This window comes from Micromonospora zingiberis (assembly GCF_004331455.1).
Classification (GTDB): Bacteria; Actinomycetota; Actinomycetes; order Mycobacteriales; family Micromonosporaceae; genus Micromonospora; species Micromonospora zingiberis.
In genome coordinates this window covers 1-56,382 of record NZ_SJJR01000009.1, presented here as the reverse complement: position 1 = coordinate 56,382, position 56,382 = coordinate 1, and the positions used below count along the sequence as shown (strand labels likewise).

Here is a 56,382-nt window from a genome sequence, read left to right as displayed (position 1 = left end):
GTGCACCGGCAGCTCTGGGTGACCGGCCTGCTCGGCCTCTTCGGCGCTCCCGAGCCGTACTACGCCGGTGCCGCCGCGACACCCGAGGTCCTTCCGGGGGCCTGAACCCGTCAACCGACGAACGACGCCGGGTGGGCCACCTGTAGGGCGGCCCACCCGGCGTGTCGTTCGGGGGCGATCGGTCAGTACACCGACAGGTGGACGTGGTTGGTGTGGTCGCTGGACGGGTCGCCGCGCCCGCCGCTGTACGCCCGCCAACCGCTGCTGGGCAGCCAGATCTGCTTGTACCAGATCACGTACAGCACGGCGAGCCGGTCGGCGTTGTTCACGTAGTACGCCGCCAGGTTGTTGCCGTACGTCCGGTCGCCGCCCGTGGCGACCCCGCCGAAGCCGTTCTTCTGGGCCGCGAAGTCGCAGGCCCGACCCTTGGGGTGCTCGCCGGAGCCGCCGGAGCGGTAGCAGGAGACATACCGGGTGAAGCCGGCCGACTTGGCCTGGTTGAGCGCGTGCAGCGTGCGCGGGGTGATGCAGCCGTTGGCCGGGGTCGGGTCGTTGACGCTGCACGACTCCGCCGGCCACGAGCCGTCCGAGTTGCGCGGTGCGGGCTTGGCCGTCGGGCTGGAACCGCCGCTGCGGACCGGGGCGCGGTTGGCGCGCTCGGCCGCCTGGGCGCGCTCGGCCGCCTCCGCCCGTTCGTTCGCCACGGTCAGCGCCCGCTCGGCCTGGTCCTTGCGCTTGGCCATCACGGCCACCTGCTTGCGCTGCTCCTGGACCTCCACATCCAGCGCCTGCTTGGTCTTGCTGACCTCGTCGCGGGTGGCCCGCAGCTCGCCCAGGGCGCGCTCCTCGTTGGCGGCCACCGCGTCCAGCGCCGCCGCCCGGTCCATGAAGCCGGCCGGGGAGCCGCTGTTCAGCAGCGCCGACGCGGCGCCGAGCCGGCCCGAGCGGTACGCCGTGGCGGCGATCTCGGCGACCTTGGCGCCGCGTTCGGTGAGTTGGCCCTCGGTGGCGGTGAGCTGTTCGGCGAGCTGCTTCTGGCGCTTGACCGAACGGTCCAGCGCGGCCTTGGCGTCGAGGTAACCCTTGCTGGCCGCCTCCAACTGGGCCCGCAGCGCCGGGGTGCCGCCCTCGTCGCCGACGTCGCTGGGGGCTGCCGCCCGCAACCCGGCAGGTGCGGCCGCGGCGGGGCCGGGAACGAGCGCGACACCCACGGCGAGGGCGAGCGCCGCGCAGATCAGGGCCGCCGTCCGGGCGGCCGGTTTCTCGGTTGCCACTGCTGGCATGCACATGTCCTTCCGTCAGCCGCCGACCGGGTTAGCTGACGGGTTCGGGACGGAAGATCCCTACCGCGCGTACGCGCGGATGCACCCCAGGAACGTGGTTCCCCGGTTCGCCCTGACGGGCGATTAGGCGGCGGCCGCCGCCGGCACCGTTGAGTGCCGCCTGGCGGAGGCCGGGTCCGAGCCTACCGGTGCTGCTGTGGCCCACGCAGCCAGTGTGACTCCTGGTGTTCGCCTGGTGACCAGTAAATCAGACATAAGTCATCAACTCTGCGTTTAGTTGAGCTTTGTCTCATTACCACTCGACGGCCCCGCAGGCCCCAGGAGCCGCCCCCGGCTCGACCTGCAGGGTGGCGTGCTCGATGTGGAACTCCTCCCGCAGGGCGGCGCGGGCTGCCGCCAGGATCCCGCCGACATCGGCGCCAGGGGTCACCGTCAGGTGGGCCGAGGCGACGTCCATGCCGGAGGTGAGCGTCCACACGTGCAGGTCATGGACGCCGGCCACGCCGGGCACCGTGGCCAGGCGGTCGTAGACCGCGGTCACCTGGAGGTGTTCCGGGGCGGCCTGCACCAGGATGCGCAGCGCGGCCCGGCCCAGGCGCCAGGTCCGGGGCAGGATGAACAGGCCGATCGCGACCGCGACCAGCGGATCGGCCCACCACCAGTCGGTCAGTGCGATCAGCGCCGCCGCGCCGATCACGCCCAGCGAGCCGAGCAGGTCTCCCAGCACCTCGAGGTACGCCCCACGCAGGTTGATGCTCTCCTGTGCCCCGGGGCGCAGCAGCACGAACGCGACGATGTTGGCGATCAGGCCGAGCACCGCCACGACCAGCACCGGGCCGGCCAGCACCTCGGGCGGGTCGCCGAACCGCCGTACCGCCTCGACCAGCACGTACACCGCGACCCCGGAGAGCAGTACGGCGTTCGCCAGCGCGGCCAGCACCTCCAGGCGGTAGAGCCCGAAGGTGCGCTGCGGATCGGTGCGGGCCCGGCGGGTCGCGGCGACGGCCGCGAGGGCCATCCCGATGCCCAGGACGTCGGTGAACATGTGCCCGGCGTCGGAGAGCAGGGCCAGTGAACCGGTGCGCAGCGCGGTCGCCGCCTCGACCACCATCAGGATGCTGAGCAGCGCGAACGCCGCCCACAGTCGGCCAAAGTGGCGGTGCGCGGCGTTCGACGCCGCGGCCTGGTGGTCATGGCCCGGACCCACGCAGACACCTTGCGTCGTCGGCCGTCCCGACGGCGGAACTATGCCAACATCGCTATGTGTGCAACCGTCGGCCGGTCCGCCGTCTCACTCGGCCACGTCGACCGTGGTCAGCCGTTGGGTGGCCCGGGACAGCGCGACGTAGAGCGTACGCACGCCCGAGTCGGGCACCGCCCGGATCTCGCCCGGCGCGACCAGCACCACCCCGTCGTACTCCATGCCCTTGGCCTCCAGGCTCGTCACCACCTGGAGACGTTCCCCGCCGAGCCCACCCAGCCAGGCCGCCACCTCGTCCCGGCGGGGCACCGGAGTGATCACCCCGACGGTGCCCTCGACCTCGTCGAGCAGGGCGCTCGCGGCGGTCACCACGCTCGTCGCCAACTCGGCGGGCGGCACCACCAGTCGAATCGGGTCGACCCCGGTGGAACGGACGGCGGTGGGCAGCGGGAGATCCGGGTACACCCGGCGGATCTCCTCGGCTGCCACCGCGAAGATCTCCGCCGAGTTGCGGTAGTTGGTGGTGAGCGTGAAGCGGTGCCGCCGTCGCCGGCCCAGTGCCTGGTCCCGGGCCCGGGTCAGCTCCTGCGGATCGCCCGTCCACGCGGTCTGCGCCGGGTCACCCACCACGGTCCAGGAGGCCAGTCGGGCCCGTCGGCCGATCATCCGCCACTGCATCGGCGAGACGTCCTGCGACTCGTCGACCACCACGTGGGCGTAGTCGCGGTAGTCCTCCGGGCGTTCCCGGGCGGCCTGCCGGGCGGCCCGCTGCCGATCGGCGAAGGTGCTCAGCTCGCGGACCCCGCCGGCCAACTGGTACGGGTCCCGCTTGGGGCGGGCCCGGCGCATCGGCTTGCCCAGCAGCGCGTCCAGTTCGTCGAGCAACGCGGCGTCGGCGACGGTCGGCCCGTCGGCGGCCAGCCCCCGGTACGCCTGGCTCAGCAACCGGATCTCGGAACCGGAGAGGATGCCGGTGCCGTACCGCCGCAGCCGCTCCGGGTCGGCCAGCCAACCGAGCACGTGCCGGGGATGCAGTCGGGGCCACCACGCCTTCAGGAAGTCCCGGAAGTCGGTGCGCTCGATCAACTCGTCCTCGAAGGCGCGCTGCTCGGGTAGCCCGGCGATGCCCAGCCGGCGGGCCTGCGCCCAGAGCGCGGCGAGCACGCCGTCGAAGCCGGCCCGGCGTACCTCGTTGCGGCGGGCGCCCCGCGCCAGGGCCCGGTTCCAGACCGCGTCCAGCTCGGTCCGGTCCAGCCGCAACAGCTGTCCCCGGTACAGCAGGCGCAGCTCGGTCGGGGCGCCCGGCGCGATGTCCCGGGCGGCGCGCTCCAGGACCCGACGCATCCGCAGCGACCCCTTGATCGTGGCCACCTGGGGCGGGTCGGTACGGGTGGCGGCCAGGCCGGGGAAGAGGCTGCCCAGCGAGTGCAGGGTGGCGGTGTCCTCGCCCAGCGACGGCAGCACCGAGGCGATGTAGGAGACGAAGACCGAGGACGGGCCGACGACCAGGATCCCGCCCCCGGCGTACCGGCTGCGGTCGGCGTAGAGCAGGTACGCGGCGCGGTGCAGTGCCACCGCCGTCTTGCCGGTGCCCGGACCGCCGGAGACGAGCGTGACCCCGGAACCGGGGGAGCGGATCGCCTCGTCCTGCTCCCGCTGGATGGTCGCGACGATGTCGCGCATGCCCCGACCGGTGGTACGGGAGAGGGTGGCCAGCAGCGCGCCGTCACCGACCACCGACATCTCCGGCGGTGCGGCGTCCGGGTCGAGCAGGTCGTCCTCGATCCGGGTGACCCGTTCGCCGCTGGACTGGATCGTCCGGCGCCGCACCACCCCGAGCGGCTCGGCGGGAGTCGCCTGGTAGAACGCGGCGGCGGCCGGGGCCCGCCAGTCGACCACCAGCGTGCTGGCGTCCTCGTCGCGGATGCCGAGCCGCCCGACGTAGAGCACCTGCCCGTCACGCAGGTCGAGCCGCCCGAAGACCAGCCCCTCGTACTCGGCGTCGAGCAGGTGACGTCGCTGCGCGGCGTGGAAGACCATCGCGTCGCGTTCGACAAGTGCGCCGAAGTTGCCGACCCGGGCCAGCCGGTAGCCGTCGCGTTCGGCGCGGACCGCCGCGCGCCGCAGCTCGGCCAGTCGTGCGTACACCCGGTCGAGATGCCGTTGCTCGACGGCGATCTCCTGATCCAGGGTGCTCTGATCCACCGCTCGCTTCCCCTCGTGACGCCGGCCGGCCAACCGCACGAGATTACGCCCCGCCGCTTAGGTGCAAGGAAGGGCACCTTGTTAACGCCTCAGGTAGAGCAGGGGGCCCTTGTTAACAGCGGTGGGCGGGGCTGGCGTCGAGCACCCGGCGCAGCACGCCGGACAGCGCGGCGTTGACCTCCTCGGGGCGTTCCATCATCAGCATGTGGCCGGCCCCGGGACACACGGTCAGCTCGGTGGCCGGCAGCGCCGCGGCGATCGACTCCGCACACGGTGGTGGGGTGAGCCGGTCCCGGTCGCCGACCAGCGCGGCGGCCGGCAGGTGCGCCAGCGCGGCGAGCGTCGCCAGCCGGTGTTGGGTGCCGATCGACGCCCGGAACCCGCCGATCGAACGCAGCGAGGCGTGCGCCACCGCCGAGGTGACCAGGCGGATGTCGACCGGATCGCAGCGCTCACCGAAGAGCATCCAGCGGATGCTGGGCCGCAGCGCCCGCAGCAGGGCCTGGGGCGGGCGCCACGAGCCGCAGCGGGCCAACACCCCGGCCCCGGTGGTCTCGGCCAGCCGGATGATCCGGGCGATCCGTGGCGACAGGCCGTAGACGGTGTGCGTGTGCCCCTCGGCCGTGGTGGAGACGAAGACCAGACCGGCCGTGCGGCGCGCGAAGTGGTCCGGGTGGCGGTGGGCGTACTCCATGATCGTCATGCCGCCCATCGAGTGGCCGACCAGCACCACCCGGCCGGCGGGGGCGACCGCGTCCAGCACCGCCGCCAGGTCGTCGCCGAGCTGGGCCAGCGTGGCCGTGGGCAGGGTCATGCAACTGGAGCGCCCGTGCCCGCGTGCGTCGTAGCTGACCACCCGCACCGTGGGGTACGTCTCGCGCAGGGCCGCCAACTGGCGGTGCCAGCTGCGCCCGTCCAACGTCCAGCCGTGCAGCAGCACCGCGGTGACCTCGGCGTCCGCCGGACCGCTGGTCTCCACGTGCAGGCGTACGTCGTCGGGTAGCCGTACCTCGATCCGCTCTGGCATCGCCACCTCCCCACGACCGCGCGGATGCGTAACACCGGGGATACCCGGTGGTAACAGCGGCTACCCGTCATGACACCACGCGAACCGGGACGTTGAGAAGATTCCCAACCGGCCCCGGGGTGCGCGGCGACGGGGTCAAGCTGGATGGCATGGCAGTGTCGCGGGCAGCGCCCAGCGGGTCCGTGCCGCCCGGCCGGGCGCCCGGCGGAAGCCCGCGTACCGCCCTGGCCGAGCTGCTCACCGGCAACCGCCGCTTCGTCAGCGGCCAACCGGTGCACGGGCACGACGTGACCGCGGCGGCCGCGAGCGCCTCGGGTGATCAGCAGCCGTACGCCGTCCTGCTCGGCTGCATCGACTCGCGAGTGCCGCTGGAGGCGATCTTCGACCAGACCTTCGGTTCGATCTGCGTGATCCGTACCGGCGGGCACGTGCTGGACCGGGCCGTGCTCGGCTCGATCGAGTACGTGGTCGACGTGCTGGGCGTACCGCTGGTGATGGTGCTGGGGCACGAGCGCTGCGGCGCGGTCGACGCCACGGTGGCGGCGTTGCGCGCCGGTCGACGCCCCCCGGGCGCGCTGGCCCACCTGGTCGACCGGATCGCCCCCGCGGTGACCGAGGTGGGGCTGGACGATCCGCAGATCCAGCCGTTGGCGGTCCGCCGGCACGTCCACCGTACGGTGGCCACGCTGCGCGCCGATCCGCTGCTGGTCGCGCCCATCGGCGCGGGACGGGTCGCGGTGGCCGGCGCGGTCTACGACCTCGCCACCGGCGAGGTGGCCCTGCTCGACCCGCCCTGACCGCCGCCGACGACGAACGCCCGCCGGGTGGGAACCCGACGGGCGTTCGTGGTGGTACGTGCGGCTCAGCCCTCGAAGACGCCGGCCTCGACCAGGCGCTTCTCGGTGGCGTCCCAGCCGTCGCCCGGGTGGGTGGCGTTCAGGTTGTTGATCTCCGCCCGGATCTTGGCGGCGTGGCCGGCGGCGGCCAGCACCCGGATCTCCTCGACGAAGGCCTCGGAGTCGGTACGCAGGTGCGCGGTCTTGCCGTTGGTCAGGTTCCGCACGTAGGCGTGCTTGCCGCCGTTGAGCGGGATCAGGTACTTGAACTCGCCCAGCACGCTGAGGGCGCCACCCTGGCCAGCCTGGCCGGCCCGGACTGACGCGCGCGCGGTCTTAGAGGTGTTGCTCGCCACGGAGGTACTCCTTGCAAGACGTACGGAGGACGAAACGTCCGGGGGCTGTTGCGGGTGTCACCCGATGGGTGACCCGCGAGAGGCTTACGCGGCACAGGCCGCCGATGGAACTGTACACGACCCACGATCCCGGCTGGTCATCGCGGCGTCACGAGGTGGAACGGCGGTCACCTGTCCGGGTATTCCGGCCGGCGGATTTTCCGATTCCCTGGCGTACCATCCGTCACAGCAGTCATCATGTGTTCCAGCAACGCACCCGGGGTCGGGCGAGGTCGTAGGGGAAGACGCACCTCGCTCTCCGGGAGGTCACCGTGCCAACGCGTGGCGTCGTATACGTCCATTCGACCCCGCTCGCCGTGTGCTCACACGTCGAGTGGGCGATCGCGCGCGTCCTCGCCGCGCCGGTCAACCTGCAATGGACTGCTCAGCCCGTCGATCCCGGCGCCCGCCGGGCCGAATGCGGCTGGTCCGGTCGTCCGGGAACGGGCGCCGAGTTGGCTGCTGCCCTCCGGCAGTGGCCCATGATCCGTTTCGAGGTCACCGAGGAACCCAGTCCGGGCGCCGACGGTGAACGTTTCATGTACGTACCGGGCCGTGGGCTGTTCCGGGCCACCGTGGGTGCCGCTGGCGACATCCAACTCGGCGAGGACCGGTTGCGCACCCTCATGGCCGCCGCACGCGGACCCGAGGCGCTGGCGCACGCCCTGGACAAGGCGCTCGGCACCGCCTGGGACGCCGAGCTGGAGCCGTACCGCTACGCCGGAGACGGAGCCCCGGTGACGCTGCTCACCCGGGTCGGCTGAGGGGCGGCCCGGCCACCCGGACGCCTGCGTACGGCGCTGGCGGCCCGCCGGGCGCAGTCCGGCCGAGTTGCCCCGATACGCGGTGAGCTGGTGGGATGGGCGGCGTGTCGACTACCCCTCGGCGTGTCGTCGCCGTGCTCGTCGCCGTGACCATGCTGCTCGCCTCCGGTTGCTCGGACGCCGGGCAGCGCCCCGGATCGGCCCCGCCGTCCGGCTCGGCCGAGCCGGCGCCGCCGTCGAGCGCGCCGCCGGACGATCCGGCCACCCGGGCCGCCGCCCTGGTCGCCGAACTCGCCGACGAGGATCTGGTCGGCCAGGTGCTCATGCCGTACGCGTACGGTGACCGCGCGACGGAGGTGTCGGCCGGCTCGGCGGCCGGCAATCGGGCCCTCGCCGGGGTGGACACCCCGGCCGAGATGATCGAGAAGTACCGACTCGGTGGGCTGATCCTGGTCGGTTTCAGCGCGGACGATCCCACCCAGGGCAACCAGCCGACCACCAACGTCGACAACCCGAAGCAGGTTCGGGAGCTGACCACCGGGCTGCGTGCGGCCGCCGGGAAGCTGCCCGCCGGCGCGGCGCCCCTGCTCATCGGCACCGACCAGGAGTACGGCGTGGTCACCCGGGTCACCGAGGGGGTGACCATGCTGCCCAGCGCCCTCGCCGCCGGGGCCGCCGGTGACCCCGCCCTGACCGAGGCGGCCTGGCGGGCCGCCGGCACCGAGCTGGCCGCGATGGGCATCAACGTCGACTTCGCACCGGTCGCCGACGTGCTGGTCACCCGCAGCGCGGTGATCGGGTCCCGGTCGTTCGGCGCGAATCCGCAGCGCGCCGCGGAGCAGGTCGGCGGCGCGGTACGCGGACTGCAGGCCGCTGGCGTGGCCGCCACCGTGAAGCACTTCCCGGGGCACGGGCACAGCGCCGACGACTCCCACCAGGACCTGCCCGTACTCGGCCAGTCCCGCAAGAAGCTGGCGGCCGAGGCGTGGCCGCCGTTCACCGCCGGCATCGAGGCCGGCGCGCTGGCCGTGATGTCCGCCCACCTCGACGTCCGCTCGGTCGACCCCGGGGTGCCGGCGACCTTCTCGTACAAGCTGCTCACCGAGGTACTGCGGGGCGAACTCGGCTTTCAGGGCGTAGTGATCACCGACGGCATGAACATGCCACCCGCGCGCCGTTGGGGGCCGGGGGAGGCCGCCGTACGCGCCCTGAAGGCCGGCAACGACCTGATCCTCATGCCGCCGAACGTCAGCCAGGCGTACGACGGGCTGCTGGCGGCCCTGCGCGACGGCACGCTGCCCCGGGCACGGCTGGTGGAGGCGGTCACCCGGGTGCTGACCATGAAGTTCACCCTGGCCGGCGAGGCGGCGCCGGAGCTGTCCACGCTGGCTGCCCCGGCGCACCGCGCGGCGGCCCGGGCGCTGGCCGCCGCCGCGGTGACCGTCCTGCGCGGCCGGTGCGACTCGGTCGCGATTTCCGGGCCGGTCACCGTCACCTCCTCGGGTGGCCGGGCGCACACCCGGGCCATGCTGACCGAGGCGCTGACCGAGGCCGGGGTGCGGGTGGTGCCCAGCGGCGGCAAGATCGTCCACCTGGTCGGGTACGGCGACCGTGCCAAGGACCTGCGCGCCGACGCCACGGTGACGGTCGCCATGGACACCCCGTACGTGCTGGCCGGGGCGACCTCGCCGACGCTGCTGGCCACGTACTCGTCGAGCCGGGCCGCGATGGAGGCACTGGCCGAGGTGCTCGCCGGCACGGCCCGACCGCAGGGCCGCTCCCCGGTCAAGGTGCCCGGACTGCCCGCCACGACCTGCGGCTAGGTGCTGTCTCGCGGATCTTGGTACGAAATGGCCCTCATGGGGTCATTTCGTACCAAGATCCGCGACACACGGGCCCCCGCTGACGCGTGGTGGCGTCGGCGGGGGCCCGATGGCCGCGAAACTCAGACGCGGGTGAAGACGAGGGCCACGTTGTGACCGCCGAAGCCGAACGAGTTGTTCAGCGCCGCGGAAATGGACAACTCGCGGGCCTTGTTGGCGACCACGTCGAGGTCGAGTCCATCGTCCGGGTCGTCCAGGTTGATCGTCGGCGGCACCACGCTGTCGCGGATCGCCAGGATCGTCGCGATCGACTCCAGTGCGCCGGCGGCGCCGAGCAGGTGCCCGGACATGGACTTGGTGGCGGTCAGCACCGGGTGGTCGCCCAGCGCCTGGTGCAGCGCCTTGATCTCGGCCAGGTCGCCCACCGGCGTCGAGGTGGCGTGCGCGTTGACGTGCGCGATGTCGGCCTTCGCGACATCCGCGTCGGCGATCGCCTTCGCGATGGCCCGGATCGCCCCGGCACCCTCCGGGTGCGGCTGGACGATGTCGTAGCCGTCGGAGGTGATACCGGCCCCGGCCAGCCGCGCGTACACCCGGGCGCCCCGGGCGGCGGCGTGCTCGGCGCGCTCCAGCACCACGATGCCGGCACCCTCGCCGAGGACGAACCCGTCCCGGCCCTTGTCCCACGGCCGGGAAGCCCGCTCCGGGTCGTCGTTGCGGGTCGACATGGCCCGCATCGACGCGAAACCGGCGATCGGCAGCGGGTGGATGACCGCCTCGGTGCCGCCGGCCACCACCACGTCGGCGCGGCCGGCCCGGATCATGTCCAGACCCAGCGCGATCGCCTCCGCGCCGGTGGCGCAGGCGCTGGCCACCGAGTGCACGCCGGCCCGGGCGCCGAGTTCCAGGCCCACCCAGGCCGCCGGGCCGTTGGGCATCAGCATGGGCACGGTGTGCGGGGAGACCCGACGCGGGCCGGAGGCCTCCAGGATGTCGTCCTGGGCGAGCAGGGTGACGGCACCACCGATGCCGGAGCCGACGCTGACCCCCAGCCGCTCCGGGTCCAGCCCGGCGTCGGCCAGGCCGGAGTCCGCCCAGGCCTGGTGGGCGGCGATCAGGGCGATCGCCTCGGAACGGTCCAGCCGGCGCAGCTTCACCCGGTCCAGCACGGTGGCCGGATCGACCGCGAGCTGGGCGGCGATCCGGACGGGCAACTGCTCGGCCCACTCCTGGGTGAGTGCACTCACCCCGGAGCGGCCGTTGAGCATGGCGTCCCAGGTCGACGCGACGTCCCCGCCCAGCGGGGTGGTCGCGCCGAGCCCGGTGACGACGACGTCGGAGCGACTCATGATCAGGACTGCGCCTCGATGTAGCTGACGGCGTCGCCGACCGTCTTGAGGTTCTGCACCTCGTTGTCCGGAATCTTGACGCCGAACTTCTCCTCGGCCGCCACCACGACCTCCACCATGGAGAGCGAGTCGACGTCCAGGTCGTCGGTGAAGGACTTCCCCTCGGCCACGTCGTCCGGGTTCACCCCGGCAACCTCTTCGAGGATCTCGGCGAGGCCGGCGGTGATCTCGTCACGGGTCATTGCGGTGGGTTCCTCTCATCGGGTTCTCTCGGCGGCGGCGACGCCGGCGCCTTGCTCCTCGGCGACGACGCGCCGAAGGGGTATCAGGGGCAGCGGACGACCTGACCGGCGTAGGTCAGGCCACCGCCGAAGCCGAACAGCAGCACCGGCGCGCCCGAGGGCACCTCGCGGCGCTCGACCAGCTTGGACAGGGCCAGCGGGATGCTGGCCGCCGAGGTGTTGCCGGACTCGACGATGTCCTTGGCGACGATCGCCTGCGGGATGTTCAACCGCTTGGCGATTCCGTCGATGATCCGGCTGTTGGCCTGGTGCGGCACGAACGCGGCCAGCTCCGACGGGTCGACCCCGGCCCGCTCGCACGCCTGCAACGCCAGGGGCGCCAGCGCCGTGGTCGCCCACCGGAACACCGTCTGGCCCTCCTGGGCGACGTACGGACGCCAGCCCTCGATGCGTACCGCGTCGCCGCGCTCGGGCACCGAGCCCCAGACCACCGGGCCGATCCCGGCCGGCTCGTCCTCGGCGGCGGCGGTGACCACCGCGGCGCCCGCGCCGTCGGCGAAGATGATGCAGGTGGAGCGGTCGGTCCAGTCGGTGAACTCGGAGAGCTTCTCGGCACCGATCACGATGGCGTTGCGGCTGGCCCCGGCGCGGATCGCGTGGTCGACGGTGCCGAGCGCGTACGCGAAGCCGGAGCAGGCGGTGTTGAGGTCGTACGCCCCGGGCGCGTTGATGCCCAGCTTGGCGGCGACCCGGCAGGCCACGTTCGGGCTGCGGTCGACCGAGGTGCAGGTGGCGACCACGACCAGATCGATGTCGGCGGCGGTCAGGCCGGAGTTCGCCAGCGCCTTGTCGGCCGCGGCGGCGGCCATGTCGGCGACCGTCTCGTCACCGGCGATCCGCCGGCTGACGATGCCGACCCGGTCGCGGATCCACTCGTCGTTGGTCTCCACCAGCTGAGCGATCTCGTCGTTGGTCACCACCCGGGACGGCTGGTAGTGCCCCAGTGAGACGATCCTGCTGCCGCTCATGCCGAGCCCTCTCTGCGGTCGGTCTCGTCACGAGACTCGTTCGAACTGAACCGGGCGTTCGGCTCCTGGCCGGCGGCCGTGCCGTGCCGGGCGATCAGGTCGCGGGCGGCGGGCAGGTCGTCCGGGGTGTTCAGGGTGACGATCTCCGGGGCACCGGTGCCCTTGAGTTCCCGCTTCACCAGGCCGGCGAGCGTGCCGGCCGGCGGCAGCTCGATCACCCCGGTCACCCCGAGTGCGGCGAGGGTCGCCATGCAGAGGTCCCAGCGGACCGGGGCGGTGACCTGACGGACCAGCCGTTGCAGGACCTCCCGGCCGTCGTCGACCGGCCCGCCGTCGAGGTTCGACAGCAGGATCCTGGCCGGGTCGCTCGGGTCGATCTCGGCGGCGGCCGTGGCCAGCGCGGCCTCCGCCGGAGCCATGTACGGGGTGTGGAAGGCGCCGGCCACCTGGAGGCGGATGATCCGGGCCCGGGCCGGCGGTTCGGCGGCGAGCTTCTCCAACCCGGCGACCGCGCCGGCGGCCACGATCTGACCACTGCCGTTGCGGTTCGCGGCGTGCAGCCCGTGTCCGTTGATCGCGGCGACCACCTCGTCCGGGTCGCCGCCGAGGACGGCGGCCATGCCGGTCGGCTCCAGCGCGCAGGCGGCGGCCATCTCCCGGCCACGGACGCCGGCCAGGGCGATCGCCGACTCGGTCGGCAGGGTGCCGGCCAGCGCCGCCGCACCGAGTTCGCCGACGCTGTGGCCGGCGGTCAGGGTCACCTCGGCCATCGGCAGTTGCTCGGCGGCGAGCAGGGCCGCCGCCACCAACAGCGGCTGGGTGCGGGCGGTGTCCCGGATCTCGTCGGCGTCGGCCTCGGTGCCCAACCGCACCAGATCGACGCCGGCCAGCTCGGACCACCCACGCAGTCGGGCTTCGGCGCCGGTCAGGTCGAGCCAGGGGGTCAGGAAGCCGGGTTTCTGAGAACCCTGGCCGGGGCAGAGTACGGCGAGCACGTCTATGACTCTCCCCGATACCTCCGGGTTGCGCTGTGCCGACTGACACCAAACCGCACTAGAAGCTTTGGAGGGATCCTACAAAGATTGGCGATGATCGTCACTGTTCTGTGATCTTTTACCAGCCGGTGGGGTCAATGTCTGGGTCGGCACCACCGGATCAAGCCGGCCGACCGTGAGCGCGACCCGCAGGGCGAAGGCGTCCCGGGGGGTCAGCGGGCTGAACCCGGTGACGTCGGAGATCCGCCGCAGCCGGTAGCGCACGGTGTTCGGGTGCACGTACAGCGCCCGGGCCGCGCTCTCCAACGTACCGCCGGCGGCGAAGAAGGCGTCCAGCGTCTCCAGCAGCTCACCGCCGGCCCGCGCCAGCGTGGCGTACACGTCGTGCCGCAGCCGCCGGCGCGCGTCCGCGTCGCCGGCCAGGGCCCGCTCCGGCAACAGGTCGCCGGCATGGACCGGTCGGGGCGCGGCCGGCCAGGCCGGGGCCGCGCGGTAACCGGCCAGGGCCGCCCGCGCCGACTCGGTGGCCTCGTCCAGGCTGGGCACCGCCGGACCGACCACCACCGGTCCCGGCCCGAACGCGGTCAAGAGCTGACCGGCGGCCGCGACCGGTTCGGCCGCCCCACCGAGCACGATCACCAGCCGATCGCCGTGTACGCCACCGATCACCTCGACACCGATGCGCCGGGCCTGGCGGTAGACGGTGTGCAGTACGGCGGCGACCTCGCCGCCGGGCGAGGTGCCCACCGCCACCGCCACCGGCGGCGCGTCCGTCCAGCCGAGGGCGGCGGCGCGACTGGCCAGCACGTCCGGGGAGTCACCGCGCAGCAGCGCGTCCACCAGCAGGGCCTGTAGCCGGGCGTCCCACGAGCCACGGGACTCGGCGGCCCGGGCGTAGACCCGGGCGGCGGCGAAGGCGATCTCCCGGGAGAAGCGCAGCACCGCCTCGCGTAGCTGCGGCTCCTCGCCCGGGGCCGCGAGCTCGCCCACCTGCTCCTCGACCACGTCGATGGTGACCTTGATCAGTGCCACCGTCTGCTGGAGGGTGATGGAGCGGGCCAACGCCTGGGGCGCCGTGGCGAACACCTCGTCGGAGACCTCCTGGGTTCCCTCGCCGGCACCACCGCCGGAGCGCAGCCACTGCACCAGGGAACGGGCGCCGGCCTGAGCCACCAGCATCACCCACGAGCGTTGGTCGGCCGGCAACTCCCGGAACCAGGGCAGTGTCTCGTCCATCCGGGCCACGCTGGCGGTGGCCAGGGCGCCGGCCGCGCGTTCGATCCGGCGCAGCGTGGCCGACAGCTCCGTCCCGCCCGATTCGCTCACCCGCCTAGCCTGACATGCCCTGAACTGGACCTTCGCGGCAGCGTCGGCGGTCCGGCCGAACACCGATGCGGGTACGCGGTGCGTGGCGAGTCCGGGCCGGCCAGTACGGTGTCAGGGCACGTCGGGTGGGCACCGACGGGTGAGGGCGCGAGCGTGAGGAGAGGCCGATGGCGCAGGGGGAGGCCGAACACGGCTGCGCCCAGGAGGAGCCGAGTCGACCGGGCACTCACGAGCAGCCGGCCACGGCCAAGCACCACCGCCGGCCCGGTCTGACCCCGTCCGTCGAGGCGTCCGCCGGCTGGGCGCCCGAGCGCGGCGACGAGGAGCCGACTCTCGGACTGCCCCGCGCCGCCGAGCCGTTGGTGCCCCGCCAGCGCGCCGTCGACCCGCCGGCCACCTCGCCCGAGCCGGCCGAGGCCGGCTGCCGCAGCGAGTTGCCGGGCTGGGCCGGCGCACACCGGCACGGACCGGTCCGCCCGGCGCACCGCAACGTCCGGCGGGAGCGTCCACCACGGCGTTGGTGCTGATCGCGCTCCGGCCCGGCCATTGCGGTACGCACGGCCCCTGACCTCCCGCTCTGCCGTCCGAGCCTGAGCCGCCGGTCAGCGGTCCGGCGGATCGGGCGGCGTGAGCTGCCCCGGCACTACTGCCCAGTCGTCAGCGGGTCCGGCGGCGGATCAGCAACGCGATTCCGGCGAGCCCGAGGGTGATCACGAGTACCACCGCGACGTTGAGCAGCAGGAGGCGTCGTAGTTCACCGAACGCCTCGTTGATGTCCTGGGCCGGGTTGAGCGCTTCCTCCGGAATGATCCGCTCGCCTCCGCCGATGCCGCCGCTGACCGCCTCGTACGTGCGCTCCAGCGGCACCCCGGCGGTGCGCAGCGTCTCGGACATGCTGACCCGCCCGAGGAACCAGGCGGCGCTGGTCTTGCGCGAGTCCGGCTGCTTGGCCGGTCGGTAGACCCGGGGCCCACCCACCGCCTTCGGGTAGAGGTCGTACGTCTGCTTGGGAGTGTCACCGGCCAGCACCACGACCGTGTACTTCGGACCGAGGTCGGCCTTCTTCGGGCCGCCCGACTGGCGTACCAGCACCCGGGCGCTGACCTGGTCGACGATGGCCCTGACGTGCTCGGAGTGCCGGTCGGCGCGTAGCTGCAACGGCTCAGCCAGCCCGTGCCCGGAGATGTCCACCCCGGCCGGCGGCGACTTCGGGGCCGCCTTCGCCGGCTCGGCGACAGCGAGTGACAGCAGCACGGCGGCCAGCCCGCCCACCGTCAACACGGCCAGTCGCCTCATCCGTCGGACCATGCCGCCTCCTCGCCCCGTTCGATGGGTGGCTCTGCTGCACGAGCCACGCGCCGGAAGCTGACGGCGGTGACCGTGCCCACAGGACAGGTACCCACCTGAAAGACTCCGCTGAACGTCGATCGGTTGCAGCCGGTGGAACACTAATTGGAACTATCTGCGATCTCGACTCGACAAGGTAGCGGCCGTGGACCAGTGGGCGGATTTTACCTGTGCCGCTGCCGGTGATGGGGGCAGAATAGCGTGCCCCGGCAACCGGGGCAGCGTCGTCGGGCGTGTCCGGCGACTGCCGACGGCATCGCCGGCCGGGCACAGTGCGCTGCCCGCGGGCTCGGCGCCGGCCGGGTTATGACCCGAGGCTGGCGACGGCCCCGGTGAGCCCGACCCGGCTGCGACGAAGATCACAACCGGGTCGGCACGGGTGGGGTCCTAGAAGAGCCGCAGTCGGGCGGCGCGCAGCCGGGTCAGGGTGCGCTCGGGGCCGAGCACCTCCAACGACTCGAACAACGGCAGGCCGACGGTGCGGCCGGTCACCGCGACCCGTACCGGCGCCTGGGCCTTGCCGAGCTTGAGGCCACGCTCGGCGCCGACCGCCTCCAGGGTGGCCTTGAGGGTCTCCGCGTCCCAGGAGGCAACCGACTCGAAGGCGGCGACGGTGGCGTCCAGCAGTTCCGCCGAACCCTCCTTCATGGCCTTCGTCCAGGCCGCCTCGTCGATCAGCGGCGTCGCCACGAACAGGAAGTCGACGTTCGGCACGATCTCGCTGAGCACCGCGATCCGGGTCTGGGCCAGCGGTGCCACCGCGGCGAAGGCCGCCGGGTCGAACTCCTCCGGCTGCCACGGCGGCGGCGCGATGGTGCCGGTGCCGGCCAACCACGGCTGGCAGGCCGCGACGAACTCCTCGACCGGCAGCGCCCGGATGTACTCGCCGTTGAACGCGCGCAGCTTCTTCTCGTCGAAGAACGCCGGTGACGGGTTCACCTCGTCCAGCCGGAACTCGTTCTCGATCACCGACCAGGGCACGATCTCGCGGTCGCCGGAGGGCGCCCAGCCGAGCAGCATCAGGTAGTTGCGCATCGCGTCGGCGAGGTAACCCTCGTCCCGGTACGCCTCCAGGGCCACCTTGTCGCGGCGCTTGGACAGCTTCTGCCGCTTCTCGTTCACCACCACCGGCACGTGCGCCCAGACCGGCGGCTTCACCCCGAGCGCGTCCCAGAGCAGCTGCTGCTTCGGGGTGTTGGGCAGGTGCTCCTCGGCCCGGATCACGTGGGTGATCCCCATGGTCAGGTCGTCCACGACGTTGGCCAGCAGGAACACCGGTGAGCCGTCGCCCCGGGCGATGACGAAGTCCTCGATGAGCTTGTTCTCGAAGGTCGGCTCGCCCCGGATCAGGTCGACGACCACCGTCGAGCCCTCGTCCGGGGTACGGAAGCGCAGCGCCCGACCCTCGCCGGGCGGCAGGCCCCGGTCCCGGCAGTATCCGTCGTAGCCGGTGTACTGGTTGCCGGTGCGGGCCTGCACCGCCTCGCGGGTGCAGTCGCAGTAGTACGCCCGACCCGACTCGTACAGCCGGCGGGCGGCGGCACGGTGCTCGTCGGCGTACGAGGACTGGAAGTAGGGGCCCTCGTAGCTGTCCCGGGAGATGCCGATCCAGTCCAGCGCCGACAGGATGCCCTCGGTCCACTCCGGGGAGTTGCGCGCCGCGTCGGTGTCCTCGATACGCAGCACGAACACCCCGCCCTGCTGCTTGGCGTAGATCCAGTTCTGCAGTGCCGAGCGGGCACCGCCGACGTGGAACATACCGGTCGGAGATGGGGCGAAGCGCACACGTACCGTCACGACCCCCACCCTACAGATGCAAGGAAGGGCCCCTTGTTATCGCCTGGCGTTGTACAAGGGGCCCTTCCTAACATCACGGACGGTCAGGGCACGGAACGGATCTTCAACACCAGCAGGCTGCCGAGGACGGTCACGGCGGCCGTGGTCGCGTACAGCGCCGGATAGCCGCCCAGGTACACCACGATCGGGGCGGAGATGGCCGGGCCGAGCACCTGCGGTGCGGAGTTGGCGATGTTGATGACGCCGAGGTCCTTGGCCCGGTCGGTGGCCCTCGGCAGCACCTGGGTGATCAGGGCCGCGTCCACCGACAGGTACACCCCGTAGCCGGCGCCGAGCAGCAGCGCGGCGGCGATCGCCATCGGCCAGGTCGGCGCGATGGCCAGCAGCAGCGCGGCCACCGCGATCACCATCCCGGCGGCGATCACGAAGACCTTGCGCTTGCCGGACCGGTCGGACAGTCGGCCGGCGATCACGGTGGTGGCCATCAGCCCGGCGGTGTAGAGCAGGATCAGCACCAGCAGCCCGCCCTCGGGGTCGGCGACCCGTACCTCGTCGGTGAGGAAGTAGAGCAGGTAGAGGGTGCCGAGCGCGTTGCCGAGCTGGACCAGGAAGCGGGTGATCCAGGCCCAGCAGAAGTCCGGGTACCGCCGCGGCGACACCCACATTCCCGCGAGCAGGCCACGCACCGGCGGCCGGTGCGTACGGGGCAGCGGGTCGTCCGTCGTACGCAGGGCGAACGGCACCGCGAGCAGCAGCACGGCCGCGGCGATCGCCAGGTATCCGGCGGCGTTTCCGGTGACCACGGCGGTGACCAGCACGACGCCGAGCACCAGTCCGAGCGCCTGCGGGATGCCGACCCAGCCGGAGACGCCGCCGCGCTGCGCGACCGGGACCCGGTCCGGTACGGCGGCGGTCAGACTGGCCAGCATCGCGTTGAAGCAGGTCTGCGCGGCGATCCAGCCGACGACCACCCCGAGCACGGTCTCTGCCTGGGCGAGCAACGCCAGGGAGAGCGCGCCGAGCACCGCGCCGCCCAGGGTCCAGATGTGCCGCCGGCCGAACTCGCGCCCGCCGATGCGCAGGCAGGTCCGGTCCGACAACGCACCGACGAGCGGGTTGACGATCACCGCGGCCAGCGCGCCGAGCCCGGTGACCACCGCCAGCATGGCCTCCTTGTTCGTCGGGGCAATCTGCCCGAGCTGCTGCGGCAGCAACACCTGGATCGGGGTGAAGAAGGCCATCCAGACGCCGAGGTTCGCGGCGAACAGCAGCGCGATCCAACCCCGCCGTACCGGCACCGTCGGCTCGGCGAGCGCCGCCGGCAGCGAGGCCGGCGTCGGGTCGACCGTGGTCACCGGGCTGTTTCCCGCCGGGCCGTGGTGATGACCTCGCGCAGCCAGGCGTACGACGACTTCGGGGTCCGCCGGCCGGTGGCGAAGTCGACGTGCACCAGGCCGAAGCGCTTGGTGAAGCCCTCAGCCCACTCCCAGTTGTCCAGCAGGGACCAGACGAAGTAACCGGTGACGTCGACGCCGTCGTCCATCGCCGCGCGTACCGCCCGCAGGTGACCGTCCAGGTAGGCGATCCGGTCCGGGTCGTGCACCCGGCCGTCGGCGTCGGGTACGTCGTCGTAGGCGCAGCCGCTCTCGGTGATCTGGATGGGCGGCAGGTCGGCGCCGTACCGGCGGTCCAGCCAGCCGAGCAGCTCACGTAGCCCGTCCGGGGCCACCGGCCAGTCGAAGGCGGTACGCGGGTAGCCGTCGAGCGGCACCAGCTCGAAGGGCAGCGGGGAGCCCTCCTCGGGTGCCCGTACGCCGGTCGGGTTGTAGTAGTTCACGCCCAGCACGTCGATCGGCGCGGCGATCACGTCGAGGTCGCCGTCGCGTACCACCGTGTCGTCGAAACCCAGCTCGGGGTAGCCGCGACCGAGCAGCGGGTCGGTGAACAGCTGGTTGTGCAGTGCCTCGTACGCCATCGCGGCGCCGTGGTCGGCGGGGCTGTCACCGACGGCGCGCACCGGCGAGTAGTTGTTGGCGATGGCGACCGGGCTGGCGGAGCGGGCGCGTAGCGCGGCGACCGCCAGGCCGTGGCCGAGCAGTTGGTGGTGGGCGACCGGGAAGGCGTCGAAGAGCAGCATCCGGCCCGGCGCGTGTTCGCCGATGCCGTGGCCGAGGCTCATGTGGATGAACGGTTCGTTCAGGGTGATCCAGAGCTTGACCCGGTCGCCAAGGCGGCTGGCCAGCACGTCGGCGTACTCGGCGAAGCGGTGTGCGGTGTCCCGGTTGAGCCATCCGCCGGCGTCCTCCAGCGGCTGGGGCAGGTCCCAGTGGTACAGCGTGGCGACCGGGTCGATGCCATGGTCGAGCAGCCCGTCGACCAGCCGTTCGTAGAAGTCCAGCCCGCTCGGGTTGACCGCGCCGGTGCCGGTCGGCAGCACCCGGGGCCAGGCCACCGAGAACCGGTACGCGGTCACGCCCAGCTCGGCCATCAGGGCGATGTCTTCGGCGTAGCGGTGGTAGTGGTCGCAGGCCACGTCGCCGCTGCTGCCGTCGACGATCCGGCCGGGGGAGTGGGCGAAGGTGTCCCAGATGGACGGTCCGCGCCCGCCGATGTCGGCCGCGCCCTCGATCTGGTACGCCGAGGTGGAGACGCCCCAACGGAATCCGGTGGGGAAGTTGGGCATAGCTGCGGTCGACATGTGCCCTCCCGGGAAACGCGAAACGTGTTCGGAACTCTAGGGCGCGCCGAGGCTCGGGTCCATAGGGCGATCTGCCGCCGGAAGCAACACCTTTCGGCGTGTCTTTTACGAACACGTCCGTATACGTCCGTTTTTGCGCATACAGTGCCGATATCGTGGGATGTCCTCACTGGAGGAAGACGGAAAAATGATCCTCGTGGAACGCAGCGCGCACGTGGCGGCGCCGGTGGAAGCGGTCTGGGATGTGGTACAGCGGGCCGAGCAGTTGCCCGCCTGGCTGGCCGGGGTCCGTGCGGCCGAGGTCCTCTCCGGAGAGGGCTTCGGGCGGCGACAGTTGGTCCAGGCTGGCCGCGGCGCCGCACATGAGGCTGAAGTGATCGCCTATCAGGAGCCGACGCTGATCGGCTGGCGCGAACGCGCCAAGGGCGCCGGTGCCCGAGCGGAGGCGCGCACCGAGATATACGTCCAGCTCACTCCCGACGAGGAGGAGGGCGGCACGATCGTGCGGCTGATCGTCGTACGCTGGCCGGCCGGTCCGGTCAAGGCCGCCCTGCTCCGCCTCGGCCTGCGTCGGGTCGGCGCCGATCTGGAGGATTCGCTGGCCCGGCTGACCGATCTGGCCGCGGTCGGCTGAGCGGCCGCGTCCTGGCGTCACCCGCGACGGTGGCGGCCCCGGTGTCCCTCCCAGGTGCACCCGGGCCGCCACCGCTTTCGGCCTCGACACCTCGCGTCCGCGCCTCGACCGCGTCCGCGCCTTCGGCCCCCTCGGGTTAAGAGGGGGCCCCTTTACCACGCGAGGCGTTAATAAGGTGCCCTTCCTTACACACCGGGCCCGGCGTGGTGTTCGCCGGGCCCGATGTGCGGTGCGGTTGCTAGCTGTCGCCGCCGGTCTCGCCGACCGGGGCGGCGTTCACGTCCTCGATGGCGTACTTCTTGGCCGCCTCGGCCGGTACGTGCGCCGGTACCGCCCCGCGCAGCGCGAGCTGCCGCAGCGTGGCGACCGCGATCGACTCGGCGTCGACGTGGAAGTGCCGGCGCAGGGCGTGCCGGGTGTCGGACAGGCCGAACCCGTCGGTGCCCAGGGAGGTCCAGTCACCGGGCACCCAGCGGGAGATCAGGTCCGGCACCGCGCGCATCCAGTCGCTGACCGCGACCTTCGGCCCGTCGGCGTCGGCCAGCTTTCGCTGGATGTACGGCACCCGCTGCTCCGCGCCCGGGTGCAGGAGGTTGTACGACTCGCACTCCACCGCGTCGCGGCGCAGCTCGGTCCAGGAGGTCACCGACCAGACGTCGGCGGCCACCCCCCAGTCCTGGGCGAGCAACTGCTGCGCCTTGAGCGCCCACTGCATGCCGGTGCCGGAGGCGAGCACGTTCGCCCGGGGGGCGTCGCCCTCGATCGAGGGGGCCGGGGCGTAGCGGTGGATGCCCTTGACGATGCCCTCGACGTCCACCCCCTCCGGCTCCGCCGGCTGGTGGATCGGCTCGTTGTAGATGGTGAGGTAGTAGAAGATGTTCTCCTGCTCCTCGCCGTACATCCGGTGCAGGCCGTTCTCCATGATGTGCGCGATCTCGAACGCGAACGCCGGGTCGTACGCGACGACCGCCGGGTTGGTGGCCGCGAGCAGCAGCGAGTGGCCGTCCTCGTGCTGGAGGCCCTCACCGTTGAGCGTGGTGCGTCCGGCGGTGGCGCCGAGCACGAAACCCCGCGCCATCTGGTCCGCCGCCGCCCAGAAGCCGTCACCGGTGCGCTGGAACCCGAACATCGAGTAGAAGATGTACATCGGGATCATCGGCTCGTCGTGGGTGGCGTACGACGTGCCGGCGGCGGTGAACGAGGCGACCGAGCCGGCCTCGTTGATCCCCTCGTGCAGGATCTGACCGGTGGTCGACTCCTTGTACGACAGGAACAGCTCCCGGTCGACCGAGGTGTACCGCTGGCCGTGCGGCGAGTAGATCTTGGCGGTCGGGAAGATCGAGTCCAGACCGAAGGTACGCGCCTCGTCCGGGATGATCGGCACCCAGCGCTTGCCGAACTGCTTGTCCTTCATCAGGTCCTTGAGCAGCCGGACGAAGGCCATCGTGGTGGCCACCTTCTGCTTGCCCGAGCCCCGCTTGACGTCGGCGAAGCGCTCGCTGCCCGGAATGGCCAGCGACTTGGCGGTGGTGCGCCGGGTCGGCAGGTAACCGCCGAGCTGCTCGCGCCGCTCGTGCAGGTACCGCATCTCGTCGGACTTCTCGTCCGGCCGGTAGTACGGCGGCAGGTACGGGTTCTCCTCCAGCGCCGAGTCCGGGATGTCCAGGTAGAGCCGGTCGCGGAAGGTCTTCAGGTCCTCCAGCGTCAGCTTCTTCATCTGGTGCGTGGCGTTGCGGCCCTCGAAGTGCGAGCCCAGCGTCCAACCCTTGATGGTCTTGGCCAGGATCACCGTCGGCTGCCCGGTGTGCTCGGTCGCCGCCTTGTAGGCCGCGTAGAGCTTGCGGTAGTCGTGCCCGCCCCGCTTGAGGTTCCAGATCTCGTCGTCGGAGAGCCCATCGACCATCTTGCGGGTCCGCGCGTCGCGGCCGAAGAAGTGCTCCCGCACGTACGCCCCGGACTCCGCCTTGTAGGTCTGGTAGTCGCCGTCGGGCGTGGTGTTCATCAGGTTGACCAGCGCGCCATCGGTGTCGGCGGCGAGCAGCGGGTCCCACTCCCGGCCCCAGACCACCTTGATGACGTTCCAGCCGGCGCCCCGGAAGAACGCCTCCAGCTCCTGCATCACCTTGCCGTTGCCCCGCACCGGCCCGTCCAGCCGCTGGAGGTTGCAGTTGATCACGAAGGTGAGGTTGTCCAGCTCCTCGCGGGCGGCCACCCCGATCGCGCCGAGGGTCTCCGGCTCGTCCATCTCGCCGTCGCCGAGGAACGCCCAGACGTGCTGGTCGGAGGTGTCCTTGATGCCCCGGTGGTGCAGGTACCGGTTGAACCGGGCCTGGTAGATGGCGTTCAGCCCACCCAGACCCATGGAGACCGTCGGGAACTCCCAGAAGTCCGGCATCAGCCGCGGGTGCGGGTACGACGGCAGGCCGCCGCCGGGGTGCGACAGCTCCTGCCGGAAGCCGTCGAGCTGGTCCTCGCTGAGCCGGCCTTCCATGAACGCCCGGGCGTACATGCCGGGGGAGGCGTGGCCCTGGTAGAAGATGTGGTCGCCGCCACCGGGGTGGTTCTTGCCCCGGAAGAAGTGGTTGAAGCCGACCTCGTACAGCGACGCGGAGCTGGCGAAGGTGGAGATGTGACCGCCGACACCGATCTCCGGACGCTGCGCGCGATGCACCAGCATCGCCGCGTTCCACCGCACGTACGCCCGGATCCGGCGCTCGACGTGCTCGTCACCGGGGAACCACGGTTCGCGCTCCGGCGGGATGGTGTTGATGTAGTCGGTGGTGGTCAGCGACGGCACCCCGACCTGGCGCTCACGGGCGCGCTCCAGCAGACGTAGCATCACGTAGCGGGCCCGCTTGGTGCCACGCTCGTCGATGACACCGTCGAGCGACTCGACCCATTCGCTGGTTTCTTCGGGGTCGATGTCCGGAAGCTGGCTCGGCAGGCCGGCCGTGATCACCGGGCGCTTGCGTTCCGTAGCCACAGGCGTTCCCTCGGTTGTGTGTGGGATAGGTCTCTAGCGCCATCCTGCCCCGTCGTGGCACTTGTCGTCACGTCCACCCGTGCGAAGGGCGACGCTCGACACACGTACTCACCAGTAACTTTACCCCTTTCCGGGGCCACTGACCGGGCATCATGGGAGCGCGCCCGCCCTCAGCCGACCGGCTGCGGCAGAATGCGACGTATGCGCAGTGAGGTGATCACCGTCCGGACCGGTTCCCGGCCGACCGTGCAGGACATCACCGCCGAGGCGGAGCAGTTCGTCTCCGGTCAGGGCGACGGGCTGCTGCACGTGTTCGTGCCGCACGCCACCGCCGGGCTGGCCATCATCGAGACCGGCGCCGGCTCGGACGACGACCTGCTCACCGCGCTGGACGCCGTGCTGCCGACCGACAACCGCTGGCGGCACCGCCACGGCTCGCCCGGCCACGGGCGCGATCACGTCCTGCCCGCCTTCGTCGCCCCGTACGCGACGCTGCCGGTGCTCGGCGGCCGGCTGGCCCTCGGCACCTGGCAGTCGATCTGCCTGGTCGACACCAACGGAGACAACACCACCCGCCAGGTCCGGTTCTCCTTCCTGCCCGGCTGACCGCCCTGGTGGCCCGATGCCGCCGCGCGGTGGAGCTGCCGGGGCACCCGCCACACGTAGCATCGAGTCATGCAGCCGCCCACCGTCACCCGGTCCGACCTGGGCCCGGCGGACCGGGCTGCCCTCGCCGGCGCGGCGGTACGGCGGATCATGCATGTCGCCGCCGCCCTGCGGCATCACCAGGATCTCGGCATCATCGCCCTCGGCCTGACCCCGGCGGTCGGCCGAGCGCTGTGCCAGCTCGACCCGGATCGTCCACTGCCCGCCCGGGATCTGGCCTCGCAACTGCGCTGCGACCGCTCCAACGTCACCGCACTGGTCGACAAGCTGGAACGGGCCGGGCTGGTCCAGCGGCGGGTCGACCCCGCCGACCGGCGGCAGAAGACGCTGGTGGTGACCGACGCCGGCCGGCGGATGCGGCAGCGGGTGCACCAGGTGCTGTCCGAGTCGCGGCTGCTCGACGAACTGACCGCCGACGACCTGGCCGCCCTGCACGATCTGGTGTGGAAGGTCTCCGACGGCGACTACCCGCAGCACTGCGAGCCGTCCTGACGCTGCCGACGGAGGATTCCGGCGACGTGAGCCGGGTTTCGAGTGGGCGAGGTGTGCTCCGGTCGGTAATGCTGTCGGACGTGACCACCCCGCAGGATCTCGACGACCGATTTCGGGAGTCTCTGGCCGCGCTGGCCACGCCGCGGCACCGTACCGACCCGGCGCAGCCGGTCGCCGAGGGCGCGGCGCTGACCGGCGCCCAACTCTTGGAACTATTCGACGCCCAGGTCACCAGCCGGCAGCTCGACCTCGCCGGGCGCTGGCTGCGGAGCTTCGGCGAGGGCTACTACACGATCGGCTCGGCCGGCCACGAGGGCAACGCGGCGGTAGCGGCTGCGCTGCGTCCCACCGACCCGGCGCTGCTGCACTACCGCTCGGGCGCGTTCTACTGCGTCCGCGCCGCCCAGACCGCCGAGGCACAGGCCGGCGGTTCGCCCCCGGAGGACGACGACCCGGCAGCGATGCCGGCCGATGCGATGCCGGCGGACCCGGCGCAGCCCGATGCGGCGCCGGCCGGTGTGGGGCAGTCCGCTGCGGCAGCGGCCGGTGTGGCGCCGTCGGATGCGGCGCCGGCTGGCGCGGCAGCTGCTGAAGTGGTGCAGTCCGGCGGAACTCCGGCCGGCCCGAGCGACTCGGCCGATCGGGAGGTCGACGGCGATCCGGCCGATGCCGTACCGCCGGCAGCGCCCGACCACCCGGGCTCGCCCACGCCGACCGGGACGTCCGACGGCGTGACCGGCCCGCCGGGTGGCGAGGCCGGGGCGGCCGGCGAGGCCGGCACGCCGGGTGGCGAAATCGGCGCGTCGGGCGGCGAGGTCGGGGAGCCCGGCGGTGAGGACGCCGGTGGCGTGCGGATGGCGGCGGTGCGGCGGCCGGTGGCACCGGCGTACACCGAGGCGGCGCGGGACGTGCTGCGCGGGATGGTGGCCTCCAGCCAGGAGCCGCTCGCCGGTGGTCGGCACAAGGTCTTCGGCCGGGCCGACCTGGCCGTGGTGCCCACCACCTCCACCATCGCCTCACACCTGCCCCGGGCGGTCGGCATGGGGCTCGCGGTGGAGCGGCTGCGCCGGCAGGATGCCCGTCGGGCCCCGGCGCACGCCGACCCCGCGTCGCCCTGGGCGCCGGACGCGATCGTGGTCTGCTCGTTCGGAGATGCCTCGATCAACCACGCCAGCGCCACCGCGGCGTTCAACACCGCCGGCTGGTACGACCACACCGGCCTGCGCATTCCGGTGCTCTTCGTCTGCGAGGACAACGGGCTGGGCATCAGCGTCCGGTCGCCGCAGGGCTGGGTGGCGACGGCGCTGCGCGCCAAGCCGGGCATCCGGTACTTCGCCGCCGACGGTGCTGACCTGGTGGGGGCGTACGAGGCGGCGCGCGAGGCGGCGGCCTGGGTACGCCGGCACCGCCGTCCGGCCGTGCTGCACCTGAGCACGATCCGGCTGCTCGGCCACGCGGGCGCGGACGTCGAGAGCGGGTACCGCAGCGCCGAGGAGTTGACCGCTGACCTCGCCGCCGATCCGGTGGTCGCCACCGCGCGCCGGCTGGTTGACGCGGGCCTGGCCAACGGCGCCGAACTGCTGGACCGGTACGACGAGATCGGCTGGCAGATCCGTCGGCTCGCCGAGCAGGTGCTGGACGAGCCGAAACTGGGCAGCCCGGCCGAGGTGATCGCACCGTTGGCCCCGCGCCGCCCGGTCCGGGTCGCCCAGGCGGTGACCGACGCGGGGGCCCGCGCCACCGGGCCGGGTGCGGGCGCGCGGGTGGAGGCGTTCGGCGGGAAGCCGCCGGAACTGTCCGGCCCGCTCACCCTCGCGCAGAGCATCAACGCCGCGCTCACCGATGGGCTGCTGGCGTACCCGCAGATGGCCGTCTTCGGCGAGGACGTCGCCGCCAAGGGCGGGGTGTACGGGGTGACCAAGGGGCTGCGGGACCGCTTCGGTGCCGCCCGGGTGTTCGACACGTTGCTGGACGAGACCTCGGTGCTGGGCCTGGGCCTCGGCGCCGGGCTGGCCGGGATGCTGCCGGTGCCGGAGATCCAGTACCTGGCGTACCTGCACAGCGCCGAGGACCAGTTGCGCGGCGAGGCAGCGACGATGCGGTTCTTCTCCCAGGGTGCGCTTCGCAACCCGATGGTGGTGCGGGTGGCGGGCCTGGCGTACCAGGAGGGTTTCGGCGGGCACTTCCACAACGACAACTCGGTGGCCGTACTGCGGGACGTGCCCGGCCTGGTGATCGCCGTGCCGGCCCGGCCGGACGACGCGGCGGCGATGCTGCGTACCTGCCTGGCGAGTGCGGCGGTGGACGGCAGCGTCTGCGTGTTCGTGGAGCCGATCGCGCTTTACCACACCCGCGATCTCTACTCGGATGGTGACGGTGAGTGGTTGGCCGGCTATGCCGAGCCGGGCGCCTGGGCGAGCGGGCACGTGCCGGTCGGCCGGGCCCGGGTGTACGGCGTCGGCTCGGCCGAGGACGTCACGATCGTCACCTTCGGTAACGGCGTACGGATGTCCCTGCGGGCCGCTTCGGCGCTGGCCGACGAGGGCATCGGTTGCCGGGTGGTGGACCTGCGCTGGCTCGCGCCGCTGCCGGTGGCCGACCTCATCCGCGAGGCCGCCGCGACCGGCCGGGTGCTGGTCGTGGACGAGACGCGGCGCTCCGGCGGGGTCGGCGAGGGGGTGCTCGCGGCCCTGGTCGACGCCGGATATGTCGGTGCTGCCCGCCGAGTGGCTGCTATTGACTGCTTTGTGCCCTTAGGTCCGGCTGCCCGTCAGGTCCTGGTGTCCGAGGAAGCCATCACCCAGGGTGCCCGTACGCTGCTGGCACGGTAAATTTCGTTCCACCCGGTGCGCCACTTGCGCGCGACGGCACAACTGTGTGGACTTTGCCTGTCGGCGCCAGTCGGGCGCCGCGAGCTCGGAAGAGATGAGGAGGCACGCGACAGTGAGCGCGACCGCTGGTCAGGCTGCCGACGGGGTACGCAGCCTGGCGGACCGGTTCGGTATCGAGCCGGGGATGGTCGTCATGGAGATGGGCTACGACGACGACGTCGACTCCGATCTCCGGGACGCCCTGACCGACCGTTGTGGAGAGCTGGTCGACGAAGACACCGATGAGGTGGTCGACGCCGTGCTGGTGTGGTACCGCGACGGCGACGGTGATCTCTTCGAACTCCTCGTCGACGCCCTCGGCCCGCTGGCCGACAACGGCGTCGTGTGGCTGCTGACCCCCAAGGCCGGCCGCGACGGCCACGTCGAGCCGAGCGAGATCGCCGAGTCCGCTCCCACCGCCGGCCTTCAGCAGACCTCGACGATCAACGCCGGCAAGGACTGGAGCGGCGCCCGTCTCGTGCTGCGTCGCGGCGCAAAGGGCAGGAAGTAACCCCGCCGCCCGATGTGACAGGCTGATGCATCTCGACTCGACCCAAGGAGTTCGCATGCCGATCGAGGTTGGCGCCGAGGCGCCCGACTTCGTACTCAAGGACCAGAACAACCAGGAGGTACGGCTCTCCGACTTCCGTGGCCGGCGTACCGTCCTGCTGGTCTTCTACCCGCTGGCCTTCACCGGCGTGTGCCAGGGCGAGCTGTGCGAGGTGCGGGACAACCTCAACGAGTACGTCAACGACGACGTCCAGGTGCTGACCGTGAGCGTCGACTCGGTCTACGCCCACAAGATCTGGGCGGACCGGGAGGGCTACCAGTTCCCGCTGCTGGCCGACTTCTGGCCGCACGGCGCCGTCGCCCAGGCGTACGGGGTCTTCAACGACGTCGCGGGCATCGCCAACCGGGGCACCTTCGTCATCGACAAGGCCGGCGTCGTGCGCTTCGCCGAGATGAACATGCCGGGCGAGCCGCGCGACCAACAGGGCTGGCGCAAGGCACTGGCGGAAGCCACCGCCTGACCCGATCCCAACGGGTGCGACCGTCCGGCCGGGCCGGCGAGCGGCAGGGTAAGCTGCCAACCGCCGGTTCGCCGTACGGCGTTTCCGGGCGCGTAGCTCAGTGGGAGAGCACCCGCCTTACAAGCGGGGGGTCGCAGGTTCGAAACCTGCCGCGCCCACCCCGTACCACCAGCACCGACGACGGCCCGGAGATCATTTCGGGCCGTGCCGACGTGGACTGCCGGGTCAGTCGGTGACGATGCAGGATCGGCCGTCCGGTCCGGCGCCGATCTTGCGGGGCTCGGCGCCGGTGTTGTTGCCTTCGAAGAGGTCACAGAGGTCGGCACGGCCGCCGCCGATGAAGGTCACGCCCTCGATGACGGCCCGGTCCCCGAGGTTGGCGTTGACCCCGACCAACACGTCACCGGTGCCGGTGACGGTGATGTTCCGCAGGGTGACGGTGCGTGCCGCCTGGGTGCGGCAGTTGCCGCAGGAGCGGTAGAGCTTGCCGAAGTCGTCGTCGACCTGGAAGTCGGTGATGGTGACGGAGCCGCCGGCGCCCCGGTTGTCCTGGAAGATCTTGTCTGCGGCCTTCGCCGCGCTGCCGCCCTCGATCAGTACGACCGCGTTGGTGCCGCGGAAGGTGGCGGCGTCCTCGCCGACGTCCTCCCAGTGCACGTTGCGCAGCGTGCAACTGCCCGCGCAGTGCACCCCGTCGGCGGCCGGCGCACCGAGGATCACGTTCTCCAGCACCGCCCCGTCGGCCAGCCGGAACAGCGGATCCTGGCTCTCGTCCTGACCGCCGTCGCCCAGGTCACCACCGCCCACGAAACGCCGGTTCCCCCCGTCGAAGGTGCCGCTGACCCGGGTCGTCTCGGTGACCGCCTGCTGCCCGGTGGCCGGTGGCGGTCCGGCCAGTGGGCGCGGCGCGGTGTCGGCCGGCGACGCGGCCGGCGGTGTCTCGGCGGCGGCGAGGCTGGTGACTGCCACGGTCGCGGCCAGCCCGGCCGCGAGCACGCCGGCCGCCAGCCACCTTCGGTGGGAACCTCTGCGCATCGGTACGCCCCTTCTGTGTCTCGCGCCGGGTGGCGCGCTGCCGACACCGGGAGGTACGTGCCGAGGCCACCGCGCGGACGGGACCTGGCGGATTCCTGGCCAGAACACGACGCTACGGGCTCGACGGATCACCCGCCGTGTCGGCGGGTTCGGGTGGCGCGGGCGGCGGTCTACGGCAACCTGGGCCCGGGCCGGACGGTTGGCGCGTACCGTCGGCGGGTCGGTGGTGGCGCGGCGGACGGGGGACCGGTGGGCTACGCGGAGGTCAACGGCGTTCGGTTCTGGTACGAGGCGCACGGTTCGGGTCGGCCGCTGGTGCTGCTGCACGGCGGCTTCGGCGCGGTGGAGACGTTCGCCGCGATCCGGCCGGCGCTCGCCCGGCGGCGCCGGGTGATCAGCGTCGACCTGCCGGGCCACGGCCGTACCGCCGACGTCGACCGGCCGCTGCGGTACGAGTCGATGGCCGACGACGTCGCCGCGCTGATCGTCCACCTCGGGATCTCCCCGGCCGACGTGCTGGGCTTCTCGCTCGGCGGCGGGGTGGCCCTGCGGTTGGCGATCCAGCATCGGGACGTGGTGCGTCGACTGGTGGTGGTCTCCGCGCCCTGCCGGCGCCAGGGTTGGTTTCCGGAGGTGCTGGCCGGGATGCCCGAACCCGACGAGGCGGCCGGCGAGCGGATGCGGGGCATCCCGCCGCAGCAGCTCTACCAGGCCGTCGCGCCCCGCCCGCAGGACTGGCCCCGGCTCTGGGCCAAGACCGGTGAGCTGCTGCGCCGCGAGTACGACTGGTCGCCGGAGGTCGCCGCGCTGAGCACGCCGACGCTGCTGGTCTTCGCCGACGCCGACTCGGTGCGTCCGGCCCACATGGTGGAGTTCTTCGGGCTGCTCGGCGGCGGACACCGGGACGCGGGTTGGGACGGCACCGACCGGCCGGACGCCCGGCTGGCCGTACTGCCCGGCCTGACCCACTACGACATCGTCGACTCGCCGGCCCTGCCCGCCATGGTGCTGCCGTTTTTCACCCACACGCTGCACACCCCGGCCTGACCACCCGCCCGGACCGCCCGCCCGCGACGGCCGGACGCTCAGTCGCGGCCCGAGCGGGAGGCCCACAACGCTCAGCCGGCCATTCGCTCGGCCAGCCAGGAGAGCGCGACGTCGGCCTGGGCCTGCTGGAACGCCCGGAGGGTGGGGATGCCCGGCGGCGGGGGCAGCCGGGCCCGGTCGGTGAAGAAACCGGCCAGGCCGGCGTAGAGGCCGGTCACCGTCGCCGGGTCGGCGTCGGCGAGGACCGGCAGCCGACGCAGCAGGGCCTCGGTGTCGTGCCCGCCGTGCAGGCGTACGTCCAGCAGCAGCAGCGCGGTGTCCAGCCAGGCCGGGCCACGGGCGGCCCACGGCCAGTCGACCACGGTGACCCGTCCGGCCGCGTCGACGAGCAGGTTGTCGGCGCGTACGTCGACGTGGCAGAGGGTGTCGCCGGTCAGCGTGCGGAGGGCGTGGTCCGTGGCGGCGCACAGGTCGTCGAGGTGGGCACGGGCCCAGGGGTGCAGGTCCGGTGGTGGGTCCTCGGCGACGCGGCGCCAGCCGGCGAAGTCCTCGGCCAGGTGCTCGGCGACGGTCGGTACTCCCGACACCGGGGCGGGCGTGAGCGCCTCGGCCATCGCCGCCATCGCCGCCAACACGGCGTCCAGTTCCTCGGCCGCCCAGGGGGTGATCGGGTGCCGCCCGTCGACGTCGGTGAGGACCATCGCCACCCAGTGGCCGTCGTCGTGGCAGCCGAGCAGCCGGGGCGTCGGGGCGTACGCGGGCAGCGCGGCGGTGATCCGCGCCTCGGTGCGGTGCATGTTCGGGGTGTCGGGGTTCTGCGCCGGGCTGGCCGCCTTGACGAAGGCCCGTCGGCCGTTGGCGGTACGCACCCGGTCGGCGGTGCCGGGCGAGTAGCCGCCCGGCTGCGACACCGCCTCCACCACCCGGTCACCGAGGATGGTCTGTACGGCAGCCTGCACGTGGGCGGGCAGGTCGGCCCAGCCGATCCGGCGTAAGGAAGCGTCGTTCATGCCCCCACCGTCGGGGACCGGCGGCCCGACCGGCAAGGCGTTTACCGCGTATAGCGCACGATGATTACCCCGCCGCCGATGGGCGTGGCGTCGAGCAGGGTCAGGTGTTGCGGGTCGAAGGTCTGCTCGACCAGCGGGATGCCGCTGCCGACGACGATCGGGTTGAGTTTGACCACCAGCTCGTCCACTTCGGAAAACAGCTGTCCGGCGAGGTGGCCGCCGCCGCAGAGCCAGATGTCGCCGCCCGGACGGGCCTTGAGATCGCGGACGAAGGCCACCGGATCGCCCGAGACGATCTCCACCGCCGGGTCGTCCGACGGGGGCAGCGAGCGGGCGAAGACGTACTGCCTCAGGTGGGCGTACGGACTGGTGACGCCCAGATCGAGGGCGGGCTGGTAGGTGCCGTGGCCCATCAGCACCGTGTCGAACCGGCCCTGCGGGCGGTCGATGCCGAGCTGCTCGTGGGCGACGGTCGGGAAGGTCTGCGGCCAGTGCGTGGCGAGGTGTTTCGCCACGTCGGGATGCGGGTCGAGGAATTCGTACGACCCGTCCGGGGCGGCGATGAAGCCGTCGATGGTGCTGGCGACGTAGTAGACGAGCTTACGCAAGCCGGATCTCCAATCACTACGGATGTCGTGGTTGTGGCAACGTACAACAGCTGTCGTGGTTGTTGCTAGGGTTTTCGGTGTGGCGCGCAACCCCGAGCGGCGGGCGGCCCTGGCGGACGCCGGGCTGCGGGTGCTGGCGGCGCAGGGGGCCCGGGGGCTCACCCACCGGGCCGTCGACGCCGAGGCCGGGGTCCCGGTCGGCACCGCCTCCAACTACTTCCGCTCCCGCGACGCCCTGCTCGGTGCGCTCGGCGAGCGGATCTTCGAGCGGTTCGCCCCCGACGACGCCGTCGTGGCCGGACTGGCCGCCCGGGAACCGTCGTCGGCCCTGCTCACCGACTACGTCCGGTACATCGTCGAGCGGACCACCCGGCACCCGGAACTCACCCGCGCCCTGATCGAACTGCGCCTGGAATCGGCCCGCCGCCCCGACCTGGCCCGGATCCTCGGCGAGACGCTGCGCCGGGGCTACCGCGAGGACGTCGCGTTCCACCTCGCCGCCGGACTGCCCGGCGGCGCGTTCGAGGTGGCCCTGCTGCACTACGCGGTGGACGGGCTCCTGCTCGATCTGCTCACCACCTCGATCGACGCCGGGTTCGACCCCGACGAGGCGGTTGTCGCCCTGGTGTCCCGCCTGGCCGGCGAGGTCCCGCCCGGCGGCTGAGGCAGCCCAGCTCCGGCCACGACCGGGCCGCCCCGCCCCGCCGATGACTGTTCAGCGGTGCAGCGGGGAAACGTCGAGCGGACGCACCTGGGGAGGAGCGACGGATGACGCGTGGCGGACTGACCATCGGCGTGCTCGGCTCGTACGGTGGGCGCAACCTCGGCGACGAAGCCATCCTCACCGGCCTGCTGGCCGACCTACGCCAGCAGGAGCCGAACGCGCGGATCATCGTCTTCTCGCGGAACCCCGAGCACACCCGGCAGTCCCATCCGGATGTGGAGGCGGTGCCGTGGGAGGGGGTCAGCCGGACCGACTCCGCCCTCGTGCTGTCCCAGCTCGACCTGCTCATCCTCGGCGGCGGCGGAATCCTCTACGACAAGGAGGCCCGCCGTTACCTGCGGGTCGTCCGGGTCGCGCAGGAACGCGGTCTGCCACTGCTGACGTACGCGGTGGGCGTCGGGCCGCTCAGCGAGATGGTGGACACCGGCATGGTGCGGGAGACGTTGGCCGGCGCCACCCAGGTGACCGTACGCGACCAGGAGTCGCGGATGGTGCTGGAGGAGGCCGGCCTGCTCAACCCGATCACCGTCACCGCCGACCCGGCCTTCCTGCTGGAGCCCGAGGAGTTCCCGCCCGAGCTGCTGCGTGAGGAGGGCGTGCCGGCCGGCAAGCGGCTGGTCGGCATGAGCGTCCGCGAGCCGGGCCGGGCCGCGGAACGGCTCGACGTGGACGGCTACCACCGGCTGCTGGCCCAGATCGGTGACTTCCTGGTGCACCGGATCGACGCGCACGTGCTGTTCGTGCCGATGGAGCGGGACGACATCCGGCACTCGCACGGGGTGCTGTCGCACATGATCGCCGCGGAGCGGGGCCGCATCCTGCACGGCACCTACTCGCCCCAGCAGGTGCTCGGGTTGATGCGCCACTTCGACCTGGCCGTGGGCATGCGGCTGCACTTCCTGATCTTCGCCGCGATGATGGGTACGCCGTTCCTGCCGCTGCCGTACGCCGGCAAGGTCTTCGACCTGGCGCAGCGACTGGGCGTGCCGGCGTTGCGCGGCGTGGAACGTGAGGTGGAGGGCCCGCTGCTGGCCGAGGTGGACCAGCTCTGGGACGAGCGTGACCAGCGTGCCGAGACCACCGCCCAGCGGGTGGCGCAGGTGTGCGACGAGGCCCGGGGCACCTCCCACGTGACCCGGGCGGTGCTGGAGAGCCTGCGTAGCCGTTCCCTCGTCGAGGTCGGCGCCTGACCCGTGGCGGTCAGACCGCCGATCCTCGCCAGCGGTAGCGCCACTGGCGGCCATCGGCATCGAGCGATTCCAGCTCGTAGATGTCCGCCTCGGCCAGACCCGCCGGCCCCAGATGATGGTGGGTCAGCGGTGGCCGGCCGTGCGGATCCAGCTCCACGGTCACCTGCTGCCCGTCCGCCGAACCGCCCACCAGCGGGATCTCAAGCGTTGCTGCCATGCGCCCATCCTGCCCCGTGGGCCGCCGCCCCGCAGCGGATCACCGGCCACACCCGCCGTCCCGCCGGTCGCCGCCTGGTGCGGACGACGGTCATGCGCGGGGGAGGAGGCCGGGCGGGTACTCCATGCCGTCGTGGGTGCAGGCCGCGGCGGCGACCCGGGCCGCGTACCCGGCCGCCTCCGTCCACGTCGCGCCCTGGGACCGGGCGGCGATGATGCCGGCCGCGAAGGCGTCCCCGGCGCCGTTGGTGTCGACCACCGGGCCGGGTGGTGTGGCGGCCGGTATCCGGGTGACGGTGCCGGCGAGGTGCAGCTCGGCGCCGTCGGCGCCCCGGGTCACCAGCACCGGGCGGGGGGCGAGCGCGGCCGCCACCGCCGCCGACCGGTCGCCCAACGCGACCCCGCTGACCAGCACCAGCTCGGCGACCTCGGCGAAGGGACGGTGGTACGGATGGTGGCCGTCCCAGTCGTGCAGGTCGGTGGAGCTGCCCACCCCCTCGGCCAGCAGGCCGCCGAGGGTGGGCAGCAGGTCCCGGACCCAACCCATGATCGACAGGTGGACGTGCGTGGCCTGCCGGACCAGCGCCGCCAGCCGCGCCACCGGGAAGGGCGCGGGCCCGGCGCAGGGGCGGGGGTCGTACAGCGACATCCGCCGTCCGGTGGGATCGACCAGGTTGACCGAGCGGCGGGTGCCGGCCGGCTCCTCGGCCAGCACGGTGTGCACAGCGGTGCGGCCCAGCGCGGCCCGTACCACGTCACCGGCGGGGTCCGCGCCGATGGTGTCGACCACCGCCACCCGCAGCCCGAGCGCGTGCGCGGCGAGCACCACACCGGCGCCGGTGTTGCCGATCCGCAGGTCGATGGGGTCGACGGTGACGGAGTCGACGACCGGCAGCGGCAGGGCGGGCACCCGGACCCGCACGTCCACCCCGAGGCCGCCGATCACCAGCAGGTCGTACATGGCGCCGACGGTAGTCGGGCCGGATCGGCCTATCCTGACCCGGGTGTTAAGAGGGGACCCCTGCTCTACCGGAGGCGTTAACCGGGGGCCCTTCCTTTCGAAGGGGGTTGCGGGTGCTGGTCGTCCACGGGATGTGGCTGCCGGGCCGGGGCCTTGCCGTCTGGGGCGAGGACAGCACCCTGCCGCCGCGTGCCCCACGGCGACCCGGCCGGGTGCCCCGGGAACGGCCGCACCCGTTCGCCGCCGGGCACACCGCGCTGGCGGCCGTGCTGGCCGAGGCCGCCGAACCGGCTGATCTCGGCACCGCGCTGCTCACCCTGCCCACCCGCGCCGGGTCCCCGGTCGACTCGCCGGAACTGGTGCGGACCACCGTCGTGGAACCGGTCCGTGGCCCGGTCACCCTGGCCGGTTGGCGGGTGCCCATCCTGGCGTACGCCCCGGACGCGGCGCTGCCGTTGCTGCGTACCCTCGACGGGCTGGCCGCCGTACCCGGTGCGACCCTGCGGCACCTGGCCGAAGTGGCCGCCTTCGCCGCCGACCTGGCCACCCGTGGCCGGGTCCTGCCCGGCCTGGCCGACCCGGCCGCATCCGACCCGACGTCCGGCACGGCCGCACCCGGCGCGGCCTCCCGCACCGCCGCCGGCCAGGCTTCGCGCGCGGGCGCACCCGCTCGTACCTCCCGTGCGGTGGCCGCCGGCCGAGCCTCCCGTGCGGTGGCCTCGGGCCGGGTGTCCCGCGCGGGCGCAGCTGTCGTGGTCGGCACCCGCGCCGTGTGGCGGCCACTGCTCACCGGCACCGACGCGGCCTGGGCGCGGGCGTTGGCGTTGGCCCTGCCGCCGGCCGTCCGCGCGGTGGTCGAGGTGGACCTGCCCGGCGGGCCGACCACTGACGCCGCGCCCGCGCCCGGACTGCTGGTCGGCGATGCGCTCGACCGGCTCGCCGACGCGGCGGTGCGGGCGGTGCTGCCGCCGGCCACCCTGGCGCGCGGGGTACGGCGCGACGGCGCGGTGGCCGCCTGGCTCGGCGCGCTCACCGGGCCGCAGCGCGGGTTCACCGCCGAACCGGCGGCGCTGGATCTTCTCCGCACGGAACTGGACGCCTGGCAGCGGGATGCGGCCGGCGGGACGGTACGGGCCAGCTTCCGGCTGGTCGAACCGCCGGACGAGGAGATCGACGCCGAACTGATCGTGGAACCGGCCGAACCGGAGCCCGGCGTGGCGGCCGAGGAGACGTGGTGGGTGGAGTTCGGGCTCCGCGCGGCCGACGGGTCGGGCCTGCACGTCGACGCGGGCGAGGTGTGGCGCGGTGCGGGCGTGCCGGCGGTGGACAGCCCGCAGGAGACGCTCCTGGCCGAGCTGGGCCGGGCCAGCCGGCTGTGGCCGGAGCTGGACGCGGCGCTGCGCAACGCGACGCCGGAGGGCCTGGAACTGGACGTCGAGGGCGCCCACCGGTTCCTCCGGGAGGGCGCGCCGATGCTGCACGCGGCGGGATTCCCCGTGCTGCTGCCGTCGTGGTGGCAGCGACCCTCGGCGCGGCTCGGCGCGCGGCTGCGGGCCAGCTCCCGCACCGCACCCGGCACCGTCACCGGCCCCGGTGACCGGGTCGGGTTGGACGCCCTGGTCGACTACCGCTGGGAACTGGCCCTGGGTGACCAGCCGTTGACCGCCGAGGAGTTGGCCCACCTCGCCGAGCTGAAGACCCCGCTGGTGCGGCTGCGCGGGCGCTGGGTCGAGCTGGACCCGAAGCGGCTCGCCGCCGGCCTGCGGCTGTTGCGGTCCGCCGGCGAGCTGACCGTCGCCGACCTGCTGCGGCTCGGGCTCGCCGACGCCGAGCAGCCGGACGCGTTGCCGGTGCTGGAGGTGAACGCCGACGGGGCGCTGGGCGATCTGCTCGCCGGGTCCGTGGAGCAGCGGCTCGCCCCGCTGACCGAGCCGCCGTCCTTCGCCGGCACCCTGCGGCCGTACCAGCGGCGGGGTCTGGCCTGGTTGACGTTCCTCCAGTCGCTCGGGCTGGGCGGGGTGCTCGCCGACGACATGGGGCTCGGCAAGACGGTGCAGCTGCTGGCGTTGTTCGCGGCCGACCCACCGCAGGCCGGGCCGACCCTGCTGGTGTGTCCGATGTCGCTGGTCGGCAACTGGCAGCGGGAGGCGGCCCGGTTCACCCCCGAGCTGCGGGTGCACGTGCACCACGGCGCGCAGCGGGCGCGGGGCGCCGAGTTCGACACCGCCGTACAGGGGGTGGATCTGGTCCTCACCACCTATCCGACGGCCGCCCGGGACGCGGCGGACCTGGCCGGTGTCGACTGGCATCGGGTGGTGCTGGACGAGGCGCAGGCCGTGAAGAACGCCGCCACCCGCCAGGCGGAGGCGGTCCGCGCGCTGCCGGCCCGGCACCGGATCGCGGTGACCGGTACGCCGGTGGAGAACCGGCTGGCCGACCTCTGGTCCATCATGCAGTTCGCCAACCCCGGACTGCTCGGCCCGGCGGCGACGTTCCGCAAGCGGTTCGCCGAGCCGATCGAGCGCCACGGTGACACCGAGACCGCCGAGCGGCTGCGCCGGATCACCGGCCCGTTCGTGCTGCGCCGGCTCAAGACCGACTCGTCGATCATCTCCGACCTGCCGGAGAAGCTGGAGATGGAAGTCGTCTGCAACCTCACCGCCGAGCAGGCGGCGCTCTACCGGGTGGTGGTCGACGACATGATGGCCCGCATCGAGTCCAGCGACGGCATCGAACGGCGGGGCCTGGTGCTGGCCACCATGACCCGGCTCAAGCAGGTCTGCAACCATCCCGCGCAACTACTGCGCGACGGCTCGGCGTTGGACGGACGGTCCGGCAAACTGGCCCGGTTGGAGGAGATCCTCGACGAGGTTCTCGCGGCGGGGGAGAAGGCCCTGCTGTTCAGCCAGTACGCGGAGTTCGGCGGGATGCTGCGCGGCCACCTGTCGGCCCGGTTCGGCCGCGAGGTGCTGTTCCTGCACGGCGGGGTCGCCAAGGCCGACCGGGACGAGATGGTGACCCGGTTCCAGTCCGATGGCGGCCCGGCCCTGTTCGTACTCTCCCTCAAGGCCGGTGGGACCGGTCTGACGCTGACCGCCGCCAACCATGTCGTACACGTCGACCGGTGGTGGAATCCGGCGGTCGAGGACCAGGCCACCGACCGGGCGTTCCGGATCGGCCAGCGCCGTCGCGTGCAGGTCCGCAAGTTCGTCTGCGCGGGCACGGTGGAGGAGAAGGTCGCCGCGCTGATCGCCGAGAAGCGTGGGCTGGCCGCGTCGGTCGTCGGTACCGGCGAGCAGTGGATCACCGAACTCTCCACCACCCAGCTGCGCGAGCTGTTCAGCCTGGAGGCCGGGGCGGTGGCCGAGTGACCGGCCCGACCAGCACCGAAGGGTGGGGCCGGTACGCCGACTACGGCCGGCCGCGCCGGGTCGACGGCGGGTTGCGGGCCCGCAGCACCCGGGGCGCCATCGGGGTTTCCTGGTGGTCCCGCCGGTTCCTGGAGGTGCTGGAGTCCTTCGCGCTCGGCACCCGGCTGACCCGCGGCCGGTCGTACGCCCGCGCCGGCCAGGTGGTACGCCTCGACGTCGCCCCGGGCGTGGTGAGCGCGGCGGTGCAGGGCTCCCGGCCCCGGCCGTACCAGGTCCACATCGCCCTGCCGCCGTTTCCGCCGCAGTTGTGGGACCGGATCGAGGCGGAACTGGCCGCACAGGCATTCTTCAGCGCCCGGCTGCTCGCCGGAGACCTGCCGGCCGAGCTGGAGGAGCTGTTCGACGCCGCCGACGCACCGCTGTTCCCGGCCACCGTGACGGAGCTGGACCAGCGCTGCTCGTGCCCGGACGCCGCGGTGCCCTGCAAACACCTCGCGGCCACCTTCTACCTGCTGGCCGAGGCGTTCGACGCGGACCCGTTCGCCCTGCTGCACTGGCGTGGCCGCAGCCGCGACGACCTGCTCGACCGGCTCCGCGTACTGCGCGGCGCCGGCCACGAGCCGGGTACCGTCCAGCCTCGGTCGCCCGCCGGTCAGCCGGACGGTCGGACCACTGTGGCCGGTCCACCGGCCGGCGCGGCACGAGCCCTCGCCGACCTGCCCGTCGCGCCGTTGGCGGAGACGGTCGACCGGTTCTGGCTGCCGCCGGTGCCGCTGCCGGACCGCCCGCCCAGCCTGGCGAGCCGTCCGGACCTGCTGTTGCGGCAGCTCGGCGCGCCCGCACCAGCGATCGGCGGGCCAGGACTACTCGAACGCCTGCGCCAGGCGTACCGGCAGCTCGGTGAGTGAGCCGTCGGCCCGGTCGGCCGGTTCCGGCGGCGGTGGTCAGAGCCAGCGTTGCCGGAACCGCCACATGAGCACCGCGCTGGTCAGCAGCACCACGGCGAAAAGCGCCCCGGTCAGCCGTCCGAACGCCACGGTCGCCGCCGGCAGGGCCGCCCACAGCAGGATGGTCAACAGCAGCAGCCACCGGCCGCGACGACCACGGGCCCGACTGTCGAGCCGGGCGAAGAACGCCGGGTCGCTCTCCCGCAGATTGCGGGTGATCTGCTCAAATCTGCGCTGATCCTCTTTGCTGAGCATGTGCCTTCCCCTCACGCGTTCAGCAACGGTGTCGCGGAATACCCACTGCGGAGCGGGCTCACGCGCTGGTCCTGCTGCTACTTTCGCCGGCCGGCCAAGGCAGTCGGTCCGACGTTGAGGGTGGGCTTATCCGGGCCTTAAGTTTCGCTGTGCGACCGAACCGCACCGGCCGGGGCGGCCGGGGTGGGAATGTCACCGGCGCGCGGCGGCGGTTTCCGAACTGCCTGCTCGCGCGGTGCGTACCCGAACCGGCCGGTAGCTCCGCGAGTCCCATTCGTGTTGAGCGGCGTCTTAAGTGCCGCGCCGGGGAGCGCTGCGCCACCTTGTCGCGGTCGGGGTGGCTGGCTACCTTCCCGTGCAACCCTCTCAGGCATCAGTCGTCGCACCTCACGGCCCCCGCACGGTCATGAGTTGTCGGCGCTCGGTAGAAAACGGGACCGCTGTATGGCCGACCAGCATGTGCCACCACGCCGCCCCGGGGACGATCCCGGTTGGGATGCGAGCCGGCAGCCCGGCACCCCCGCACACCAGCCCCACCCGTACCCCCGCCCGCAACCGCATCAGCCGCACGGCTACCCCGGCCAGCCGGCGCCGACCGTCAGTCGCCCGCAGTGGATCGGTCCCGACGGCTACGGCGCCCCACCGGCCCACCCCGGCGGACTGCCCGATCTGGACGGTGACGGCGACGGGCCGGTTCGCCGGTCCGGGCGCCGCCGGGCGCTGGCCGCCCTCGGCGGAACCGCCGCCGTGGTCGCCGGCGGCGCCGCCCTCGCGCTGAGCCCTCAACTGCGTGGCCTGCTCGGCGACGAAGCGGCGGTGGCCGGCGACGCCACCGGCACGACCACCACCGACGGTACGGCGGCCCGCCCGAGCGGGCAGCGGCCCAGCACGGTCCGCACCTACACCGAGCAGAACGAGAGCTACATGGGCTCCCGGGCCGGCGCGGCGCTGAAGAAGAACGCGCCCAAGGGCGGGCGGGTCCACTCCGGTCCGGCCGCCGCCGCGGCGGAGACCAAGGTGACGGTGAAGACCGTGCTGGCCAAGGACCCGGCGCTGCACCTGGCCCGGCGGCTGACCTTCGGGCCGACCGCCGCGGTGCTCGCCGACATCAAGGAACGGGGCATCGACGGCTGGGTGCGCTGGCAGTTGGAGCCGGAGAAGATCGCCCCGACCAAGGCGGAACTGCGACTCGCCGAGCTGCCCACCCTCAAGCTGACCCCGCAGCAGCTACGCGATCAGCGCGACCAACTCAACGAGCGGGGTGCCCAACCGGAACGCGAGATGGTCGACGCCACCATCGCCCGCCAGATCTGGTCGGACCGGCAGCTGTTCGAGGTGATGGTCGACTTCTGGAACGACTTCCTGCACGTCGCCGCCGAGTTCGACGGCGGGGAGGTCTACCGCAACTCGTTCGACCAGGACGTGATCCGCAAGCACGCGCTGGGCAGCTACCCGGAGATGCTGCTGGACGCCAACAAGCACCCGGCGCTGCTGCTCTACCTCAACCAGGTCGACTCCCGGGCCGACGCGGTCAACGAGAACCTGGCCCGGGAGAACCTGGAGCTGTACTCGGTCGGTGTCGACGGCGGCTACACCGAGGCCGACGTACGGCAGGCCGCGCTGTTGCAGACCGGCCGGGGCGTCCAGGACGGCAGGTACGTCTTCCGTCCCGAGCGGCACTACGTCGGCAAGGTGAAGATCCTCGACTTCACCCACGCCAACAACTCGGCGGACCCGAAGAAGGCCGAGGCGGCGATCGACGCGTACATCGCGCACATCGCACTGCACCCGTCGACGGCGAAGTACGTGGCCCAGAACCTGGCCGTCCGGTTCGTCTCGGACACCCCGCCGAAGTCCCTGGTGGACCGGCTGGCCAAGACCTACCTGACGAACAAGGGCCGGATCAAGCCGGTGCTGCTGACCCTCTTCAGCTCCTCGGAGTTCTGGGCGGCGGTCGGGCAGAAGGTCCGCCGCCCGCTGGAGTACCTGGTCGCCACCTACCGCACGCTCGGCGTCTCCCCGGAGGCGGCACCGAACCACGACAACGGCGACAACCAGCGCACCCCGTACGCCCGCGGGCTGCGCCAGGTCCACGACAAGCTCCGCGAACTCGGCCACTACCCGATGGGCCAACCCACCCCGGATGGCTACCCGGACGTCTACGTGGCGTGGACGTCGGCCGGCACGATGGTCAACGGCTGGAACGAGGCCAACGAACTGCTCGCGGCGTACCGCACCACGTTCACCTTCACCCGGCCGGAGAAGCTGGTGACCAACCCGCCGGCCACCGCCGGGGCGTACGTGGACGCGCTGGCCCGGCGGCTGGTGCGGCAGAAGCTCACCGACAAGGAACGGGCACTGGTCCTCGACGTGGCCGGGGTGTCCGCCGGTACCAGGGTCGACGCGACGTTCGACGGTGCCATCACCGCCGTCGCGCGGGCGATCCTCGCATCCCCCCAGCACCACCTCCGGTGAGGCATCCGATGGAGAAGACTGTGTACTCGTACCCCCTGCACCCGGACTGCCCCGACCTGCGCCGGCTGGCCGACAACCCGGCCGAGGCGCTGCTGCGGGCCGAGGCCGACATCGTGGCCGCCGAGAACACCGCCGAGGCCGACCGCTACCGGCGGCTGGAGGACCTGGAGGAAGCCCAGCAGGACGGACGTGGGGTGACCCGGCGTACCTTCGTCGCCGGTGCCGCCGCCACCGCCACCGCGCTGGCCACCGCCCAGTTCGTGACCACCTCGGCGTCGTTCGCGGCGACCAAGACCGGCACGCTGATCCACGTCTTCCTCTACGGCGGTCTGGACGGCCTGAGCCTGATCGCCCCGAACGACGACCCGGTGCTCAACCGGGCCCGCCCGGACCTGCTGCTGCCCGACGACTCGCTGGCCGTCGGGCGTGGCTTCAAGCTCACCAGCGCGTTCCAGCCGCTGGAGCCGTGGCTGCGCGCCGGGCAACTCGGCTTCATTCCCGGTGTCGCCGACCCCCGCCTGTCGCGCAGCCACTTCCAGGCCGCCGACGCCTGCAACCTGGGCGGCCTGCCCGGTGAGACCGGCGGGCGGGGCTGGCTGGACAGCCTGGTCGACACGCTCGGCAAGGGCACCGCGTTCCGCAGCGTCGGCGTCGGCAGCACCCTGCCCCGGTCGCTGGTCGGCAACAACGGCGCGATCTCGCTCAACAGCGTCGGTTCGTTGCGGCTGGCCGGTGACGACCGCTACCGGGAGGCCACCGAGAAGGCGATCCGTGGCCTGTTCACCGGGATCAACCACCCGGTCGAGGAGTCGGTGCACGCGGGCCTCGGTGCGCTCGCCACCGCCCGCAAGATCTCCGCCGAGCCGTACCGGGCCGCCGAGGGGGTCGAGTACCGGGGCGTCGGCTTCGCCTTCCAGCAGCTCGCGCAGCTGATCAAGGGCGGGGCGAACGTCCGGGTCGCCACCGTCGGCATGGGCGGCTACGACACCCACGAGAACCAGGGCACCCGCGACGGCGGGCAGCTGTACCGGCGGCTCAACGAGCTGGCCGGCGCGATGGCGGCGTTCTTCACCGACCTCGGTGACCGGGCCGCCGACGTGACCATCATGGTCTCCAGCGAGTTCGGCCGGCGGGTCGCCTCCAACAGCGGCGGCACCGACCACGGCCACGGCGGGGTGGTCACCATCCTGAGTGGACGCAAGCTCGCCGGTTCGCTGCTCGGCACCTGGAACGGGCTGGACACCCTCGACTCCGGCGACGTACCCGAGTACAACAACATGTTCAACGTCTACGGGTCCGTCGCGCAGGGCCGGTTCGGGCTCACCAACGCGCAGATCGACAAGATCTTCCCCCGGATGAAGTACGCCCCGATGAAGCTGTACGCGTGACCTACCCCGGCACATACTCCGAGCGCCGGCCCGGGCACCAGCAGCCCCGGGCCGGCGTTCGGCCACCCGCGCCCGCACCGCTGCCGGTGCCACCGCGACGCGGCCCGGCCGGCCGGCGGATCCTGACCGTCCTCTTCCTGGCCGGCCTGGTCGCCAGCGTGCTGCCCTGGTGGCTGGACACCCCGGCCGGTTCGCTGACCGGGGCCACCGCGATGACCACCGCGGCCGGCCAGATCACCGGACTGCTCGCCGGCTACCTGCTGCTGGTGCAGGTGCTGATGATGAGCCGGCTGCCACTGCTGGAACGTGCCGTCGGCGGCGAACGGATCGGCCGCTGGCACCGCGACGTTGGCGCCACCCTGCTGGTCGCGGTGCTCGCGCACACCGCCCTGATCCTGGTCGGCTACGCCGGCCTGGAGGGCCGCTCACCGCTGGGCCAGGCCGGCGTCATGCTGCGTGAGTACGACGACATGGTCTCCGCGTTCGCCGCCGCCGGCCTGCTGGTGCTGGTCGGGCTGGCCAGCGTCCGGGCGGTACGCCGAGCGCTGCCGTACGAGCTGTGGCACGCCACCCACCTGGCCGCGTACGCGGTGCTGCTGCTCGGCTTCGCCCACCAGTTCAGCAACGGCTCGCAGCTGTTCCGCCCCGGCCCGGTGCGGACCGGGTGGATCGCCGCCTACCTGCTGGTGCTCGCCGCCCTCGCCGGGGGCCGGGTGATCGTCCCGCTGGTGTTCAACCTGCGGCACCGGCTGCGGGTCGCCGACGTGGTCGCGGAGAGCCCGGACACCGTCTCCATCTACCTGACCGGCGAGCGGCTGGACCGGCTGGAGATGCTCGGTGGGCAGTTCTTCCGCTGGCGGTTCCTGGCCCGGGGCTGCTGGTGGCAGTCGCACCCGTTCTCGGTCTCCGCCGCGGCCAACGGCCGCTGGCTGCGGCTGACCGTCAAGGTGGTCGGCGCGTACACCCGTGACCTGCGTGACCTCGACCCGGGCACCCGGGTCTGGGCGATCGGGCCGTCGGGCACCTTCACCGCGGCCCACCGCACCCGCGACCGGGCCCTGTTGATCGCCGGGGGCAGCGGCATCACCCCGCTGCGGGCGATGCTGGAGGAACTACCGCCCGGCGCCGCCCTGATCTACCGGGCCCGTACCCCGGCCGACGTGCTGCTGCACCGGGAACTGGACTGGCTGGCCCAGGCGCGCGGCGTGCAGGTCTGGTACGTCGTCGGCTCCCGCCGCGACCCCGGGCCGCGCCAGGTGATGACCCCGGACGGGCTGCGTCGGCTGGTGCCGGACCTGCCCCGCCGCGACGTGTACCTGTGCGGCCCGCCCGGTCTGGTCGAGCAGTGCCGGCAGATCCTGCGCCAGGCCGGGGTGTCCCGCCGGCAGATCCACCTCGCCACCTTCGAACTGTGAGAGGGACCGTCAGATGCGTCGCGCGCTCGTCGCGATCACCGGACTGGCCGCCAGCACCACGGCGTTGGTCGTGCTCAAGGCCGCGCCGGGCACCAGCCAGGTCGCCCAGGAACTACCCGCCGGGCAGGCGCCGGCCGCCCCCGTCCCGGACGAGCCGTCGCCGGACAGCTCAGCCGCGCCGACCAGCCGTGCACCGGCGGCCACCAGATCACCCAGGCCCGAACGCCGCGCGTCGAGTTCCCCGACGCCCCGCCCGACGGCGACCGGCGCCACCAGGACCTCACCGACGCCGCGTACCAGCACGGCGGCACCCCGGCCGACCGTCCGTACGGTCACCGGGCCGGTGGTGTCCAACGAGTTCGGCAACGTGCAGGTGCAGATCACGGTCTCGGGTAGCCGGATCGTCGACGCGGTGGCGGTGGAACTGCCGGAGAAGACGGCCCAGTCGGCGCGGCGCAGCGAGGACGTGAACAGCCGCTACAGCGGCACCAGCGGCATGGTGGTGGCGCGGCAGGGCGCCGACCTGGACACCGTCTCGGGGGCGACCGCGACCAGCGGGTCGTACCGACAGTCGCTTCAGGCCGCGATCGACCGGGCGCGCGGATGAGCGCGGCCACCTCGCTGCGTCCGGGCCTGCGCCGGGTCGAACAGATCATGGGTACGGCGATCAGCCTGGACATCGCCGACGACCTGCCGGCGGCCGAGCTGACCGCGCTGGCCGACGAGGTGTTCGGCTGGCTGCGCCAGGTGGACGCCCGGTTCAGCACCTACCGTCCGGACAGCGAGGTGTGCCGCTTCGAGCGGGGCGAACTGCTGCTCTCCGAGGCGTCGGCGGACCTGCGCCGGGTGCTGGAACGCTGCGCCGACCTGTGGGCCGCCACCGACGGCTTCTTCGACGCGTACGCCACCGGCGGGCTGGACCCGTCCGGGTACGTCAAGGGCTGGGCCGCGCAGGTCGCCTCGGATCGGCTGCTCGCCGCCGGGGCGGCGAACCACTGTCTGAACGCCGGCGGTGACGTGCGGGTGCGCGGCCGGTCGTCGACCGGTGCGCCGTGGCGGGTCGGGGTGCGGCACCCGTGGGACCCGTCGGCGACCTGCCTGGTGCTGGCCGGGACGGACCTGGCGGTGGCCACGTCCGGCGTCTACGAACGGGGCCCGCACATCCGCGACCCGCGTCGGGGCGAGCCGGCGCGGGGCCTGCGGTCGGTGACGGTGGTCGGCCGCGACCTCGGGCTGGCCGACGCGTACGCCACCGCCGCGCTGGCGATGGGGGTGGCCGGCATCGGCTGGCTCGACCGGCTGCCCGTGTACCGGCACGCGGTGATCACCGACGATGCCCGCTGCCTGCACTCCACCGACCTGCCGCTGGTCCCCTGAGCGTGGTCGAACGAACCTGCCCGCGTCGGCGTCCCCGCCGCGGCGGGGATCACAGCCAGCGGGTCGGCCGGTGGTTGATCGCCGGACGTGAACCGAGTGGTCGGGGCCGCCCGGGGCGGGCGCCCGGCGGTCGGGTGGCGGCCCACCGGCGGCCGGGCCGGTGCCGTCGTGGTGGCTCGGCACCGTTCGGGTGGTGTGTGGTGTCGTCCGTGGCCATCGCCGATCCCCGCTCCCGGCGCGGGTGCGCCGTCCTGGTGTTCAACGACCACCCGCCGTCGGGCGTCGCTGGCCGGACGGGCACCGCTCGGCCCTCACCCGCCCCGACGGGTCACCTGCCCCGGCGGGGCAGCGGCAGATGACCGGGCACCAGCGCCGGCACCAGCGTGACCCCGGTGGCCCGCAGCGCGTCGATCAGGGTGTTCTGGACGAGGTAGGAGTCCGGAAGTTGCCAGCGGGCCTGCTCCGGTGCCACCGCCCAGCGGACCGGCCCCTCGGGCAGTCGGGTGGGCGGCGCCGCGATCCACGAACCGGGACCGTGCCGTACCACCTGGAAACAGTGCTCCAACTCGGGGCGCAGCGGGTCGCCCGGACGCACCAGGAACATCCACCGCCCGGTCGGGGTGACCAGCACCGGACCGCGTACGCCGGGCCCGGCGGGATGGGCCGCGACCGCGTCCAGCACGAGGCGGCCCAGGTCGGCGGAGACCTCCAGCACGTCGAAGGAGCGGCCGGTGGGCAGCAGTACGCCGTGTGGACGAGACCGCCACCAGGTCGCCACCCGGGCCGGATCGGCGCTCGCGGCGTGCTCCCAGTCCTCAAGGGCCGGATGGCAGCCGACGGTGGGGCAGCCGGCTCTGCCGCAGACGAATCGGCTCCGCGCCAGGCAGGCACCCGGGGTCACCTCCCAGCCGTGCATCGCGTACCGCACCGCCACCCGGCGCAGCCGTACCCGCTCCAACGGCGACAGATGTGCCACCCGAGGCCCGACGTTCCCCCACATTGCTGCCAACTCCCCTCGCCGGACCGGCCGGTGCGGATCTCATGTAGAGCGCCGTCACTGCCGTCGCTCGCGATCGTTGCTTTGGACAAAGTGGCTCATGCAACTTGCACGAAAGCTACGAGGACTGGCCGTACGGCTGACGTACAACCAGTGCGACCAGCGGAAACCTGAAGTACAAACGGATCACCGCGCCCGCGGATCGGCCCACGGCTCCTGGCTAGGGCTCCATCAAGGGAGGACTGGGGAGATGGACGAACTACCCATAGGGCGGCGGGTGGCCTACTGGCGGGGGCGGCGCAAGATGTCGCAGCAGGTCTTCGCCGACCGGTTGGGCAAGTCGAAGAGTTGGGTCGACAAGATCGAACGCGGCGTGCGCCGGCTGGACAAGTTCTCGGTCCTCTACGAGATCGCCGACATCCTCCAGATGGACGTGCAACTGCTGCTCGGCAAGGACCCGGAGCGGCGTACCGACGCGCTCAACTGCATCGAGCAGTTCGAGGTCGAGGAGATCCGGGCGGCGCTGGAACGGTACGACTCGGTCAGCGCGTACTTCGACGCGGCGCCCTGCCCGCCGCCGCTGGCGGACATGAGCAAGGCCGTCACCCACGCCTGGCTGACCTACCAGTACGGCCGCTACGGAATGCTGACCCGGGCGCTGCCCAAGCTGCTGCGCGACGCCCAGGCGGCCGACGCCGCCTACGGCGGTGATCAGGCGCAGCGCGCCGCCCACCTGCTCGCGCAGGTCTACCAGATCTCCTCCTCGGTGCTGCGCAAACTAGGGGAGTCCGAACTCGCCTGGCTCGCCGCCGACCGGTCCATCGCGGTCGCCCAGCGCGCCGACGACCAACTGCTCGCCGGAATCGCCACCACCCGGGTCTGCAACGCCCTGGCCGCGATGGGCCGGGCCCGGCCGGCGCTGGAGCTGAACGTCACGATCGCCAACCGGCTCGCCCCCGGTGGGCGCAACGACACCAGCCCCGAGCGGGTCTCGGTCTACGGCATGCTGCTGCTCCAGGGCGCGATGGCCGCCGCCCGGATCGGCGACACCGCCACCGTCGAGGACCTGCTCGACGGCGCCCACGAGGCGGCGAAGGAACTCGGCGGCGACCAGAACCACTACTGGACCTCGTTCGGCCCCACCAACGTCGAACTGCACCGGGCGGCGGCGGCCGTCGAACTGGGTGACGGCGGCCGGGCGGTCGAGGTGCACCTGCTGAAGATCCGGGACGCCGCCTTCGACGCGCTGCTGCCGGAACGGCGCGCCCATCACCTGCTCGACCTGGCCCGGGGCTACGCCCTGATCGGTGACGTGGCCAACGCCGGAGAGATGTTGCTGCGCGGTGATCGGCTCGCCCCGTCCGAGATCCGCTGCCGGCCGATCGCCCACATGGTGATGTCGGACGTCCTGCGTCGCACACGGGGTGCGCCGCCTTCGCTGATCGCAGAGTTGGCTGAGCACATGGGAGTAGGAGTATGACCTCGGGGCCGGTCTGATGACCGGTTCGCACCGCCATGACGGGCACCGTGAGGTGCTGTACATCATCGCCTGCGGTTCGCCGCTGGCCCGAGACGTCGGCCGGCTCGTCGAGCTGGCCCAACAGGACGGCTGGGACGTCTGCGTGGTCACCACGCCGGACGGCGCCAAGTTCGTCGACCGCGCCGCCCTGGCCCGCCAAACCGGCCACGCGGTGCGTACGCACTACAAGAATCCGGGTGACCCGGACGTGCTGCCACCAGCCGATGCCATCATCGTCTGCCCAGCCACGGTCAACACGATCAACAAATGGGCGGCCGGCATCGCCGACACCCTCGCCCTCGGCCTACTGGTCGAGGCACAGGGCAGGGGCGTACCGCTGGTCGCCGTGCCATACACCAACGCCGCGATGGCCGCCCACCCCGCCTTCCGGGCGGGCATCGCCCGACTGACCGAATGGGGGGTACGCGTCCTCTTCGGCGACGACGTCCTCCCGCTGCACCCACCCGGAACCGGGGAACGGCACCAGCACGCCTTCCCCTGGCCGCTGGCCCTCACCGCCCTACGCGACCACCTCATCCACACCGCTTGAAAGGAAGGGCCCCTTGTTAACGCCTCCGGTAGTACAAGGGGCCCCTATTAACACCTCACCTCCGCCGTCGGCCGGGTGACGTCCCGCGACGCCGCCGACGCCGGTAAGCTGGCCCGCCGTGAGCACAACCGCAGCCGTGCCGACCGTCGCCGACGTCGTGGCCGAGCTGGAGCGGCGCTACCCGCCGAGCTGGGCCGAGGAGTGGGACCGCGTCGGCCTGGTGCTCGGCGAGCCGTGCGCTCTCGTACGCCGGATTCTCTGCGTCGTCGACGTCGTCCCCGAGACGGTCGCCGAAGCCCTGGCCGCCGGCGTCGACATGATCATCGCCCACCATCCGCTGCTGCTGCGCGGCGTCTCCACGGTGGCGCCGACGACGTACAAGGGCCGGATCATCCACCAGCTGATCAAGGCCGACGTGGCGCTGTACGTCGCGCACACCAACGCCGACGTGGCCGCCCCGGGCGTCTCCGACGCACTCGCCGCCCGGCTCGGGCTGACCGACCTGCGCCCCCTGCAACCGTCCCGGCCGGGTACGCCCGCCGCGGGCGAGGGCCGGGGCGCGGGCCGAATCGGCCGGCTGCCCCAGCCGATGAGCCTGGCCGAGCTGGCCCGGCACGCCGCCGCCGTGCTACCGGCCACCGCCGTCGGCGTACGCGCCGCCGGAGCCCCGGACCGCACCGTGCGTACGATTGCCGTCTGCGGTGGGGCCGGGGACAGTTTCCTGGCCGACGCGACCGCCGCCAACGTCGACGCCTACCTCACCTCCGACCTGCGCCACCACGCGGCCGGCGAGCACCTCGCCACCGACGGGCCGGCGCTGCTCGACGCCACCCACTGGGCCACCGAGCGGCCCTGGCTGGACGACCTGGCCGCGCTGCTGCGGAGCACACCGGGCGTCGAAACCCTGGTGTCCGATCTGGACACCGACCCGTGGACCGTACACGCCGCCTCACCCTCAGCGGGCGCACCCGCAGTGGCCCACCCCGTAGCGGAGAACAAGGAGCCCGATCGTGAAGGCTGACCCCCAGGTCCAGCGCCGCCTGCTCGACCTCCAGGCGATCGACACCGCCCTCGCCCAGCTCGCCCACCGGCGGCGGTCGCTGCCCGAGCGCACCGAACTGGAGGCCCTGGCCCGGGAGCTGTCCGCCCTCGAAGACGAGCGGGTCCGTGCCCAGGTCGCGGTCGACGACCTGGACCGGGACATCGCCCGCCTGGAGAAGGACGTCGACCAGGTACGGGCGCGCAAGGCCAAGGACGAGGACCGGCTGGCCGCCGGCACCGGCCCGGCCCGTGAACTGGAGGCACTGCAACACGAACTGGTCTCGCTGAACCGCCGGCAGAGCGACCTGGAGGACGCCGAGCTGGAACTGATGGAGCAGCGCGAAACCGCCCAGTCGGTGCTGGACGGGGTGGAACAGCGCCTCGCCGAGGCCCGCGAGCGGCGGGCCGCCACCGAGCAGCGGCGCGACGAGAGCCTCGCCGAGATCGGCCGGGAGGAAAAGTTCAAGCGCTCCGCCCGTCAGCCGCTCGCCAACGACCTCCCCGCCGACCTGGTGCAGCTCTACGACCGGATCCGCACCGACACCGGGCTCGGCGCCGCACTGCTCTACGCCGGGCGCTGCGGCGGCTGCCGGCTGGAAATCTCCGGCGCCGACCTGGCCCGGATCCGCAAGACCGACGCCGACGAGGTGGTCCGCTGCGAGGACTGCCGCCGGATCATGGTCCGTACCAACGAGTCCGGGCTGTAGCCGGTGGCACCGCGTACCGTCCTGGTCGAGGCCGACGGCGGCGCCCGGGGCAATCCGGGCCCGGCCGGATACGGCGCGGTGCTCCGCGACCCGGCGACCGGTGAGGTGCTGGCCGAGCGTAGCGCCGCGATCGGCACCGCCACCAACAACGTCGCCGAATACCAGGGCCTGATCGCCGGCCTGACCGCCGCGGTCGAACTGGGCGCCACCGAGGCCGAGGTCCGGATGGACTCCAAGCTGGTGGTCGAGCAGATGTCCGGCCGCTGGCAGATCAAGCATCCGGGGCTGCGCCCGCTCGCCGCCCAGGCCGCCCGACTGGTCGGCCAGATCGGCACGGTCCGGTTCAACTGGATTCCCCGGGAACGCAACATCCACGCCGACGCCCTCGCCAACGCCGCCATGGACGCCGCCGCGACCTCCGGCGTCGCCGTACCCGCCGTCGAGCCGCCCCGCGAACTGGGCGGCCCGCAGCCGGCCGACGGCGGCGCGGCGAAGATCGCCGCCCGGGCCGAGGCGCCCGGCGCCGACCTGACCGCCGTACCGGTCTCCTGGGAGCCCCGCCCCAGCTTCACCGCCACCCGGCTGATCCTGGTCCGTCACGGCGAAACCGAGTACACCGAACAGGGCCGCTACTCCGGACGCGGCGACATCGCGCTGTCCGAGAAGGGCCGGGCGCAGGTGCGGGCCACCGCCGCCCGGGTCGCCGCGCTCGCCCCGAACGCCGCCGCCGTGGTCAGCTCACCGTTGTCCCGGTGTACGGCGACCGCCGAGGCGATCGCCGCCGCCATCGGCGAACTGCCGGTACGCCGCGACGACGACCTGATCGAGTGCGACTTCGGTGCCTGGGAGGGCCGCACCTTCGCCGAGGTACGCGAACAATGGGCGGGCGAACTCGACGCCTGGCTCGCCTCCACCCGGGTCGCCCCACCGGACGGCGAATCCTTCGCCGAGGTCGCCGAACGATGCGCCCGGGTGGTGCAGCGGCTGCTCGGGGCGTACCCCGGCCAGACCGTCGTGGTGGTCTCGCACGTCTCGCCGATCAAGCTGATGCTGCGCGACGCGCTCGCCGCCACCGACGCCTTCCTGCACCGCCTCTACCTCGACGCCGCCGGCATCTCAGTCCTGGACCGCTGGCCCGACGGCGGCGTAGCCGTCCGCTCCATCAACGAAACCTCCCACCACCCCACCCCCTAACCCCTCTCTCCCTCACCCCACCGCTTGTTCTCGTCGATCATGCAGTTGTGGTCGCCGTTGCGTGCCCTTTGTTCTTTTTGCCCGGACCAAAAGCGCAAGATCGACGAGGTCGGGTGGGGTGGGGCGGCAGCGTGGGGGAGGGGTGCGGGTGTCTGTGCGGGCGTGGCAATAGCCGTCGAGTCGGTGTCGTTAGGATGTGTGCGCGACGGACGAGTCGACCGGGCGGTCGCGTCGGCGGGCAGCAGCCCGCTGCCGAGGAACGTCCGGACTCCACAGGGCAGGGTGGTTGCTAACGGCAACCCGGGGCGACCCGCGGGACAGTGCCACAGAAAACAGACCGCCGCCCCCATCGGGGACGGTAAGGGTGAAACGGTGGGGTAAGAGCCCACCAGCACCCCGGGTGACCGGGGTGGCTCGGTAAACCCCACCCGGAGCAAGGCCAAGAAAGGGCCGTCACCGCATGATGACGACCCGCGCAGACGCTTGAGGGCGGCCCGCCCGATGTCTGCGGGTAGGCCGCATGAGCCTGTCGGCGACGGCAGGCCGAGATGGATGGCCGCCGCCGGCGCGAACCTCTCGGGGTACGCGCCGCGCACAAAATCCGGCGTACAGGTCGACTCGTCCGTCGCCCACCAGCTCAGAGCCGCGATCAAGGCTCTGAGTTGGTTCTATATCCGGGTGTCGATGGTCGCTCATGGTCAACATTGGCCGGCGTTTGACGGCCCACCGACGGCCCAGACGGCCCAGAGGCGGCCCGGAAAGCCCTCGCCTGCGACGGTGCTTTGGTGGGCTCGGTGGCGGCCTGGTCCTCGTTGAGGGCGGGCGACCGTGGGGAAGCGGGTCGGGCACGTCTTGGCGGTGGAGCTGGTGCCGCGAGCCGGTGACACGTTGGCAAGCCAGTCCCGGGGTTGGACTGGCGCGGCAGCCGGAAGCCCCGACCAGGCGATCGGGGCGAGCTGTCGGCTTCCGTCACGGCCTCGCTGGGTCGGCTCCTGACCTGCTGGGGGCGGTGTCCCGGCGGCTGTCGGTGGCTCACCGCCCCGGCGCCGTAGGCGGCTGGGGCGGCTTGCCGCCGGCCGGGCTTCCCGCCCCGCACCGCGCGGAGCGCGGTGCCTTGATCCAGAACAGAGGAAATCGGCAGCAGGATCAAAACTTGATCAAATTCTTGCTCCTCCCGTGATGAACGGTAGCGCCTTGGTCGTGATTAACTGTTTCAAATTTTCCCCTGGATTGTGTACCTTGGGATATTGCGACAGCAAAATTTATATTTGAGTCCGCTGCCGCACTCGCAAAATCTGTATACCCCGTCCTGATATTCACTTGAGGTGAGGTCACTGCGCCTGGCCGGAGGAACGAAATCCGTAAAAATTGATCCTTGGGTAACTACAATATCCATGCTTGGTTGGGCGGGAATTCCCCAAAATTCGCTTCCCCCTTGGTCGTTAATTCCTTGGGCTTCCTGCGGTGTCGCTCGAAGTTCCTGCCCAGCCTTGCGATGGTGCTTGGTGAGAGTCGTCCATACTGTGGGGGCAGCACCTCCTCCCTTTGGGAGTATCTTGTCTTTAACTATTTCGATTAGGGCCGCCGTGGATACTCCTGCTACCCCCCCTGTGGGAAACGCAATCTCGGTGGCCACGCCTGCTGCGAGTCCAAATGCGTGGCCTCCGTACGTGACACCGATTCGGCTGAGCAGGCCACGATTAGCTTCATTCCTTGCAGCTGCAAGTATTGGCTGAAGGACGGCGTTCTCTCGGTCTTGAAGGTATAGGTTCCTGGCATCTTCGGATTCGCCAGGAAGCTCTCCGTAGATGCCGTATAGCTGCCTGCGAAACTCTCCGAAAGTATCGTCGTCGTGGATATCGGCCACGACGTCCGGGGTTAGTCCGTGGAAAATGGGAACGTTTGAGGATATTAGCAGTTCACTTACCCTAGCCTCGGCCCGCCGTAAAGCTGCACCAGCCTGGCCGCAAAGGTATTGCTCAAAGGAGAAGGGTGCGCAGTATGTGGCACCGGTGTGAGCGGCTGTCACGAACTCCCGTGCAAAGTATCGTGCGGCTCGTCCGATTGCTTCTAGAAGCTGTTTTTCGCGTTCCCCTCCGGCAAAGATGAACAGCCCTCGTACGTTGTCCGCGTGCGCCAGGTCCTCTGGGTCGAATCTTCGGGTCACTTCGAATGGTGAGCCGATTTGTTCCATCATGCTACGTGTGACGGATTCGATTTCCGGTGAGGCCGACCGATGAATAGCATAAGTCGGAAGGATTTCTATCAATCCGGCCTTGGCTAGCGGTGCGAGCTTCATGAGCTGCGGCGTGATGTTGCTTAGGAAGGCTCGCGTCTCCGCGATGTTCGGTTCGCCGGTTTCGCTGAGGAAGCCTGGCCGGCTGGACATGGGCCTTTCTAAATAGTACTGATCGAAGCCAAACCAGTCAGATACTGGATCTCGCACCACTACCCGATTGGAGTAGAGTAGGGAAGTCAGAATCAGGTCGCTCGACCAAATAGTGAAGGGGTTTGCTGAGACCCAGCCTCCGAGGTATGTCGCCCCGTATTCGGCCGGCCTTTCTGATGGGGGTCCGGTTGATGACGCGAGGCGGCGAACCTCCTCGCCAAACTCCATCAGTTCCTTGCCGGACATTTTCTGAAAGTCTATTTGTCTGCTACGCCAAGCGTAGTTCTCGATAACGTCCAGTATTGTGTGCACTTAGCTCCTTGGAATGGTAAGCGCTTCGCGGCTGGCGCGAGGTTAGGAAGATTCTTGCTGGAGCCGATAGACTCTGACGATCCGGTCGACATTGCTGCCGCGTCGGAAGATCGTTTCCTCTTCGATTAGCTCTGTGTCAATTTGAACTCCAAACAGCTTTGCGAGTTCGGCGGCTGCCTTCACTGTTCGCGCCGACGCTCTTTCATCTCCGCCTCGAAGATGTGCCGCCAGCCGCCGGCAAGCGTCTCGCGGGCGGCCTGCGCGTACTAGCTCGACGACACGGTCAAGCGTGAGGCGTGCCCCGTTGACGAACCCAGACCAGCACAGTTCGGTCGCTGCTGCCGGAAACGATGCGATGCTGGCTATCCTTGCTGGGCAGCACGGCCACGGAGGACACCCAGCCGGTGTGGCCGGTGAGTTCGGCTAGTTGAGTGCCGTTGTCGGGGTCCCATACCCTTACTGTTTCATCGCCGGCGGAGACGATGGTGTGTCGCCCGTCTGGATTGGGCAGCACGGCCACGGAGGACACCCAACTGGTGTGGCCGGTGAGTTCGGCTAGTTGAGTGCCGTTGTCGGGGTCCCATACCCTTACTGTTTCATCGCCGGCGGAGACGATGGTGTGTCGCCCGTCTGGATTGGGCAGCACGGCCACGGAGGACACC

Annotated in this window: 50 protein-coding genes, 1 tRNA gene, 1 other RNA gene, 2 pseudogenes and 1 riboswitch (1 of these 55 only partly in view); of the genes and pseudogenes, 29 read left to right on the top strand and 25 right to left on the bottom strand. The window is 72.0% G+C overall.

Annotated elements, in window-relative coordinates; genetic code table 11:
* On the top strand, positions 1–105 hold the 3' portion of the coding sequence (locus E0H26_RS15120) for an STAS domain-containing protein (RefSeq protein WP_111218982.1). The gene continues 261 nt to the left of window position 1, outside the view; only the last 105 of its 366 coding nucleotides appear in the window; its start codon lies beyond the left edge, outside the window; it ends in the stop codon at positions 103–105.
* Positions 106–182: 77 nt separating this feature from the next.
* Here E0H26_RS15120 and E0H26_RS15115 read toward each other — a convergent pair whose 3' ends face one another.
* From E0H26_RS15115 to E0H26_RS15100, 4 genes are all read right to left on the bottom strand, one after another.
* The gene (locus E0H26_RS15115; protein ID WP_131304290.1) at positions 183–1,283 is read right to left on the bottom strand and encodes a coiled-coil domain-containing protein; all 1,101 of its coding nucleotides are present in this window, start codon (positions 1,281–1,283) and stop codon (positions 183–185) included.
* Positions 1,284–1,287: 4 nt separating this feature from the next.
* A riboswitch (cyclic di-AMP (ydaO/yuaA leader) is annotated at positions 1,288–1,423 on the bottom strand.
* 152 nt (positions 1,424–1,575) lie between these two features.
* On the bottom strand, positions 1,576–2,490 hold the full coding sequence (locus E0H26_RS15110) for a cation diffusion facilitator family transporter (RefSeq protein WP_131304289.1): 915 nt from the start codon (positions 2,488–2,490) through the stop codon (positions 1,576–1,578).
* Between the two features lie 84 nt (positions 2,491–2,574).
* Positions 2,575–4,689, bottom strand: a complete 2,115-nt coding sequence (locus E0H26_RS15105; RefSeq protein ID WP_131304288.1) for a HelD family protein — start codon at positions 4,687–4,689, stop codon at positions 2,575–2,577.
* A 112-nt stretch (positions 4,690–4,801) separates the two neighbouring features.
* A complete protein-coding gene (locus E0H26_RS15100; protein WP_131304287.1) occupies positions 4,802–5,716 on the bottom strand; it encodes an alpha/beta fold hydrolase in 915 nt (304 codons plus the stop codon).
* 149 nt (positions 5,717–5,865) lie between these two features.
* On the opposite strand from E0H26_RS15100, the gene E0H26_RS15095 reads away from it, so the two are divergent.
* The gene (locus E0H26_RS15095; RefSeq protein ID WP_131304286.1) at positions 5,866–6,513 is read left to right on the top strand and encodes a carbonic anhydrase; all 648 of its coding nucleotides are present in this window, start codon (positions 5,866–5,868) and stop codon (positions 6,511–6,513) included.
* Positions 6,514–6,578: 65 nt separating this feature from the next.
* On the opposite strand, the gene E0H26_RS15090 is transcribed toward E0H26_RS15095, so the two are convergent.
* Positions 6,579–6,908: a hypothetical protein gene (locus tag E0H26_RS15090; protein ID WP_121655853.1), complete on the bottom strand. Its 330-nt coding sequence runs from the start codon at positions 6,906–6,908 to the stop codon at positions 6,579–6,581.
* A gap of 311 nt (positions 6,909–7,219) precedes the next feature.
* On the opposite strand from E0H26_RS15090, the gene E0H26_RS15085 reads away from it, so the two are divergent.
* Entirely contained in the window at positions 7,220–7,711 is a 492-nt protein-coding gene (locus E0H26_RS15085; protein WP_131304285.1) for a DUF3145 domain-containing protein, read from the top strand.
* A gap of 95 nt (positions 7,712–7,806) precedes the next feature.
* A complete protein-coding gene (locus E0H26_RS15080) occupies positions 7,807–9,534 on the top strand; it encodes a glycoside hydrolase family 3 protein (RefSeq protein WP_131304284.1) in 1,728 nt (575 codons plus the stop codon).
* A gap of 122 nt (positions 9,535–9,656) precedes the next feature.
* Here the strand turns inward: E0H26_RS15080 and fabF are convergent, their stop codons facing one another.
* From fabF to E0H26_RS15055, 5 genes are all read right to left on the bottom strand, one after another.
* The gene (gene fabF, locus E0H26_RS15075; RefSeq protein WP_131304283.1) at positions 9,657–10,883 is read right to left on the bottom strand and encodes a beta-ketoacyl-ACP synthase II; all 1,227 of its coding nucleotides are present in this window, start codon (positions 10,881–10,883) and stop codon (positions 9,657–9,659) included.
* Between the two features lie 2 nt (positions 10,884–10,885).
* Positions 10,886–11,125: an acyl carrier protein gene (locus tag E0H26_RS15070; protein WP_007072348.1), complete on the bottom strand. Its 240-nt coding sequence runs from the start codon at positions 11,123–11,125 to the stop codon at positions 10,886–10,888.
* 83 nt (positions 11,126–11,208) lie between these two features.
* Positions 11,209–12,153, bottom strand: coding sequence for a beta-ketoacyl-ACP synthase III (locus E0H26_RS15065; RefSeq protein ID WP_131304282.1), 945 nt, complete (start codon positions 12,151–12,153; stop codon positions 11,209–11,211).
* Entirely contained in the window at positions 12,150–13,148 is a 999-nt protein-coding gene (locus tag E0H26_RS15060) for an ACP S-malonyltransferase (protein ID WP_131304281.1), read from the bottom strand. The genes E0H26_RS15065 and E0H26_RS15060 overlap by 4 nt, the downstream gene beginning before the upstream one ends.
* Before the next feature lie 78 nt (positions 13,149–13,226).
* Entirely contained in the window at positions 13,227–14,537 is a 1,311-nt protein-coding gene (locus E0H26_RS15055; RefSeq protein WP_276320395.1) for a PucR family transcriptional regulator, read from the bottom strand.
* Positions 14,538–14,641: 104 nt separating this feature from the next.
* On the opposite strand from E0H26_RS15055, the gene E0H26_RS15050 reads away from it, so the two are divergent.
* On the top strand, positions 14,642–15,001 hold the full coding sequence (locus tag E0H26_RS15050; RefSeq protein WP_131304279.1) for a hypothetical protein: 360 nt from the start codon (positions 14,642–14,644) through the stop codon (positions 14,999–15,001).
* A gap of 130 nt (positions 15,002–15,131) precedes the next feature.
* On the opposite strand, the gene E0H26_RS15045 is transcribed toward E0H26_RS15050, so the two are convergent.
* The 4 genes from E0H26_RS15045 to E0H26_RS15030 form a co-directional block, all read right to left on the bottom strand.
* Positions 15,132–15,782 (bottom strand): hypothetical protein, encoded by a 651-nt coding sequence (locus E0H26_RS15045; protein WP_131304278.1) that lies wholly within the window; start codon positions 15,780–15,782, stop codon positions 15,132–15,134.
* A gap of 426 nt (positions 15,783–16,208) precedes the next feature.
* A complete protein-coding gene (gene gltX, locus E0H26_RS15040; RefSeq protein ID WP_131304277.1) occupies positions 16,209–17,618 on the bottom strand; it encodes a glutamate--tRNA ligase in 1,410 nt (469 codons plus the stop codon).
* A gap of 83 nt (positions 17,619–17,701) precedes the next feature.
* A complete protein-coding gene (locus tag E0H26_RS15035) occupies positions 17,702–18,973 on the bottom strand; it encodes an MFS transporter (protein WP_131304276.1) in 1,272 nt (423 codons plus the stop codon).
* The gene (locus E0H26_RS15030) at positions 18,970–20,316 is read right to left on the bottom strand and encodes a GH1 family beta-glucosidase (RefSeq protein ID WP_240742185.1); all 1,347 of its coding nucleotides are present in this window, start codon (positions 20,314–20,316) and stop codon (positions 18,970–18,972) included. The genes E0H26_RS15035 and E0H26_RS15030 overlap by 4 nt, the downstream gene beginning before the upstream one ends.
* Positions 20,317–20,503: 187 nt before the next feature.
* Between E0H26_RS15030 and E0H26_RS15025 the strand changes: the two genes are divergently transcribed.
* Positions 20,504–20,950, top strand: a complete 447-nt coding sequence (locus E0H26_RS15025) for an SRPBCC family protein (RefSeq protein ID WP_013735272.1) — start codon at positions 20,504–20,506, stop codon at positions 20,948–20,950.
* 238 nt (positions 20,951–21,188) lie between these two features.
* On the opposite strand, the gene aceE is transcribed toward E0H26_RS15025, so the two are convergent.
* Positions 21,189–23,933, bottom strand: a complete 2,745-nt coding sequence (gene aceE / locus E0H26_RS15020; RefSeq protein WP_131304275.1) for a pyruvate dehydrogenase (acetyl-transferring), homodimeric type — start codon at positions 23,931–23,933, stop codon at positions 21,189–21,191.
* A 201-nt stretch (positions 23,934–24,134) separates the two neighbouring features.
* Here aceE and E0H26_RS15015 point away from each other — a divergent pair, with 201 nt between their 5' ends.
* The 6 genes from E0H26_RS15015 (at position 24,135) to E0H26_RS14990 (ending at position 29,150) form a co-directional block, all read left to right on the top strand.
* Positions 24,135–24,539: a secondary thiamine-phosphate synthase enzyme YjbQ gene (locus E0H26_RS15015; protein ID WP_165521881.1), complete on the top strand. Its 405-nt coding sequence runs from the start codon at positions 24,135–24,137 to the stop codon at positions 24,537–24,539.
* A gap of 69 nt (positions 24,540–24,608) precedes the next feature.
* Positions 24,609–25,091, top strand: a complete 483-nt coding sequence (locus E0H26_RS15010; RefSeq protein ID WP_131304273.1) for a MarR family winged helix-turn-helix transcriptional regulator — start codon at positions 24,609–24,611, stop codon at positions 25,089–25,091.
* Positions 25,092–25,159: 68 nt separating this feature from the next.
* The gene (locus tag E0H26_RS15005; RefSeq protein ID WP_131304272.1) at positions 25,160–27,922 is read left to right on the top strand and encodes a transketolase C-terminal domain-containing protein; all 2,763 of its coding nucleotides are present in this window, start codon (positions 25,160–25,162) and stop codon (positions 27,920–27,922) included.
* A gap of 112 nt (positions 27,923–28,034) precedes the next feature.
* Entirely contained in the window at positions 28,035–28,472 is a 438-nt protein-coding gene (locus E0H26_RS15000) for a DUF3052 domain-containing protein (protein WP_131304271.1), read from the top strand.
* Between the two features lie 55 nt (positions 28,473–28,527).
* Positions 28,528–28,992, top strand: coding sequence for a peroxiredoxin (locus tag E0H26_RS14995; protein ID WP_131304270.1), 465 nt, complete (start codon positions 28,528–28,530; stop codon positions 28,990–28,992).
* 86 nt (positions 28,993–29,078) lie between these two features.
* Positions 29,079–29,150 (top strand) — tRNA-Val (locus E0H26_RS14990).
* A gap of 67 nt (positions 29,151–29,217) precedes the next feature.
* Here the strand turns inward: E0H26_RS14990 and E0H26_RS14985 are convergent.
* Positions 29,218–30,027, bottom strand: a complete 810-nt coding sequence (locus E0H26_RS14985) for a pectate lyase (RefSeq protein WP_131304269.1) — start codon at positions 30,025–30,027, stop codon at positions 29,218–29,220.
* Between the two features lie 153 nt (positions 30,028–30,180).
* Between E0H26_RS14985 and E0H26_RS14980 the strand changes: the two genes are divergently transcribed.
* Positions 30,181–31,074, top strand: coding sequence for an alpha/beta fold hydrolase (locus E0H26_RS14980; RefSeq protein ID WP_165521880.1), 894 nt, complete (start codon positions 30,181–30,183; stop codon positions 31,072–31,074).
* Between the two features lie 71 nt (positions 31,075–31,145).
* On the opposite strand, the gene E0H26_RS14975 is transcribed toward E0H26_RS14980, so the two are convergent.
* Together E0H26_RS14975 and E0H26_RS14970 are read right to left on the bottom strand one after the other, a co-directional pair.
* Positions 31,146–32,084 carry a phosphotransferase gene (locus tag E0H26_RS14975; RefSeq protein ID WP_131304267.1) on the bottom strand — a complete coding sequence of 313 codons (939 nt, stop codon included), beginning with the start codon at positions 32,082–32,084 and terminating at the stop codon, positions 31,146–31,148.
* 41 nt (positions 32,085–32,125) lie between these two features.
* A complete protein-coding gene (locus tag E0H26_RS14970) occupies positions 32,126–32,692 on the bottom strand; it encodes a dihydrofolate reductase family protein (protein WP_131304266.1) in 567 nt (188 codons plus the stop codon).
* A gap of 79 nt (positions 32,693–32,771) precedes the next feature.
* Here E0H26_RS14970 and E0H26_RS14965 point away from each other — a divergent pair, with 79 nt between their 5' ends.
* Together E0H26_RS14965 and E0H26_RS14960 are read left to right on the top strand one after the other, a co-directional pair.
* Positions 32,772–33,356 carry a TetR/AcrR family transcriptional regulator gene (locus tag E0H26_RS14965; protein ID WP_131304265.1) on the top strand — a complete coding sequence of 195 codons (585 nt, stop codon included), beginning with the start codon at positions 32,772–32,774 and terminating at the stop codon, positions 33,354–33,356.
* Positions 33,357–33,460: 104 nt separating this feature from the next.
* Positions 33,461–34,606: a polysaccharide pyruvyl transferase family protein gene (locus tag E0H26_RS14960; protein ID WP_131304264.1), complete on the top strand. Its 1,146-nt coding sequence runs from the start codon at positions 33,461–33,463 to the stop codon at positions 34,604–34,606.
* 10 nt (positions 34,607–34,616) lie between these two features.
* Here the strand turns inward: E0H26_RS14960 and E0H26_RS14955 are convergent, their stop codons facing one another.
* The gene (locus E0H26_RS14955) at positions 34,617–34,823 is read right to left on the bottom strand and encodes a hypothetical protein (protein ID WP_131304263.1); all 207 of its coding nucleotides are present in this window, start codon (positions 34,821–34,823) and stop codon (positions 34,617–34,619) included.
* 90 nt (positions 34,824–34,913) lie between these two features.
* The gene (locus tag E0H26_RS14950; protein ID WP_131304262.1) at positions 34,914–35,783 is read right to left on the bottom strand and encodes a carbohydrate kinase family protein; all 870 of its coding nucleotides are present in this window, start codon (positions 35,781–35,783) and stop codon (positions 34,914–34,916) included.
* 113 nt (positions 35,784–35,896) lie between these two features.
* Here E0H26_RS14950 and E0H26_RS14945 point away from each other — a divergent pair, with 113 nt between their 5' ends.
* From E0H26_RS14945 to E0H26_RS30610, 3 genes and pseudogenes are all read left to right on the top strand, one after another.
* Positions 35,897–39,154 carry a DEAD/DEAH box helicase gene (locus tag E0H26_RS14945; protein WP_131304261.1) on the top strand — a complete coding sequence of 1,086 codons (3,258 nt, stop codon included), beginning with the start codon at positions 35,897–35,899 and terminating at the stop codon, positions 39,152–39,154.
* A pseudogene (locus E0H26_RS14940) lies at positions 39,151–39,762 on the top strand (SWIM zinc finger family protein); the annotation flags it as partial. The gene E0H26_RS14945 and the pseudogene E0H26_RS14940, both read left to right, overlap by 4 nt.
* Positions 39,763–39,837: 75 nt before the next feature.
* A pseudogene (locus tag E0H26_RS30610) lies at positions 39,838–40,062 on the top strand (SWIM zinc finger family protein); the annotation flags it as partial.
* Between the two features lie 36 nt (positions 40,063–40,098).
* On the opposite strand, the gene E0H26_RS14935 reads toward E0H26_RS30610, so the two are convergent.
* Positions 40,099–40,356, bottom strand: a complete 258-nt coding sequence (locus E0H26_RS14935; protein WP_131304259.1) for a DUF3040 domain-containing protein — start codon at positions 40,354–40,356, stop codon at positions 40,099–40,101.
* A gap of 444 nt (positions 40,357–40,800) precedes the next feature.
* On the opposite strand from E0H26_RS14935, the gene E0H26_RS14930 reads away from it, so the two are divergent.
* From E0H26_RS14930 to E0H26_RS14920, 3 genes are read left to right on the top strand one after another with little or no spacing between them, the layout of a single operon-like run.
* Positions 40,801–42,831, top strand: a complete 2,031-nt coding sequence (locus E0H26_RS14930; protein WP_131304258.1) for a DUF1800 domain-containing protein — start codon at positions 40,801–40,803, stop codon at positions 42,829–42,831.
* An 8-nt stretch (positions 42,832–42,839) separates the two neighbouring features.
* Positions 42,840–44,219 (top strand): DUF1501 domain-containing protein, encoded by a 1,380-nt coding sequence (locus E0H26_RS14925; RefSeq protein ID WP_131304257.1) that lies wholly within the window; start codon positions 42,840–42,842, stop codon positions 44,217–44,219.
* Complete coding sequence (locus E0H26_RS14920) at positions 44,216–45,634, top strand: ferredoxin reductase family protein (RefSeq protein WP_131304256.1); 1,419 nt, start codon at positions 44,216–44,218, stop codon at positions 45,632–45,634. The genes E0H26_RS14925 and E0H26_RS14920 overlap by 4 nt, the downstream gene beginning before the upstream one ends.
* Before the next feature lie 9 nt (positions 45,635–45,643).
* Here E0H26_RS14920 and E0H26_RS29955 read toward each other — a convergent pair whose 3' ends face one another.
* The gene (locus E0H26_RS29955) at positions 45,644–45,970 is read right to left on the bottom strand and encodes a hypothetical protein (RefSeq protein WP_240742184.1); all 327 of its coding nucleotides are present in this window, start codon (positions 45,968–45,970) and stop codon (positions 45,644–45,646) included.
* Positions 45,971–45,980: 10 nt separating this feature from the next.
* Here E0H26_RS29955 and E0H26_RS29950 point away from each other — a divergent pair, with 10 nt between their 5' ends.
* Both E0H26_RS29950 and E0H26_RS14910 read left to right on the top strand, forming a co-directional pair.
* Complete coding sequence (locus E0H26_RS29950; RefSeq protein WP_240742183.1) at positions 45,981–46,241, top strand: FMN-binding protein; 261 nt, start codon at positions 45,981–45,983, stop codon at positions 46,239–46,241.
* A gap of 47 nt (positions 46,242–46,288) precedes the next feature.
* The gene (locus E0H26_RS14910; protein ID WP_131304437.1) at positions 46,289–47,011 is read left to right on the top strand and encodes an FAD:protein FMN transferase; all 723 of its coding nucleotides are present in this window, start codon (positions 46,289–46,291) and stop codon (positions 47,009–47,011) included.
* Between the two features lie 328 nt (positions 47,012–47,339).
* Here the strand turns inward: E0H26_RS14910 and E0H26_RS14905 are convergent, their stop codons facing one another.
* Entirely contained in the window at positions 47,340–48,011 is a 672-nt protein-coding gene (locus E0H26_RS14905) for a bifunctional DNA primase/polymerase (protein ID WP_131304254.1), read from the bottom strand.
* Between the two features lie 247 nt (positions 48,012–48,258).
* On the opposite strand from E0H26_RS14905, the gene E0H26_RS14900 reads away from it, so the two are divergent.
* The 6 genes from E0H26_RS14900 (at position 48,259) to rnpB (ending at position 53,644) form a co-directional block, all read left to right on the top strand.
* The gene (locus E0H26_RS14900) at positions 48,259–49,488 is read left to right on the top strand and encodes a helix-turn-helix domain-containing protein (RefSeq protein ID WP_131304253.1); all 1,230 of its coding nucleotides are present in this window, start codon (positions 48,259–48,261) and stop codon (positions 49,486–49,488) included.
* Between the two features lie 16 nt (positions 49,489–49,504).
* Positions 49,505–50,077: a flavoprotein gene (locus E0H26_RS14895; protein ID WP_131304252.1), complete on the top strand. Its 573-nt coding sequence runs from the start codon at positions 49,505–49,507 to the stop codon at positions 50,075–50,077.
* 118 nt (positions 50,078–50,195) lie between these two features.
* Positions 50,196–51,098: a Nif3-like dinuclear metal center hexameric protein gene (locus E0H26_RS14890; protein WP_131304251.1), complete on the top strand. Its 903-nt coding sequence runs from the start codon at positions 50,196–50,198 to the stop codon at positions 51,096–51,098.
* The gene (locus tag E0H26_RS14885) at positions 51,088–51,825 is read left to right on the top strand and encodes a zinc ribbon domain-containing protein (RefSeq protein WP_131304250.1); all 738 of its coding nucleotides are present in this window, start codon (positions 51,088–51,090) and stop codon (positions 51,823–51,825) included. The genes E0H26_RS14890 and E0H26_RS14885 overlap by 11 nt, the downstream gene beginning before the upstream one ends.
* 3 nt (positions 51,826–51,828) lie before the next feature.
* A complete protein-coding gene (locus E0H26_RS14880) occupies positions 51,829–53,019 on the top strand; it encodes a bifunctional RNase H/acid phosphatase (RefSeq protein ID WP_131304249.1) in 1,191 nt (396 codons plus the stop codon).
* A gap of 210 nt (positions 53,020–53,229) precedes the next feature.
* Positions 53,230–53,644: RNase P RNA component class A (gene rnpB, locus E0H26_RS14875), an RNA gene on the top strand.
* A 588-nt stretch (positions 53,645–54,232) separates the two neighbouring features.
* On the opposite strand, the gene E0H26_RS14870 is transcribed toward rnpB, so the two are convergent.
* Entirely contained in the window at positions 54,233–55,720 is a 1,488-nt protein-coding gene (locus E0H26_RS14870; protein WP_131304248.1) for an SEC-C domain-containing protein, read from the bottom strand.
* 283 nt (positions 55,721–56,003) lie between these two features.
* Positions 56,004–56,382 (bottom strand): WD40 repeat domain-containing protein (locus E0H26_RS14865; RefSeq protein WP_420812845.1); only part of this gene is annotated, 379 nt, incomplete at its 5' end.

What these genes read in the sequence shown, in the direction of transcription:
- E0H26_RS15115 (WP_131304290.1), bottom strand. Translation starts at nt 1,283, where the DNA reads ATGCCAGCAGTGGCAACCGAGAAACCGGCCGCCCGGACGGCGGCCCTG.
- E0H26_RS15100 (WP_131304287.1), bottom strand. Translation starts at nt 5,716, where the DNA reads ATGCCAGAGCGGATCGAGGTACGGCTACCCGACGACGTACGCCTGCAC.
- E0H26_RS15095 (WP_131304286.1), top strand. Translation starts at nt 5,866, where the DNA reads ATGGCAGTGTCGCGGGCAGCGCCCAGCGGGTCCGTGCCGCCCGGCCGG.
- E0H26_RS15080 (WP_131304284.1), top strand. Translation starts at nt 7,807, where the DNA reads ATGGGCGGCGTGTCGACTACCCCTCGGCGTGTCGTCGCCGTGCTCGTC.
- fabF (WP_131304283.1), bottom strand. Translation starts at nt 10,883, where the DNA reads ATGAGTCGCTCCGACGTCGTCGTCACCGGGCTCGGCGCGACCACCCCG.
- E0H26_RS15070 (WP_007072348.1), bottom strand. Translation starts at nt 11,125, where the DNA reads ATGACCCGTGACGAGATCACCGCCGGCCTCGCCGAGATCCTCGAAGAG.
- E0H26_RS15065 (WP_131304282.1), bottom strand. Translation starts at nt 12,153, where the DNA reads ATGAGCGGCAGCAGGATCGTCTCACTGGGGCACTACCAGCCGTCCCGG.
- E0H26_RS15050 (WP_131304279.1), top strand. Translation starts at nt 14,642, where the DNA reads ATGGCGCAGGGGGAGGCCGAACACGGCTGCGCCCAGGAGGAGCCGAGT.
- E0H26_RS15045 (WP_131304278.1), bottom strand. Translation starts at nt 15,782, where the DNA reads ATGGTCCGACGGATGAGGCGACTGGCCGTGTTGACGGTGGGCGGGCTG.
- E0H26_RS15030 (WP_240742185.1), bottom strand. Translation starts at nt 20,316, where the DNA reads ATGTCGACCGCAGCTATGCCCAACTTCCCCACCGGATTCCGTTGGGGC.
- E0H26_RS15025 (WP_013735272.1), top strand. Translation starts at nt 20,504, where the DNA reads ATGATCCTCGTGGAACGCAGCGCGCACGTGGCGGCGCCGGTGGAAGCG.
- E0H26_RS15015 (WP_165521881.1), top strand. Translation starts at nt 24,135, where the DNA reads ATGCGCAGTGAGGTGATCACCGTCCGGACCGGTTCCCGGCCGACCGTG.
- E0H26_RS15010 (WP_131304273.1), top strand. Translation starts at nt 24,609, where the DNA reads ATGCAGCCGCCCACCGTCACCCGGTCCGACCTGGGCCCGGCGGACCGG.
- E0H26_RS15005 (WP_131304272.1), top strand. Translation starts at nt 25,160, where the DNA reads ATGCTGTCGGACGTGACCACCCCGCAGGATCTCGACGACCGATTTCGG.
- E0H26_RS14995 (WP_131304270.1), top strand. Translation starts at nt 28,528, where the DNA reads ATGCCGATCGAGGTTGGCGCCGAGGCGCCCGACTTCGTACTCAAGGAC.
- E0H26_RS14985 (WP_131304269.1), bottom strand. Translation starts at nt 30,027, where the DNA reads ATGCGCAGAGGTTCCCACCGAAGGTGGCTGGCGGCCGGCGTGCTCGCG.
- E0H26_RS14975 (WP_131304267.1), bottom strand. Translation starts at nt 32,084, where the DNA reads ATGAACGACGCTTCCTTACGCCGGATCGGCTGGGCCGACCTGCCCGCC.
- E0H26_RS14960 (WP_131304264.1), top strand. Translation starts at nt 33,461, where the DNA reads ATGACGCGTGGCGGACTGACCATCGGCGTGCTCGGCTCGTACGGTGGG.
- E0H26_RS14955 (WP_131304263.1), bottom strand. Translation starts at nt 34,823, where the DNA reads ATGGCAGCAACGCTTGAGATCCCGCTGGTGGGCGGTTCGGCGGACGGG.
- E0H26_RS14950 (WP_131304262.1), bottom strand. Translation starts at nt 35,783, where the DNA reads ATGTACGACCTGCTGGTGATCGGCGGCCTCGGGGTGGACGTGCGGGTC.
- E0H26_RS14935 (WP_131304259.1), bottom strand. Translation starts at nt 40,356, where the DNA reads ATGCTCAGCAAAGAGGATCAGCGCAGATTTGAGCAGATCACCCGCAAT.
- E0H26_RS14930 (WP_131304258.1), top strand. Translation starts at nt 40,801, where the DNA reads ATGGCCGACCAGCATGTGCCACCACGCCGCCCCGGGGACGATCCCGGT.
- E0H26_RS14925 (WP_131304257.1), top strand. Translation starts at nt 42,840, where the DNA reads ATGGAGAAGACTGTGTACTCGTACCCCCTGCACCCGGACTGCCCCGAC.
- E0H26_RS14910 (WP_131304437.1), top strand. Translation starts at nt 46,289, where the DNA reads ATGGGTACGGCGATCAGCCTGGACATCGCCGACGACCTGCCGGCGGCC.
- E0H26_RS14905 (WP_131304254.1), bottom strand. Translation starts at nt 48,011, where the DNA reads ATGTGGGGGAACGTCGGGCCTCGGGTGGCACATCTGTCGCCGTTGGAG.
- E0H26_RS14900 (WP_131304253.1), top strand. Translation starts at nt 48,259, where the DNA reads ATGGACGAACTACCCATAGGGCGGCGGGTGGCCTACTGGCGGGGGCGG.
- E0H26_RS14895 (WP_131304252.1), top strand. Translation starts at nt 49,505, where the DNA reads ATGACCGGTTCGCACCGCCATGACGGGCACCGTGAGGTGCTGTACATC.